Raw genomic sequence first — 52,981 nt, forward strand, 5'->3', positions numbered from 1 at the left:
GCTGCCTGAGCCTTCGTAAGAGTTTGAGTGTTTTTCAGGCCGCCGGGCGGTCACGGGCGGGTTTGTCTCCCGCGCAGAGCATCTTTCACGGTAACACTAAACCGCGTCCGTTGGGATGGGTGCTGTTGGCGTCTGTGTCGAGGCTTGCGGGTTCTTGATACCCTTGCGGGGACGCGGTTTAGGTGATTTTTGGGTTTGGGTTGGTGGTTTGAGGGTGGACCCGGAACGGCTGGTCGTGGGGCCAGGGTGAAGAGGTCGACTGCAAGTCGACTATCCCGGGGCGGGTCGGCCGTTTCACGGCAACCGTCGGCGACGCTTTCGGGCATCAGCCCCTTTCATCGCCCCGCAACGCATCGCGATAGCCCCGAATCGCTTGTGAGGTGGTCGGCTCGTCGATGAAACGCATCAGGAGCGGCAGATCCAATCCGGGCAGGACCTGGCTCTCGCTCACCGGCTCGTAACGCTCGCCGCGCAGACAGTAGGGTTGGATGAGACCCTGGCGCCAGTACCAGACCTCGGCGACGCCGAGCTGGCGGTAGATCTCGAGCTTGTCGATACGGCCATGGGTCCAAACGACCTCGATGGCAAGATGCGGGCGCTCGGCCGGCGCTGTCCCGAAGACATAGCACTCGTCCGGCTCGGCACCACGGTTGCGCGCCTTGTCCTTGAGTGTCCATGAGCCGTAGGTCGAGAAGACGATGTCCCGCTCCAGGCAATAGGTCTCGACCAGACGGCCGATCATGGACTTGATGCTCTCGTGGGTCTGCGACGGGCTCATGATCTCGACCTCTCCTTCCAGGTAGGCGATCCGAGGGGCGGAATGATCGCCGCGCATCACAAGCAGGCGCTCGTAGTCGTCCCAGCTCACCTCCGAGAAGTGGATGATGTCGTCATGGGTCGGTTGAGGGTCGGATTGCTGATACCGGGCTTGCATGGACAACATGAGTTTTGGTCTCCGATGCCGATCGGTTCACGCCGCGCACATCGCCATCAACGCTCGCACGGCAGCGCGAGCGAGATCCATGGCTGTTTCCGATAGGATAAACGCTTTTCGGGTCGGAGCGCGGGATTCCCGGCCCGAGCGCGAACGCGCCGGGCCGGTCACGAGTCGCAGCGCCACGGAGGAAACGGCATGTCGCAAGACCTTCTGATTGTCCTTCTCATGCTCGGCGCCGCGATCCTGATGTTCGCGATCAACAGGCCGCGGGTGGATGCCGTGGCCCTCATCATGATGGTGTCCTTGCCCTTTACCGGCGTGATCTCGATGCAGGAGGCGCTTGCCGGTTTCAGCAATCCCAACATCGTCCTGATCGCAGCCATGTTCGTGATCGGCGAGGCGCTCGCCCGCACCGGGGTGGCGCGCGGCATCGGCGACTGGTTGGCCGAGCGGGGCGGCAACAGTGCCTGGCGACTGCTTGTGCTGCTGATGCTCTCGGTGGGGCTTCTCGGCTCGGTCATGAGCTCGACCGGGGTGGTCGCCATCTTTATGCCGGTGGTGCTGCGGATCGCGAGCCGGCGCCGCATCCCGGCGAGCCAGTTGATGATGCCGATGGCCTATGCCGCACTCATCAGCGGCATGATGACCTTGGTCGCCACCTCGCCCAATCTGGTCATCAACTACGAGCTTGTCCGCACCGGCGCGGAGGGGTTCAACTTCTTCTCCTTCACGCCGTTCGGGCTGCCGATCCTGCTGGTGGCGACCCTCTACATGCTCATCACGCAGCGCTGGCTTCGGCCCAAGACGGCCGAGGCACCGACGGCCCGAATGCGCCCGAAGCTGATGCAGTGGGTCGAGCGCTACCGGCTCGCCGATCGCGAGTACCGGGTGCGCGTACGCCCGGACTCACCCTTGCTCGGCAGGACACTGGGGGAGCTTGATCTGCCCGCGAAGATCGGTGTGCGGATCGTCCTGATCGAACGCGGTCTCGGGCGTTCGCGCCAATTGCTCCCGCGCACGCCGCAGACCGTTGTGCAGGCGCACGATATCCTCTTGATCGACGTCGATCTCGAGGAGAAGCGCATCGACGTGGCCGAGTTCTGCGAGCGCTACGGGGTCGAGCTGCTTCCACGCACGGGCCGCTATTTCCTCGACCGGTCGCAGGACATCGGGATGGTGGAGATCATGATCGCGGACGAGTCGCGCTTTGCCGGCAAGACGATCGCGGAGGCGGAGCTGATGGTCCGCTCCGAGATGACGGTGGTCGGGATGCGCCGCGGCCCCGATGCGCACGCACCGCACGGTCTGCGTGCGAAGACACTCAAGATCGGCGATACCCTGCTGCTCGTCGGCCCCTGGAAGACGATCCGCCGGCTGCAGGACGACACGCGCGACCTCATCGTGCTGAACCTCCCCAAGGAGTTCGATGAATATCTTCCGGCGGCCAAGCGCGCACCTTACGCGGTTCTGACGCTCGTTGTCGTCGTGACCCTGATGGCGACCGGTCTTGTCCCGAACGTCCAGGCCGCGCTGATCGGCTGTCTCCTGATGGGCCTTTTTCGTTGCATCGATCTGGACAAGGCGTACCGCTCGATCCAGCTCAGAAGCATCGTCATGATCGTGGGCATGATGCCCTTCGCCCTCGCCTTGGACCGCACCGGCGGGGTCGACATCGCGGCGAACGCCTTGGTGGCCTGGATCGGGGGCGCCGGCCCCCATGTGGTGCTCGGCGTCTTGTTCGCGATCACGGTGCTGCTGGGCCTCTTCATCGTGAACACGGCCAATGCGGTCCTGATGATCCCGGTTGCACTCGCCGTCGCAGAAGCCTTGGGCGCATCGCCCTACCCCTTTGCCATGATCATCGCGCTCGCGGCATCGAGCGCCTTCATGACGCCGATCTCGCCCATCAACACCCTGGTCGCGACCGCGGGCAACTACACCTTTGCGGATTTCATTCGCATCGGCTTGCCCCTGACGCTGTTGGTGATGATCATGAGCGTGCTCCTGGTGCCTTGGCTGCTGCCGCTCTATTAAACCGCGCCCGGTGCGATATGCGTAGTCTGTTGGCTTGGTTTGGCCGCGCCAGCTCCGACAGTTGTCGGAACTGGCGCGGTTTAAGTGATGAAAAATATTAATTTTAAACCGCGTTTCCACTAAGGTCGGAAACATCCCTAAGCCCACCACAAAATGAAAATGACGCATTTCACTCCGGACGCGGTTTAACCGATGAAGATCCTCCGACCAACCCGCTTGGCCCGTCTCATTCCGAGGCGGCTGGCCTCGTTCCGGTTTGCCATCCTCCTCCTCTTCCTGGTCCCGATGATGCTCACGGTCATGGCCATCGTCTACAAGATGTCGGAGCGTGCGGAGTCGGTCGTCTATCAGCTCTCGAGCCGGATCGTCGAGGAGATCGCCGAGAAGGTCGTCGCGCACGCGACCGGGATCGTGCGGGTGGCGGAAGGCCACCTCCTGTCGAATGCCGCGGTCGCCGCCGCCACACGCGTTATCCCCGGACAGGTCCTCTTCTCCGATCTCTTCTGGCAACAGGTGGTCTTCACCCCGGAGCTGACCGGCCTCTATATCGCCGATCAGGCCGGCAACTTCGTGCAGGCCCGGACCGAGCCCGAGCCCGCAACCCGGGTGATCGACCGCGGGGCCACGCCGCCGACGGAGCGCATCATCGTGCGCGATCGCGACTACCGGCCCCTCGCGCACCTCGAGCGGGAGCCCGCATTCGACCCGCGCGAGCGTCCCTGGTACGTCAACACGCGCCCGGAGAGACGCCTGCAATGGACCGACGCCTATCGGTTCAGCGGCTCCGGCCGTTTGGGGATTACGGCCACCTACCCGCTCTTGGACAGCGAGGGCCGCATCCTGGCCGTGCTGGGTGCGGACGCGACGCTCGACAGCCTCTCGGCGTTTCTCTCGCGCCAGGACATCGGACCCAACAGCGCGGCCTTCCTGCTCGACGACCGTGATCGTCTCATCGCCTATCCGCATCGCCTCGAGATCGGCGCCCGCTCCGACACTGGCCCGGACGTCGGCCCGGACGCAGGCTCGGCAGATACCAACGACCTGCCGACGACGAGCGAGATCGCGCTGCCTTGGGTCAGGAACGCCCTGACATCCATCGGACCCTTCGGCGCCTCGGCCCGATCCGACCACGCCTATCGGTCCGTGACGGACGGCCGGACCTATCTTGCGAACGTCGTCTATTTCGGCGAGGGGTTCGGTCTGCCGTGGCGATTGGTCATCGTTTTGGACGAGGCGGATCTCCTGAGCGAGGCGCAACGCGCCCTGCAGGAATCCATCGTGGTCTCGGCGATCATCGTCATGCTGGCACTCTTCGTGGTCTATCCGATAGCGGCGACCTTTGCGGAGTCCGTCGAGCAGCTCACACGCAACACCCAGCTGCTGCGTCTCTTCCGGCCCGGCGAGGTCGTCCCGGTCAAGTCGGCGTTTCGCGAGATCCGCGAGATGGACCAAGCGATTTGCGGCATGCGGGAGACCATGGTGCTCGTCGAGAGCCGGTTGCCGACGGAGGTCGTCCGAGCGCTGGCGGCCGGGACCCTCGACGCCGAGGAGCCCGAATTCATCCGCTTGTGCGAGCTGGGTTTTTCAAAGTACCGTGAGGGCGCTTGGGACGAGGCCATCGCGGCCTTCAGCGAGGCTAGGCTCTATGCCCCCGATGATCGGGCGTGCGCGCTCTTGATCGCGCATTGCGAGCGACAGCGGGCCGGCGGCGAGGTCGCTCCGCCCGATCCAGCCGATCCGATGATCACCCGAGCTTGACGAGGACACCTTCCGCATGGCCGATGAAGACCGCATCGACGAGGCGATCGACCGCCTGCAACGGGTCATTCGCTTGCTCGGCGAGCGACAAGAGTTTCTCGATCGACGGATCTCGGTGCTGTCGAGGTTGGCGCTGTTCGATCTCTTCGCCGTCGTCCTGACGATCTCTCTGCTGGTTATCATCCTCTCTGTCCAAGCGCCCGAGCTCCGCAATGCCGTGGCGACCATGAACATCCACTTCGGCGTCATGTCGGACGACATGTTCAGCATTCGCCGCAGCATGGCCCGAATGACCGAGGATGTCGCCAGCCTGCCCGGGATCATCGCTCAGGTCGACAACATCCAAGGCAACGTCGGACACATGAGCGGCAGCATCGGGACCATGACGGAACGCGTGGCGACCATGAATACGAACCTCGGTCTCATGACCCTGCAGGTGAACGACATGAGTCTCTCCTTTGCTGTAATGGACGATAGCCTCATGCGGATGATGCAGGACGTCAATCACATGTCCAAGCCGATGCGCTTCTTCAACCAGATGAACCCGTTTCGCTGAACCCGCTCGGATCATGGATATGCCCGACAACACACAGACCGATCGGATCATCGAGATCCTCGAAGGCACGGAAGCGGACCTGACCCGACGCATCCGCGACCAGAAGAAGGCCGGTCGCAAGGCGGTCGCGCCTCGCGTCTTCTTCGTGCTCATCGGCATCCTCGCGCTCGCCAACCTCTATTTCGTCAATCAACTGATGATGGAGACCCGGGCCATCATCGCGAACCTGAACGAGATGTACGGCCATTTCGCGACCGTCTCGGCACGCATGTCCGAGATTCGCGACGACATGACCCTGATGGAGCAGGAGGTCCGTCTCATGCCCGTGCTGCGCGAGCAGATGGAGGCATTGGCGGTGAAGGTGGCGCAGATGAACGAAGACGTCGGCGCAATGACCGACGACCTCGTCGAGATGGAGCAGCGGGTCGGCGGGATGACGACCAGCGTCTCGGACATGAGTGTCCGATTTCGGGCGCTGAATCAAAAGGTCGGTCAGATGGGCTTGGATGTGGATCAGATGGCGCGACCTGTGCCCTGACGGGTCGAGGGCGATCTCCCTTCATACTCGTAGGTTGTGCTGACGATAGGAAGCACAACGTCCGCCGACGGTCGGGTGCGCCTCGCACGGCTCGATAAAACCTACGGCCCTCGTGGCGTGCAGCGATCCGTTGCGCGGCTTGGTTTAACCGTTTTGGGACATCACTCAAGAGGAGAGAAACGATGAACTTCGAGCAATGGGGCGAGCTTCCGGGCTTAGGATTCCGTTTCGCCCGCCGCGCACTGCTTGTCGGCACATCCGCGCTGCTGGCCGCCTGCGCATCGAGCGGCGAGCACGTGACCGGGGTCATGCAGATCACGCTCAAGCCCGGAGAGACGGGCACCTGTCAATCGAGTCCCTGCCAAGTCTCGCTCGTGATGCCGCCCGGCACCGGTACCTATGAGGTGACCGGGAACGAGGTCAAGATCGGCGACTTCCCGGCCGGGCAGACCGTCTCGCTCGGCAGTCTATTCGGAAGCAACGCGATCAAGATCGTCGGCGCCGGCGTCCCGCCTGCGTATGTCTACATCCCGCGAGACCTGTGAGTCGCACCCAAACGCGAGAAGTGCCCCGAGGATCGGTGGATCCCTCGGGGCTGCGTCGGTCGGCTCAACCCGAAAATGTCCTGAGGAAGAAGGGAATCACCATCGCATTGGTCAGGTCGATGAAGAAGGCCGAGACCAGGGGCACGATGATGAAGGCCCGGTGCGACGGTCCGAATCGCTGGGTCACCGCCGCCATGTTGGCCATGGCCGTGGGTGTGGAGCCGAGCGTGACGCCGCCGAACCCGGCCGAGACGACCGCCGCATCGTAGTTCTTGCCCATCAAAGGGAACAGGACAAAGAGGGTCACCACGACCGCCAGCACGAACTGGGCTGCCAGGATGGTGAAGATCGGCCCGGCCAGATCAATCAGGGTCCAGAGCTGCATGCTCATCAGCGACATGGCGAGAAAGGCACCGAGCGAGATGTCGGCGATCAGCGCGACCGCCGGGGTGCGTGTCGGCCAAGTCACCCCGCTCCATTTGGAGAAATTCTTGGGCACCAGATTGGTGATGAGGATGCCCGCGAAGAGACAGGTCACGAAGAGCGGCAGCATGAGACCGGCCTCCGCAATCGCCTTGTTCAGCGCGAAGCCGATGATGATGCAGATGTGGATGGCGAGGACGGCGCCCAGAAAGTCCATGTGATCGACGCCTTCCTTGCGCTGCTTGTCGGTCAGCCCCACGTCCTGAATCTCTTCGACGACCTGCGGCACGGGCGTGAGCTTGTGGCGCGTAATCAGGAATTTCGCGATCGGACCGCCCATGATGCTCGCAAGGATCAGGCCGAAGGTCGCGCTGGCGATACCGATCTCCATCGCGTTGCTGATCCCGAAATTCTCGGCGATCGACGGTGCCCAAGCGATCGTCGTGCCGTGCCCGCCGATCAAGGACATGCTGCCCCCGACCACACCGACCGCCGCCGGCAGATCGAAGAGCGAGGCCACCCCGATCCCGGTGAGGTTCTGCGCGAACATGAAGGCGATCGTGATGGCCAGCAGGATCAAGAGCGGGCGCCCCCCGGCCAGCAGATCACGCGCGCTCGCATTGATACCGATGGTGGTGAAGAAATAGACCAGCAGGATATCGCGCGCGCGCAGCTCGAACTCGATCGCGTGCCCGGAGGCGAAATAGAGCAGCCCGAAGAGGACCGAGAAGAGCAACCCACCGGTCACCGGCTCGGGGATGCTGAACTCCCGCAGGAAACCGATCTGGGTGTTCAACAACTTGCCGACGAACAGCACGACGATGCCGATCGTCACGGCAAGGAATGAATCGATCCGGATGATACCGTCCAACAGCTCCATCTCATGTCCTCTTGGTTGACGCTAAACCGCATCCGGAGTGGATTGCGCTGCGCGTGTCCACCCGACCCATTCCGCTTCGCGTCGTCTAAAGACGACGAAAACCGCACGGGCCGGTCCGGAAATGCTTCTTCACCCGGTCAATCCTGCAGGCGCTCCAGCTCGGTAATACCACCGCTGTTCTTGGCCTCGACCTTTGAATAAAGGTCGTAGAGCGCGGCCTGCAGGGCCTCCTCGATCACCGGGTGATAGAAGGGCATGCGCAGCAGGTCGCCAACGGTCAGGCCCTGCGCGATCGCCCAGCAGAGAAGATGGGCGAGGTTCTCGCCTTTGGGTCCGATCATCTCGCTGCCGAGGATGCGACCGGTCGCCTTGTCGCCGTAGACGCGGATGACCCCTTTGTTCTTGCCCATGATGAGCGCACGTCCGACCGGCGCGAGCTTGATCTGTCCGACTGCGGTGGTCTCCGGGTCGAGCGCGTTCCAGCGCATCCCGACGGCGCAGATGTTGGGGTCGCAGAAGTTGATGAAGAGCGGGGTCTTGCGGCGGAAGCGCTCGGGCGCGGCGGCGGTGTCGATGCGCGCGGCGTTGTAGCCCGCGATCTTGCCCTCGTCGCCGGCCTCGTGAAGGATCGGCCGGTATCCGGAGACGTCGCCCGCGATGAAGACCGGTAGATCGCCGACCTGCATGCTGTTCGGATCGAAGGGCGGGATGCCGCGCGGGTCGAGCGAGACGCCTAGGTTCTCCAGCCCGAGCCGCTCGACGTTGGGCACGCGCCCGATACTGCACAGCACCTTGTCGACCAGGACACTCTGCTCGCCCGCGGTGACCCGCAACCGGTCGCCTTCCTCGACGATCTCGGCGGGCACGCCCAGATGGATGGAAAACTCCTTGCCGAGCACCTCGATGGCGGATTGGTTGACCTCCGGGTCTTGAGCCCCGGCGATATGGTCGAGCGCATCGAACCCGGTGATCTCCACGCCCATCCGAGCCAGGCTTTGACCGATCTCTAGACCGATGGTCCCGAGTCCGATCACCGCCATCGCGGCGGGCAGGTCCTCGAGCTCGAAGATGTCGTCGGTGGTGATGACGCGGTCGCCGAACGCCTTCCAGGGCTCGGGCACCAAGGGTCGCGAGCCGGTCGCAATCACGACGGCCTTGGCGCGAATCCGCTGACCGGCGACCTCGATCAGGGTCGGCTCGACGAAACGGGCGTAGTCCTGAATGAAGAGATCCTCCGGCATGTCGTCGGTGCTGCTGCCGAGGACGCGATCCACGAAGGTGTCGCGCAGGTCCTGGACATGCTCGAGCGCCTCGGGGATATCCAGGGTCATGCCCTCATGACCGTCGATGCCGAACTTGCCCAGATGCGTGCGCCGATGATAATCCTCGGCGATCTGGATCATGGCCTTGGACGGCATGCAGCCGACCCGGGCGCAGGTCGTTCCCGGCTCGCCCCCGTTGATCAGGACGAAGCTCTTGCCCGCTCGGCGGACCTGCCCCATTGCGTTCAGCCCGGCGGTGCCGGAGCCGATGATGGCGACGTCGACGTTGCGTTCTTTCACCTGACTCTCCCCGGATAGGTCGCCGGATGACCCGACAGTTACGTTCATTGTCTATGCTCGCACGTCGCGATGACAATCCCATGCCGGCACCGCCGACCAGCTGCGGGTTCTTGACGCTGCCCGGACGAAGTTCGATGCTGCTCGTATTTTCGTGATTCCGCTCGGGTGGAAAGGCGGCTTTCGTCGATCCGCATCACCCGGGTCGACCGCCTCTTCCACTCCTCGGAGATTCACCCGAATGACCTATTGCGTTGGACTCTGCCTCGACCAGGGCCTTGTGATGGCATCCGACTCCCGCACCAACGCGGGCGTGGATTACATCTCCTCGTACAGCAAGCTGCATCTCTTCCAACCGGCGCCCGACCGGATGTTCGTCCTGCTTGCAGCCGGCAACTTGGCAACCACCCAGGAGGTGTTGAACCGCATTCGTCGCGATCTCGATCAAGCGGCCAATCCGAGCCAAACCGACCTGCCCCCCGCCGTCACGCTCGCAAACGTGGAGTACCTGTTCGAGGCGGCGAACTATATCGGCCAGGTGAACCTGGCGGTTCAAAACGAGCATGGTCCCGCGCTGCGACAGATCGGCGCGAGCGTCGAGGCCACCTTTATCCTGGGGGGACAGATCGGAGGTCAGCCCCACGGACTCTTCCTGATCTACCCGCAGGGAAACAGCATCGCCGCCACGCCCGAGACGCCCTTTCTCCAGATCGGAGAGAGCAAGTACGGTAAACCGATCCTGGACCAGATCGTGACGCCCACCCTCTCACTCAACGACGGAGCACGCGTATGCCTGGTCTCGCTTGCCGGGACGACGCGGTCCAACCTGACCGTCGGGCCGCCCTTCGAGGTCGCGATCTGCCCGAAAGACGCCTTGGCGCCGTCGCACCGCCTCCGGCTGGAGGAGGACTCCGCGGAGTTGAAAACATTGACCCGAGATTGGATCGAGAGTGTGCGCCATGCCTTCTTCGGCCTGCCTCACTTTCCGTGGGAGCAACCGGACACGGCAAGCGGCGCCGAGTCCGAGAGTCCGCATCAGATGCAGAGTTAAACCGCGCCCAACCCGGTATGCGATGTTTTTGGATAGGATCGGCCCCGGCAGGCTTGACGATCGCTGGAGTCGGCGCGGTTTAAAATATTAAAAAAAATATATTATTAATCCGCGTCCCCGCAAAGGGCTGTGGATGCACCAAGCGAGAGGAGGTGAGCGCATGTCGAAACACGAGGGGAAGAAGAAAGCGAAGCACGAGGGGACAGCCCCCGAAACGGCCGCCCCCGGAGAGAAGATGCGCCGCAAGGATTACGAGCGCGAGCTCGGCGAGCTTCAAATCGAGCTCAGCGCCCTGCAGGCGTGGATCAAGCTCACCGGGCAGCGCGTGGTCATCGTCTTCGAGGGACGCGACGCCGCCGGCAAGGGCGGCACCATTCGCGCGATCACCGAGCGCCTGAGTCCACGCGTCTTCCAGGTCGTCGCCCTACCGGCGCCCTCCGACCGCGAGAAGACACAGCTCTACATGCAGCGTTATCTCAATCATTTCCCGGCGGCCGGCGAGGTCGTCATATTCGACCGCAGTTGGTACAACCGCGCCGGGGTGGAGATCGTGATGGGGTTCAGCACCGAGGACGAGCGCGATCACTTCCTGGTGGCGACCCCCTGGTTCGAGAACAACCTGGTCGAGCAAGGCATCACGCTGATCAAATACTGGCTCGAGGTCGGCGAGGTCGAGCAAGAGCGACGTTTCCGCGCCCGCATCGAAGACCCCGTGCGGCAGTGGAAGCTCTCTCCGATGGACCTGGAGTCCCGCAAGCGCTGGTACGAATACTCACGCGCACGCGACCTCATGCTGAGCGCCACCGACACGGATGCGGCCCCTTGGTCGATCGTGCGCTCCGACGACAAGAAGCGGGCACGCCTCAACGTGATCCGCCACCTGCTGAGCCAATTCCCGTACGACCCGCTGCCCAAAACCAAGGTCAAGCTGCCGGATCGCGACATGGAGGACGCCTACGACGACCAGGCGACGATGGTCGATCGGAGATGGATCCCCGAGCATTGGTAAGCAGGTCGGTTCCGCGGACAAGGCCGCCGACGCACCGAAGGAAACCATGACGATGGCCGAGATCGAGACTCTTCTCAAGCAGATCGACGGTCTGAAGACCCGGCTCGATGCCGCTCGGCCATTGACCAGCGCACAACTTCAACAAGCGCTGGATATCGAGTACACCTACGAAAGCAACCGCATCGAGGGCAACACCCTCACCCTGCGCGAGACCGATCTGGTGGTCAACAAGGGCCTCACGATCGGCGGCAAGCCCCTGCGCGAGCATCTCGAGGCGATCAACCACTACGAAGCCATCCTCTATATCCGTGAGCTGGCGGCCCGGGGCACGGCACTGGATGAAGCCGAGGTGCGTCACATTCATGCGCTGGTGCTGCGCGGCATCGACCGCGACAACGCCGGGCGCTACCGCAACCTGCCGGTGATGATCTCCGGCAGCCGCCATCTGCCGCCGCAGCCTTGGGCCGTACCCAAGCTGATGGAGGACTACGGGCGGTGGCTTACAGAGGAATCCTTGCGCCTGCACCCCGTTGTACGCGCCGCCGAGGCCCACGAGCGGCTGGTCACGATCCATCCTTTTCTCGACGGCAATGGCCGCACGGCGCGATTGGTCATGAATCTGGGCCTGCTGGCCGACGGCTACTGCATCGCCAATATCCCCGGCGACACCGACAGCCGCCGCGCCTACTACGATGCCTTGGAGAAGGCCAATCTGGAGGCCGACAGAACCGACTTCATTACCTTGATCGCCGGGCATGTCCTGCACGCCATGCAGACCCTGCTGGAACGTCTCGGGGCGGGGTGAGTGACGGCTTCCGCTGCGCAATGACTCAGAAGCTGTAGCTCGCCGTGAGGCCGATCAGGAAACCGGTGCCGGGACCGGGCGCGTAGAACCGGCCGTTTGCGTCGTTGACGCTCACCGCGGAGATGTCCGCTTCGACGGTCGTGAGATTGAGCGTCGGCGCGACGGTACGGCAAGGAATGCCTGCGCAGGTCGAGAAGCTCTCGGTGAATTCGCTGTCCAGATAGGTCGCCGCCAGAGAGCCGACAAAGCCCCGACCAAGGGTTGACTCCAGCAGCAGCTCAACACCTCGGCGACGGGGTGCGGGCGCATTCCGGTAGGTTGCACGTCCGCCCCCGTTGGTCGTCACGGTCAGCTCGTCGTCGGTGTCGATCTGGAAGAGTACGAGGTTCAGGCGGGCGTCCTCGCCAAGCAGGAACTTGGCGCCGATCTCGTAATGCCGACTCACGGCGGGATCCGGACTTGAGCTTGCTGTTGGCCTGCTCCTTGGCCGCACGGCTCCAATCGCGATAGCCGTCGGTCTGCGCGCGGTAGATCCTCGGAGATCAGCACCATCGGCTTCTGGCTCTGGATGATCGCCTTGTCCAGGACATCGATGGCGACCGGCAGCTCGAAGGTGTTTTCGCCCGAGCGGGTAGCGGTCACCACCAACGAGGCGAGCTCTATCGTCTCCTCATCGGACACCACCGGCTGGAGCCCCTGCGCGAGCGCAGTCCCGCACTGGAAAGCCGCAGCCCAACCGCAAGGCCGCCGCGAGTCGGCGCTGCACGCCGCGCGACGCGACCGATGAACGCGCCGACTGCGCGAGTCACTCGGGTGTCCCGATCAAGACGCGCAGCCCAACCCGTCGTAATGCGCATAGATCCGTGACCAGGCATCCTCCGCGGTCTCGACGAAGCTGAATAGATCAAGGTCGGCGCGACTGACCACACCTTCATCGACCAGCGCCTCGAAGTTGATGACGCGCTCCCAGAACGCCCGCCCGAAGAGCATCACGGGCATGGGTCGAATCTTCTTTGTCTGAATCAAGCAGAGCGTCTCGAAGAGCTCGTCGAAGGTGCCGAAGCCGCCGGGGAAGACCACCAATGCCTTCGCACGCATCAGGAAATGCATCTTGCGCAGGGCGAAATAATGGAACTGGAACGACAGCTCCGGGGTGATGTAGGCGTTCGGGGCCTGCTCGTGCGGGAGCGTGATGCTGAGCCCGATCGAGACGGCATCGACGTCGGCGGCGCCGCGATTGGCCGCCTCCATGATGCCGGGGCCGCCACCCGTGACGATGACGAAGCAGCGTGATTCCGCGTCCTGCTCCTGCTCGGAGACGATGCGCGCGAAACGCCTCGCCTCCGCATAGTAGTGCGAGCGATCGAGCGCACGCCGACAGCGCTCGACCGCGGCTTGGGCCTGTTCATCCGTCGGCGCGGCAGCCCGCGCACGCTCGGCGTCCACCAGGTTCTGCGCAGCCGTCTCGGGATCCGGAATCCGCGCACTGCCGAAGACCACGATGGTGGACTCGACCCGCTGATCCTGAAGCTCCAGCTCGGGCTTGAGCAGCTCGAGCTGCAGGCGCAGCGGCCGGGCCTCGTCGCGCATCAGAAAATCGACATCCGTATAGGCGAGACGGTAGGCCGCAGAGCGCGTCTGCGGCGTCGAGCTGGTCTCGGCCGCCCACGCGGCATCCTCGCGGGCGGTCGGCAAGGCGTCGTGATCGCGGTCGGTTGGTTTGGGAATCATGCGCGGGGCTCTCGGAGTCGGTTGCGGATTCGGGGCAAGCTCGGATCAAGGTCGCCGGCCGCGATGCGCGTCGTCATGCACGAGGGAAACCCCGTCGATCATGCGATCCGTCGCCTCGCGCTGCGCGGCGCCGCCCTGAAGCTTGATGACGAGCCGCACCTCGTTGGCGGAGTCGGCGTAACGCAATGCGTCCTCGTAGCTGACCTCGCCCTCTTGATAGAGATTGAAGAGGGCCTGATCGAAGGTGATCATGCCCTGCTCGTTGGACTTCTTCATCAGCTCTTTGAGCTTGTGCACCTCACCCTTGCGGATCAGATCGGAGGCCAACGGCGTGTTCAACAGGATCTCCACGACCGCACGACGCCCCGGGCCGCTCTTGCGCGGGGCGAGCTGCTGTGCGACGACGGCCTTGAGATTCAGCGACAGATCGAGCAGAAGCTGGTTGCGCGAGTCGTCCGGAAAGAAGCTGATGATGCGGTCCAGCGCCTGGTTGGCATTGTTGGCGTGCAGGGTCGCCAAGACGAGATGGCCGGTCTCGGCGAAGGCGATGGCGTATTCCATGGTCGCGCGCGTGCGGATCTCGCCGATCAGGATGACATCCGGGGCCTGACGCAGGGTGTTCTTGAGCGCGACCTCGTAGGACTCGGTATCCACGCCCACCTCGCGCTGGGTGATGATGCAGCCGTGATGCTCGTGGACGAACTCGATGGGATCCTCGACCGTAATGATGTGGCCCGAGCTGTGCCGGTTGCGATACCCCACCAGCGCAGCGAGCGAGGTCGATTTGCCCGTCCCGGTGCCGCCGACGAAGATCAACATGCCGCGCTTGGTCATCGCCAGCTCGCGCAGGATCGATGGGAGCTTGAGCGCCTCGATGGTCGGAATGTCGGTCTCGATCCGGCGCAAGACCATCCCGGTCGCCTCGCGCTGGACGAATGCGCTGACGCGGAACCGTCCCAAGTGCGGGCGATCGATCGCGAACTGACACTCCTTGGTCGCGCGAAACTCCTCGCGCTGGCGATCGTTCATGAGGCCGAGCACCATGTCGTGTGCCTGCTCGGCCGACAAGGGATGCTTCGTGGCGGGATAAATGGCCCCGTCGATCTTGACGCTGGGCGGCCAGCCTGCGGTGATGAAGAGGTCGGACGCCTTGCGCTCGACGACCATGCTCAACAGTTGCTCGATTGCACGATTTAGGTCCATACGAGACCTCGGTTTTAAGAAAGACGCTCCCGGGCGGCAGCCATCCATGCTCGGCCGGACCTTCGATTCGCAAACGATCGACATCCTCCGAAATCGGCAGCGTGCAGGGCGGGGCCCTCAACCAACGCTCGGCCCGGCAAGGTTCGTCGGGGCGGGATCAGGTAAAGCCGTCCTTGTTCTGGGCCTTCATCCGCGCGTCCTTGCGCGACACCAACCCCTGCTGGACCAACTCCTTGAGGTTCTGATCCAGGGTCTGCATGCCGTGCGCTTGTCCGGTCTGGATCGCCGAATACATCTGGGCCACCTTGGCCTCGCGGATCAGGTTACGGATGGCCGGCGTGCCGATCATGATCTCGTGCGCAGCGACCCGCCCGCCGCCGACCCGCTTCAACAGCGTCTGCGCGATGACCGAGCGCAGAGACTCCGAGAGCATCGCCCGGATCATCTCCTTCTCCGCCGCGGGAAAGACGTCGATGATGCGGTCGATGGTCTTGGCCGCCGAGGTAGTGTGCAGCGTCCCGAAGACCAAATGCCCGGTTTCGGCCGCGGTCATCGCCAGCCGAATGGTCTCGAGATCGCGCATCTCGCCGACCAGGATGATGTCCGGATCCTGACGCAGCGCAGAGCGCAACGCCTCGCTGAAGCCCAGCGTATCCTTGTGCACTTCGCGTTGGTTGACCAGACACTTCTTGCTGGTATGCACGAACTCGATGGGATCTTCGATAGTGAGGATGTGCGCGTACTCGGTCTCGTTGAGATAGTCGACCATCGCCGCGAGGGTCGTGGACTTTCCCGAGCCGGTCGGCCCGGTCACCAGGATGAGGCCGCGCGGGACACTGACGATTTCCTTGAAGCTCTCGGGCGCGTTGAGCTCTTCAAGCGACAAGACCTTGGAGGGGATGGTCCGAAAAACGGCACCGGCACCGCGCTTCTGGTTGAAGGCGTTGACGCGGAATCGGGCCAGCCCCGGAATCTCGAACGAGAAGTCCGTTTCCAGAAACTCCTCGTAGTCCTTGCGTTGCTTGTCGTTCATGATGTCGTAGACAAGCGAATGCACCGAGCGATGCTCGAGCGGCGGGACATTGATGCGGCGCATGTCGCCGTCGACACGGATCATCGGCGGCAGGCCGGCCGAGAGATGCAGGTCCGAGGCGTTGTTTTTGACGCTGAAGGCCAGTAGTTCGGCGATATCCACGAATCACTCCCGATTAAACCGCGTCCGGCATGACACGGTCTAGCATAGCCCGAAGAGCCGGCCTCGGTCTCGATGGATCCATCGGCGGCGCGTTTCGCCCCCATGCCGTTTAGAGTTCCGGATCGAGACCGACCACGGATCACGTCCAGACCCTCCGGAGCCCCGTCCGATGAGCGATACCCCGAAGACCTCCCCGCGTGTCGGCCTGTTCGCAACCTGTCTCATGAACCTCTTCCGGCCGAGCATCGGCTTTGCCGCAGCGAAGCTTCTTCAGGACGCAGGCTGCATCCTCGGCGTGCCGCAGAGCCAGACCTGTTGCGGACAGCCGGGCTACAACTCGGGCGACAACGACTCCGCGCGCGCACTCGCCAAACAGGTTATTACCGCGTTCGAGGTCTACGATTATCTCGTCGGCCCCTCGGGCTCCTGCATGGGCACCATCCGCAATGATTACCCAATCCTTTTTGCCGCGGACCGCGAGTGGCGCGACCGCGCCGAGGCCGTTGCGGCAAAAAGCTGGGAGCTGACGTCGTTCCTGGTCGACGTCCTGGGCATCACAAGGGTTCAGGCCGGATTCGACGGCATCGCGACCTACCACGACTCCTGCTCCGGCCTGCGCGGACTCGGCATCAAAGGTCAACCGCGACAACTGCTCGCAGGTGTGGAGGGGCTCACCCTGCGCGAGATGGCCGACAGCGAGGTCTGCTGCGGGTTCGGCGGGACCTTCTGCGTCGGATATCCCGAGATCTCGGTCAAGATCGTCGACGACAAGATCGGCAACATCCACGCCACCGGGGCAGATACGCTGATCGGCGGCGATCTGGGCTGTCTGATGAACATCGCCGGGCGGCTGAGCCGCATCGGCTCGCCGGTCCGGGTCTTTCATGTTGCAGAGGTGCTGGCAGGGATGACGGACGGTCCAGGCATCGGGGACGGGCGGGGTTGATGCGCTGCAGCGCCGTGCGAGGACGTTCCCGATTCCGCGAATCGACAGCGACCCCGACGATCGGATGCCTTCGGTCCCACGCACGATCGCTGGACTTGCGCACCGTCGCCGATTCGCTAGACTGCAGTTCTTACCGCGTAAGACAAGAGGCCATAGCCATGTCGACAGTCACCGTCTCGGACAAGGGGCAAGTCGTCATCCCGGCGGCGATCCGGCATCGGCTCGGAATCCAGCCGGGGACGAAGCTCGACTTCGAGCTGGAGGGCGACAGTATACGTATCAGGCCCCTGCGGACGATCAAGCGAACGCGCCCCGAAGCCGGCTATGGACTACTGACATGCGATCAGCCGGGGACGCGGCGTCTGACCGACTTCGATGTCGCTGAATCCATGCGCGAGATCGACGATGATTGCGCTTGATACCAATATTCTGGCCCGCTTCTACGTGGATGATCCCGGTGATCCGGAAGCGGCCAAGCAGCGACCCATCGCCTACGAGATCCTGACCAGTCGCCCCAGCCTGTTCATCCCGCTCACCGTGACCCTGGAGCTGGAATGGGTGCTCCGTGCCTTCTATCGTTTTGACGCCGTGAAGATCGTCCAAGTCCTGGAGCATCTGTTGGGCTTGGCGAACGTCAACGTCGAGGAGTCCGATCGAGTCGCCAATGCCCTCCCTCTCCTCGCCCGGGGCATGGACTTCGCCGATGCCTTGCATCTCTCGGGTTGCTCCCACTGTGAAGCGCTCTATACCTTCGACGACCGTCGATTCGCTCGGCGTGCGCAGCGTCTCGGCACAACCCCGGCCGTTGTCGTGCCAGTCGGATGAACCTCTACTGACCCGACATCCATTCACCGATAGACCCGAGGGCACGGTCATTGGACATCCGCTCACACGAATTTCAGCCACGCGCGGTCGCAGCACTCCATGACACCAGCCTCCAGCAAGCAATGGACAAGGCGCGCGACGGCTTCGTCGCCAAGCGCGCGGTCCAGGTCGCCGAGCTGTCCGAATTCGAGGCATTGCGCGAGGCGGCCAAGACGCTCAAGGACCACGTCCTCGATCATCTCGATCACTACCTGGAACGCTACGAGGCGGCCGTCGTCGCGGCCGGCGGGCAGGTCCATTGGGCCCGGGACGACGCCGAGGCCCGCCGGATCATCCTCGACATCTGCAAACGGGTGGATGCGCGCACCGTCACCAAGGGCAAATCGATGGTGTCGGAGGAGATCGGTCTCAACACGGCCCTGATCGATGCCGGCCTGACCGTGGTCGAGACCGATCTGGGCGAGTACATCATCCAGCTCGCCGGCGAGGCGCCCTCGCACATCATCGCCCCGGCCGTGCACAAGACGCGCGAGCAGGTCTCGGATCTCTTCGAGAAGGCCCACGGCGGACCGCGCCTGACCGAGATCGCGGACCTGGTCGACGCGGCCCGTCTCGCGCTGCGCGAGCGCTATTTCCAGGCCGACGTCGGCATCACCGGCGGCAATTTTCTGATCGCCGAGACCGGCTCCAGCCTGATCGTCACCAACGAGGGCAACGGCGATCTCACCCAGACGCTCGCACGGGTGCACATCGTCACCGCCGGCATCGAGCGCGTCGTGCCCACGCTGGACGACGCGACACTCTTCCTGCGGTTGCTCGCGCGCAGCGCCACCGGTCAGGAGACCGAGACCTACACGACCATCTCGACCGGACCCAAGCCGGCGGACGATCTCGACGGACCGGAGGAATACCATGTCGTCCTGGTCGACAACGGCCGTTCGCGCATGCTCGCCGGACCCTTTCGCGAGATGCTGCGCTGCATCCGATGCGGCGCCTGCATGAATCACTGCCCGGTCTACGGCGCGATCGGCGGCCATGCCTACGGCTGGGTCTATCCCGGACCCATGGGCTCGGTGCTGACCCCGTTGATCAAGGGTTTGGACGCCGCCTACGACCTCCCCAACGCCTGCACCCTGAACGGCCGCTGCGCCTCGGTCTGCCCGGTGAAGATCCCGTTGCCGGATCTCCTGCGCCGACTGCGCCACGAGCAGTTCAAGCAGTCGATCACCCCGCGTCGCAAGCGCTATGCGCTCGGCGCCTGGCGCCTTCTGGCGACCCGACCCAAGCTCTACCACGCGCTGGAGCGGCTGGCCGCGCGTGCGCTCGCCGCGATCGGCGGTCATGCGGGTCGCATCCGCCGCCTGCCGGGCGCCCGCGGCTGGACCGAGGCGCGCGACCTCCCCGCCCCGCAGGGCCGAACCTTTCTGGAACGCTGGCAGACCGAGCGAGGACAGTCATGAGCACCGCGCGAGAGGACATTCTGGATGCCGTGCGTCGCGCGGCGGGGCGCGAACCGCTCGATTCAGCCACCCGCGCAACACTGGATGCACGCATCGCTAAACCGGTCCGGCATCTCCGCCCGGCCTTCGATGAAGACCTGATCGCGCGCTTTATCCGCAAGCTCGAAAGCCGCTCGGGCACGGTCGCGCGCGTTGCCGGCCGAGCGCAGATCCCCGCCGCCGTGGAGACCTTCCGATCTGCACATAGCCTCGCCCCGCGCGCCGCCGTCGGCGCCGGGTTGAAGGACCTCGACTGGCCCGCCGACTGGATCATCCATCACCAGCGCGCCGGAATCGAGGAGACCCTATCGGTGAGCCCTGCCTTCGCGGCGATCGCCGAGACCGGCACCCTCATGCTGCTCGCCTCCCCCGAGAGCCCAACCACCCACAACTTCGTCCCGGACAACCAGGTCGTGGTTCTGGAGACCGCGCGGATCCTCCGCCACTTCGAGGACGCCTGGGCAGCGTTGCGCGAGCGCACGGGCGGCATGCCGCGGGCCGTCAACCTCGTCTCGGGCCCCTCGCGCACGGCCGACATCGAGCAGACGATTCAGCTCGGCGCACATGGGCCGCGGCGGTTGCATGTGGTGCTGGTGGATTGATGAAATACTGTACCCGGTTGCCCCGTAGACCGATGTCGTTTTTCGAGCAGCACCGATGACCTCGATATCTCGGGGCGGGATCAACGGAGCGATCCGGCACGGCCGGCGACCAGAAACTACGGGCGAGGGCGGCCGATCGTTTGGGCGTTCCTAAACGTTGGACCCTCTCCCATCCGAACCTGATTCCACGTCTTCGCGACCCCTTCCGACGACGATCTGCTCGATACCCAGGTAGTCGCGTAGCTGCTCCATGACCCGGCTCAGCATAGGCACCAGATCCGGATCCCTCATGCGCTCGCGATCGATACCTTCACAGCGGCCGAACACGGCATGGATGAGGTGCTCCTCGGTTTGGACGTGTGCAGTGAAATCGTCGAGCAACCGAGCAACCTCGCTGCGTGTCGGTGAAGCATCAACGGCACCGAAGAGGTCGTTCAAGGCATCGAGCAAGGGCGCTGCGTCGACACCGAGCCCCAGCTCCTCGGGATTCAAAGTCACCCGCCGCTCGGACACGCGACCGACCCAGACCCGGAAGCTCTCGCGTTGCAGCGAGTGGTAGAGCGGCGCCTCGCTGATCAGGAACAACAGCAGGTTGCGCGGGTTGGCGTAATAGGGCGCGTCGCGCACCAGCCAGCGCCGGTCGCGGATCAATCGATGAACCCGGATATGCTCGCGGAAATCTGCCGCCTGCAACTGATCCAGGATAAGCACCGTAGATTCAGCCTCGCTCAGCGCGCAGGCCTGGCTCACGATATCGTCGAGCGGGTCGACCGCAGACGCCTTGCGCCCGTACTCGTCGGTACCCGGCGGCAAGATCACCTCGGTTGTGGGCGGCTCCTCGTCCGAAAAGTCGTGATAGAGGATATGCGGGGTATCGAGCGCATGGGCGAGCGCGGTCGCGAAGGCGGTCTTACGGCGCTCGCCGTCGCCCTGGATGTTGAGGGTACGAATCCGATGCGGCGTCCCCTTCAGCAGACAGCGCACCTGAAAGGCGTAGTCGTCGTTGGACTCGAAACCGTGCTCGGCCATGGACTCGCGCAGTGTGCTCATGGCTTAATGATAGCGTCGACACGACAACGATGCTCGAAGCGCGCCGCGTTCGAGACGCATGGGTGAAACCTCGATCAGGGCCGGCATCGCGGTAGATGCGGCGCGCCTTGTTCCTAATTCGGGCCATAGCGGTAGTTGGCGTAGAGCGCCAGGGGGCATGCGTGACACCGCGGTTCGGTGTCACGAGACCTGACGGTTTGGGAGGCCGGTCTAATGTAGCAGGCCGCCGGGGAGGACGGCGGCAGCTCGACGTATGAGACAGCACGCCGCATAGAGGCGTCTCGGACCACCGCAACGGGCCGGAGGAGGTTCTGATTGGAAGCCGACCGCCTTGACCTCTCCGACTCGGGAGAGCAGGAAATGCTCTCCGCACTGACCGAGCAAGCCTATCGGCAGCTCCCGATCGCCTTGGTGGCGAGCCTGATCAACGCATTCCTTCTCGTGGGTGTTCTTTGGGGAGGTATCGAGAGCACGACTCTGCTCATCTGGTCGGTCTGCCTTATTTCAGTGACCGCATTTCGATTCCGGACCCTGCGCGGATTTTTGGATCCGCAGCGTCGGGCACGCGTCGGGGATGCCGTCTGGGGCCGCAGATTCGTTAAAGGCGCGTGCGCGGCGGGTTTGGTGTGGGGAGGTGCGGCGATCTTCCTGTTCCACCCGAGCTCCTTTACGCATCAGGTCTTTCTTGCCTTCGTGCTGGGCGGAATGGTCGCAGGAGGTGTACCCCTACTGTCTCCTCTGGGTCGAGCCTATCCGTGTTTTGCGATCCCCATCGTACTGCCCATGACACTCAGCATGGTCCTGGTCGGCGACCGAGTGCACTTGATCATGGGGCTGATGATCCTGGTGTTCGGTATCGCTATGCTCTCCTCGTCCGCTCGTGTGAAGCGTTTGTTCCAAGATGCCACCGACATGCGGTTGAGGCTCGCGTCCTCGATTGCCGAAGGCTCGGCGCTTCAAGAGATGTTGCGTATCGACGAGCTCACGCGGATCGGAAATCGGCGCCTCTTCGAAGAGCACCTCGCGAGCGAATGGAAACGGGCCGATCGAGCAGGCAATACCCTTGCCGTCATTTCAGCCGACGTCGATCATTTCAAAGCGTACAACGACCATTACGGTCATCCGGCGGGCGACCGCTGCCTGATCGGTATCGCCCAGGCCATGGCGTCCACGCTGCAACGAGCGGGCGACACGGCAGCCCGCATCGGCGGAGAGGAATTCGCATTCGTTCTCCCGCAGACGACCCTGCTTGGCGCGGAGCAGGTCGCAGAGCGGATCCGCGAGGCCGTCTGGGACCTGAACCTGCCGCACGCAGCCTCGCCTATCGCCGATCGCGTGACGGTCAGCCTGGGTGTCGCGTCCTCCGACCATGCGTCCGTGGCGTCGCCGGCGGATCTGATCCGTGCCTCGGATGCCGCCCTCTACGAGGCGAAACGCAGAGGGCGAAATCTGGTCGCGACCATCGGCCCCTGAACCCGACCTCGCCGCTTTTATCCACGGCCCGCCCCCCGGAGCGCAGCTGCGGGAGCCGCATCGGCGAGGTCGGCGAGGTCGGCGAGGTCGGCGAGGTCGGCGAGGTCGGCGAACGAGAGCTAGACCCGCCGGCGGGTGTTGGCAAGACCTCGACGGCCATGTGAAGGGGCGGGTGCTGGTGCTCCGGGCGGCCGATCCGGAATGAACGCGCGGCGGCCCGTGCGTTGCCCGATATCGATCGCATCGAGCGGATCTGCGTCGATGCCCTGATCCACCGCGACAGTCGACAGAACACGCCCGAGCATGCGCAGTCGGATTGCTTATTCCCGGAAATCGCCTAAGAACCTCGCGAAGCACCCCGCTTCAACATCGACGCCTTGCGCCACAGACGCTGAAGCATGGCGCTCTGCCGCACGAAGGCATCGGCGTCTTCTGCATGGACATGGAGGGCGCGGACGACGGCGTCCGGATCCTCGCCCGTCGCGACCGCGATCGCGTGGGCCAGCGCCGCGTCGTCGAGCCTCCCGAGGTCCGGGCGGCGACGTCGCCAGAGCTCGATGACCCGTCGGCGGGTAGGCTTGATCAGATGATCGGACTGTCCGTGTCGCCAGAGAAAGTCGCCGCTCGCGCCCAGGTGTTCGAGGAGATCGCGCCGGTCTCGGCCCGGCACCGGCTGGAGCGGTCCGAGGCGAGCACCCGCCGACCAAGCCCAGGCGAGCAGACACAAGGCTCCGGAGATCACCGCGTAGGGGGCGGCCGACCAGACCACCGCCCCGATCCAGGGCATCTCGCGGTCGTAGAGCAGCCAAACGGTGCCGCCGGGCGCGGGGGCGACGAGGTACGCCATCAAGAGCGCGTGGTCGTGCTCGCCGATCGCCGCGTTGGTCATGAAGCGATCCTCGGCGAGCACCGTGAGTGCTCCGTCACCCACGGGCAGTCGAACCATACGCAGCCGATCGGCGGCGATGATCGCCATTTCGGGCTCGGACTGGTCAATCGTCTCCAGAGCGCGTTCGGTCGAGAAGGCCACCCGAAGCGGACGTCCCGGACACTCGATCGGGATCTCGGCGAGAACCTCGGTTGACCCCTCCGCGGCGGGACGGTCGGCATCCTCGGCGCTCAGGCGAACGCCGTAACCGCCAATGAGGTCGCCCTCCTCCGCGGCCCCCGTCCTCGATTCGCTCGCCGTCACCACCAAGCGCCCGCCGTCCGTCATCCATTGGTCGAGCGCGCGACGGCGCTCGGGTGCGAGAGACCCCGGGTGACGCACGACCAGCGTGTCTGTCGGAGGCGGGAGCCGGCGCAGGCGCTCCCGCCCGCTTTCGCTCGCGACCGGGATCTCCAGACGCGCCAGAAAGCGCTCGGCCGCGAGGAAGGGGTTGCGCCTGGCCTCTTCCGAAGGGCCGACCTCGATCTCCAGGGTCCTGCGCTCGAGCTGACTCAGCACCGCGCCGATCAGGGCGACGACGATCAGGATCAGCCCGGCGACCACCAGCCCGAGCACACGGCGCTCATGCGTCATCAGGCGCTCCCGGATCTCGCGTCGGCCCGGTCGGCAGATCCCGAGCACGACACCAGTCGTCGAGCAGCGACATCAGCTCGGCGCCGGAAGTCTGCCGATGCGCGTAAGCAACCCGGCTCCAGTGCGCGGTCACGCGGGTCATGAGACCGACGCGCGGGGCCGGCAGGCTCTGCACCGCCAATGCCAGACAATCGCCTTCGGTCGAACCCGCCGGAATCGCCACACCCTGCCGAGCCAGCTCGGCGAGGCTCGCGCGATACAACAACCCAAGGGCCGCGCGATGCTCGCCCTTGTCGATCAAGCGACGGACGCTCGCCGCGATATCGTCGGGAAGCCGCTCGGCACCGAGAGGCTCGAGTTGGACCGATGGCCTGTCTCCCTCGCCCTGCGATCCGGATCTCGATCTGCGCCATCGCGGCCGCGTCTGCGCCACCCCTTGAATGACCTTGAACGCCAGCCAAACGAGTCCTGCAAACGCCAGGGCAAGCAACGACCACTTGAGAATCTCGGCGAGCGTCACCGCAAGCGCGCCGAGGTCGCTCGGCCAGATCCAGCCATCCATGGGCTCGGTCGGATCGCGCTCCAATGGCAGCCAGAGCGTCACCTCTTGCGTGCTCCCGAACTCATCGTCCGCAAGGATCTCCCGGATGATGACCTGCGCCTCGCCCGGATCAAGACCGTTTTCAAGAACGGGATCAAGAACGGCATCGCGCGGTGCGAACGCCTCTGCGACGGGGCTCGGCAAGGACAGGACCAAGCCGACGGCCAAGAGCGCGGCCAAGGTCAGACGCGCGGACCCGCGGGCGGCCGCATCCTGCTCGTTGCGCGCGCGGCGAAAGGCGACCTCCAGATCCCACGCCTCCAGCTCCGTGCGGCGGGTCAGATAGAGGCCGAAGCCGGCGCAGACGTAAAAGGGCGCGATCACCGAAAAAGCGAGCAGATAGATCGCCGCGCTGAACCAATAGACCGGTGAATCGGATTCGGTCACGGCAGCGGTCAGGTCGAGACGGGGCAGCTCCTCGGGGATCAGGAAGACCAGCGCGAGCAGCACGCCGCCCCACAGGATGGCCTCGAAGTGATAGCAGATCAGGGTCAGCCAGCTCGGCACGCCGATGCCGTGGCTCAAGACCGCGCGACGGCGCCGAGCCCGCGCACCGCTCAGACCCTCCAGGAGCGTGACCGGCATCAGGAAGGAGCGACGCAGCCCGAGGCGCCGCCACAGGAGCAGGGGCAGGATGTGTCGCGTCAAGGCGGCGCGGATGATGCCGAAACGCTCGGCGGGTTCCGGGCGCTCGCCGAGCAGGGCGCGGCCCGCCCAGGACTGCAGCGGTGCCTCGAACAGCGGCTTGCACCACCAGACGGCGACCAGCCAGAGGTCCGGGCGTCCGCCGGTCAGCACCGCCAGGAGCAGGGCGACCGGCAGCGCGGTGATCCACCAGAGGATCCAGAGGGACAGGAACCACTCTCGCCCCAGCGCAAAGCCCAGATCCACGCCTTCCCAGAGGCGGCGCGGACGCAGACGCGCGCCGACGGCGTCAAGACGCATCGTCGCCCGCCCGTCCGGCCAGCGCGAGATAGACCGCGGCCAAGACCCACCCGAGGACACCGACGCCGTATTTCAGCGCCGACGGCGCAGGGCCTGCCGACCAGAATGCCTCGATCATTGCGGCAAAGACCAGCAGAACGGCTGCGCCGCCGACGAGGATTACGGCATCGCGCGCATTCGCTCGGAGAGCGGCGAGTCGGGTGCGTTGCCCGGGGGCCAGGAGTGCCTGACCAAGCAGCAATCCGGCCGCGCCGCAGATGGCGATCGCCGTGAGCTCGTAGGGTCCGTGACCGCTGACGAAGGGCCAGAAGGTGGCACCGTAATCCACGCGTGTCAGGTGTCCGGCGACGGCGCCGATGGACAACCCGTTCACGAGCAGGATGACCAGGCTGCCGAGACCCAAGATCAGGCCGCCGGCAAAGGTACGAAAACCGATCCCGACGTTGTTCATGACATAGAAGCCGAACATGGCCACGTCCGTATCCGCCTGCCGCTCGCTGCCGCGTCCCGGCGTGTGCCGAGCGGGGTCGTAGAGCGACTCGAGATCCGCGACCTGCTCGGCATCGAGCAGGCTGTAGACGAGATCCGCATCCTGATAGACGGCGATCCCCATCCCGATCATCGGCAGGAAAAACAGCGCCGCCGCGATCCAAAAAACCGCTGAATGGCGACGCAGCGTCCGGGGAAACCGTGTCGCCATGAAATCGAGCACGGAGCGCACCGGGGCCGATCGTCGCCGATAGAGCTGGCGATGACCCCGCCTCACCAGCACCTCGAGCTCGGCGATCAACCCGGGGCTGTAGCGCCGACTGCGGGCCAACGCGTAGTCGCTGCATAGACGGCGATGCAGCTGCGGAAAGGAGGTCAAGGCCGGGACATGTGCCCGCCGCCGTCGCGGGTTCTCGAGAGCGTCGAGCATGGCGCGGTAGTCGCTCCAGATCGGCGACGCGGCGGCCTCGAAGGCGTCCTGTTTCATCCGCGGCCGTCCGGCGCTCCGCGCGCAAGCCATGCGGCCCAGGCGTTGACCTGCGCGACGGCGGCCTCGCCCCGCCGGCCGACGCTGCCCGCGAGGATCTCCGCCAGCTCGATCCGACGTGCCTCGGAAACGGCATGACCGCGCTCGGCGAAGGCCAGGATCGCCTGTTGCGCCTCGACCGACAGGCCGGCGGGTGGGGCTTGCGGGACGACCTGCGGGATGGTCGGTTTCGCCGGCGGCGTATCGGCATAGACCACCAGGGTACCGGCGGCCAAATCGCCGAGCCGACGGAAATCGCGATCCACCAGCATACTGACGAGCCCCACGCCGTAGAGCATCGGGAGAAAGTCCACGGTACGAAGCAGATTGCGGATCAGGGATGCGGGCAACCGCACGGGTGTGCCGTCGTCGTGCACCACCATCAGGCCCATGATCCGCTTGCCCGGTGTCGCGCCGCTGCGCACCTCGAAGACTACGGGATAGAGCCATTCCAGCCCGAAGACGGCGAGGAGGATCAGTCCGGTGCCGAAGCCGGCAAAGGCCCCAAGCGGCAGGACGACGAGCAGGACCGCAAAGCGGACGACGACATCCAGAAGGTAAGCGATGGCGCGCGGAGCCGGGCCGGCGACCCGCAGCGCAAGGTCGACGCCTTCCGGGGTCTCGTGCAGCCGAACGGTATCGATGGGGGGCAGCATGATCCGTTCGGGCTGAGAGTGATAGGTGAGGGTCGGGCCCGGTCAGGTGGCATCCCGCTCCCCGGCATAAAGCGCGAGCGGGAAACACTCGGTAATCAGGATTACCGGACGCCGCTCGATGATGATGCGATAGGTTCGGCACACGGCGCAGCCGCCGTCGGAGCTCACCTCCATGCCGACGTCCAGAACCTCGCGATAGCTCTCAAGACCGCTGTCGCGAATCAGTACGCCGATGCCGATCTCGCGGTCGATCAAGCGCTGGCGGAAGCCGGACGGGATCAGCTCGGTACGAATCAGCGAGAACGCCTCGGCAAAACTGCGCCCCGAATCCGTTCCGCGCAGCCGCGCATCGCGGATCAGACACCGATCGCCTGGTGCGACCTCGATCGCGGGAACGGGATCCTCGGCGGTCTCGAAACGCTGCTCGAGCGTATCGACCGTGACGGGCTCCCAGAAATAGGCCTCGAGGATCTTAGTCACGGTTCCGTCCGTCACCAGGAGCGCACGCAGGAAGGCAGGAAGCGTCTTCAGCGAAACCGGTTCCCCGGGAGGCGCGGCGATGACGCCGTCACGGACAAATCCGTCGCAACGGAAGGACACCTGAGCGGATCGCGCCCCTTGGTCCTGCACTGAAAGACCGTAGAAACGGCGCATCTGGATCTCCTTCGGGCCGACGAGGGCGGTCTCCCGACGGGTCGTCGGCGTGATCGACCGGGCGTCATTCTGCCCCACGAGGGTGCGGCGTTCCAGTTCAGACGTGCGGCAACACGTAATCCCGACCGACGGATCGCCGCTGTTTGGCGCTCCGAAGAGCGATGTCGATCCGCCGCCGACAAAAAAAACGACAGGCTCCATCGTTGCGGACTTGATACGTGGCTAAATTTGCCTCAATCTGTACGTTGACCCGCGTCTGAAGCCAACGCATGCACTCCGCGGAGTGAGGCAAAAGCAACAAACGCGAGATCAGTAGCCTGCCTCAGCCCCGACCTTCCCGGCACCGTCGGGCGGGACGAGGCCCGAGGTTCGGAAAAACCCGCGGTTATGTGTTATATACATAGGGCCTAGTGGCCAACTTTGGAGACTTAAAACGATGACCAAGATTGTCAAGCTCGCTTCCCTGTCCGCTGTTGCCGTTCTCGGCGTTTCCTTGCTGGGCGGTTGCACCACCGACCAGACCGCTCGCGACATGGCCCAGCAGGCCATGGACACTGCCAACAGTGCCCAGGCTTGCTGCAACGCCAACACCGAGCGTCTTGACCGCATGTATCAGAAGATCATGGGCAAGTAAGACCCTCCCGAGGGACTGCGCCGGCTTCCTACGAGTTGTGGGATGCCGGCGTCCTCTTTGACAGCCCGCTCCACCGCCTCCCAGTCGATCGTCACACCTTCGGCGTCCTTCACCCACTGAGGGATCACTTCCCTCGCGCTCTTTCGCTCGCTTTTCTCTCCGGTCTGAACCTCCAAATATAGCTCGTCTCCACGCCACCCGACCTTATAGGCTTGGTCGATGATGTTTACCGGCGTCGTGATGTCGGTCAAACCAAATAACTCCTCGATACCTTCGGGGTACATGCGGATGCAGCCGCCGCTGACCTCCATTCCGAGCCCCCACGGCTGGCTGGTCCCGTGGATCAGGTAATCGGGACGGCTCAAACGCATGGCATACTTGCCCAATGGGTTGTCGGGGCCGGGCGGAACCACGGCCGGCAGGATGTCGCCGTAAGCCGCGTGGGCAGCCCGCACGTTCGGCCCGGGCGTCCAGGTTGGGTCCTTGCGCTTTTCGATGACCGTGAAGTTGCCGAGCGGCGTGCCCATCGCGTCCTTGCCGACGCTGATGGCGTAGATCCGCACCTCGTTGGGGTCATTGGGCGGGAAGAAGTAGAGTCGCTTTTCGGCACGATTGATCACGATACCGGTCCGCGGGGCATCCGGGAGCACGTAAAAGGCCGGAACCATGACGGGCGTGCCTTCGCCGGGCACCCAGACATCGACACCGGGGTTGGCTTGACGCATATCGTCGAAACCGAGCCCGTTCTGGCGTGCGACGTCAAGCAAGGTATCCTGGGCGCGTGCCTTGAAGTAGAAGGGGACCCCCACCACCGAATCATTCGGGTTCTCGAGCCGGAAGGTCTCGGCCCCCGCGACCTCGATGGCTCCCAAGCCGAGCAGGGATGCGCAGACCGAGGTCGCGATCCACGCTCGTTTGCGTCGGCCAAGATCAAAAATGCTCATAGACTCTATCGCTCCTGTATCGGTTGAAATCGGATGAAAAAGCTGTCGCGATTGTCTCACGTCCGCAACATCGGCGTCGCCGCCCACGTCGACGCGGGCAAGACCACGCTGACCGAACGAATCCTCTTCTACACCGGCGCCTCCTACAAGATCGGCGAGGTCCACGACGGCGCCGCCCACATGGACTATATGGTCGAGGAGCAGCAGCACGGCATCACCATCACCGCCGCCGTGACCAAGGCACCCTGGAGGGAGCACCTGTTGCAGGTGGTCGACACGCCCGGTCATGTGGACTTCACGATCGAGGTGGAACGCGCCATGCGCGTCCTCGACGGCTGTATCCTGGTGCTCGATGGAGTGCGTGGTGTGGAGCCTCAAACCGAGACGGTGTGGCGTCAACGCACCCGCTTCAACCTGCCCGCGCTCGTCTTCGTCAACAAGATGGATCGCCTGGGGGCGGACTACCGGCGGGCGCTCGACGCGGTCAGGCGACGCCTGAAGATCGAGCCGGTCGCCATCACCTTTCCGCTCCCGGACGAGGGCGCAGTCGTGGATTTGATCAAGCGAAGGCGAATTGGTTTCCTCGGCGAGCAGGGCGATGCGCTCGTCGCCGAGACGTGTCCCGACGCGCTCTGGGACGCAGTCGCGGATCTGCGCGAGTCCCTGTACTTGGCTGCCGCGGAGATGGACGAGGGCCTGGCCGATTGCGTCCTGGCCGGCGAGGAGCCGCCGCCCGAGGCCCTGCGCGCCGCGATCCGTCGCGGCACGCTGGCGGGCCGCTTCTGTCCCTGCTACGGCGGCAGTGCGCTCCGCAATCTCGGGGTTCAACCGCTGCTCGACGGGGTGGTCGATTTCCTGCCCGCGCCGCTCGACCGACCCTCGGCGCACGCCGTGCTGCCGGACGGGACCGATGTCGAGATCGCCATGGGCACCGAGGGCCCGCTGGCGGCCCTCGCCTTCAAGGTCCAACTCTGGGACGGACGCCGTCATGTCTTTGCGCGGATCTATCGCGGGACCTTGGCGCCGGGCGACACGGTGGAGGTACCGACCCCGTCCGGCGGGGCTCGGCGCGAGCAGGTCGCACGGCTCTTCGACGTGGATGCCGGCAAGAAGACCCGCATCGATCGGGCCGAAGCCGGCGAGATCGTCCTCCTGGCCGGACTGCGCCACGCCTCGACCGGCGATACGCTCTGCGCCCCCGGCCACCTGCTCAGCCTCGAACGGATCGAGGCCCGCGCCCCGGTGCTGGGGCTGGCGATCGAGCCCGCCGCCGGAACGGATGAAGAGAAGCTGCTCGAGGTCTTGGACAAGGTGCAGCAGGAGGACCCGACCCTGCGCGTCGAAGAGGACCCCGAGACCGGCCAACGGCTGCTGCGCGGCATGGGGGAGCTCCACCTCCAGATCGTGCTCGAGCGCATCGAGCGCGAGTTCGGCGTGCGGATCAGAAGCGGCCGACCGGCCGTCGCCGTCCGCGAGACCATCCGTCGGTCGGCCTCGGCGGATGTGGTGTTCGCCCCGCCGCCGACACCCGATCCGCGTCAGCAGGATCTCATGGCGCGCGTCGCACTCGCGATCGAGCCGCTCGCGCGAGGGAACGGCGAGCGGCTCGAATGGGCGGCCCACGTCATCCCCGAAGGCGCGGAGCCGAGCACGGCACAACGCGAGGCCATCGAGCAGTCACTGAGATCGACCTTGGCGGCCGGGCCTTTGCTGGCGGCGCAGGTCCAAGACATCCTGGTGCGGGTCAACGAGGTCGAGCTGTTCGGCGCGGCCTCGACCCCGGAAGCGCTCGGCGCAGCCGCATCCAAGGCGCTGCGCCAAGCGCTCGAACGCGCCGAGCCGGCGGCGATGCACCCGATCATGCGGATCGAGGTCGTCATCCCGGAGCCGAGCCTCGGTACGGTCCTCGGCGATCTACAGGCCCGGCGCGCCCTGATCCAGGGCACCGAGTCCGTCGGCGAGGACATCGCGATCCGCGCGGAGGCCGCCCTCGAGCCCTTGCTCGGCTATGCCACCGCGCTGCGCAGCCTTACTCAAGGCCGGGGGCAGTTCAGCATGGAGTTCGACAGGTTCGACGTCTAAACCGCGCTTGGCACGACATGCCGTGACGTTGGATCGATGCGATCTTGGCGGACACACGCGGACTTGGCGGGGCGCGGTTTAGGAGAAAAAAGCGAAAGAGGGTTTTATCGATCGGACGCTGCAGGACTCTGCGGATGGGCTAAACCGCGTCCAGAGTGAGATGTTTACTTTCGAGTTCGGGCGCGGTTTAACACGTGACGGGATCAGCCTTTGAGGCTGCGCGGGCGGGTGATCGAGATCAGCTGAGCGCTGCCGCACGGCAGGGCGTTCCAATCGTCCGGCATCTCCAATCGGGCGACGGTGGCGGTGGGGAGGAGCTTGCCGTCGTCGGGGATCTCCAGATCCTCGCCGACCAGGTGCATGAGGAGCTGCTCGAGACCCGGATTATGGCCGATCAGAAGGACGGTCGCCGCCTCGGGGGAGCAGCGCCCGAGCACGGATAGGAGCTTCGGGACCTCAGCCTCGTAGATGTCGGCATCCCAGAGGATCTGTTTTTTCTTGATGTCGAGACACTTGCAGACCTTCGACGCGGTCTGCTTGGCGCGCTCGGCCGGGGAGCTCACCACCAGGTCCGGGACCAAGCCCTCGCGATAGAGCCAGGCTCCGACCTTGGGGGCATCGCTCTTTCCGCGCTTGGCCAAGGGACGGTCGAAGTCGCTCGTCGCGACCGAATCCCAGTCGGACTTGGCGTGTCGCAGGATGAGGAGCTCTCTGGGCATGGAGAAGAAGGGGTCGGCGTAACTCAAGCAGAAGTCGGACAAATCTCAGTCGCAGTAGCGGGCCTTTTAACATATCCGTCATCTTCAAGGAAATGAGGATTCCCCGCGCCGCACACACCGCCGCTCAACGCACCGCCGCCAGCAGCCGATCCATCATTCCTTTGGCCTGTGCGAGATAGCCGCCGCCGAATAGGTTGAGGTGATTCAAGACATGGTAAAGATTGTAGAGGATCTTCCGTGTGCCGTACTCGGGCGGCACCGGCCAGGCCTCACGGTAGGCCGTGTAGAAGTCGGCCCCGAAGCCGCCGAAGAGCTCGGTCATGGCCAGATCCGTCTCCCGATCGCCGTAATAGACGGCCGGATCGAAGATGATCGGCTCGCCCTCGCGGGTTGCGCCGATGTTGCCGCCCCAGAGATCGCCGTGCAGCAGAGAAGGAGCGGGGCGGTGGCCGATCAGATCGTCGAGGACCGACATCAAGCGCTCGCCCGGGTCCGACAGCACCCGGCCGTAGCCGTTGCGGGCCGCCAGATCCAGCTGAAACCCGAGCCGATGCAAACGCCAGAAGTCGACCCAGTCGGAGGCTCGCGCGTTGTGCTGCGGGGTCGAGCCGATGGTGTTGTCGCGATGCCAGCCGAAGTCGGGGGCGGTGAATCGATGCAGCTGCGCCAGTCGGCGGCCCGCCTGCGCGCCGTCCAGACGCCCGGCGAGATCGAGATGCTCGATCGCGAGATAGCTTTGGGTGCCCGCGATGCCGGTGCAGACGGGCTCGGGAACCCGGATCGCATTCGCCTCGCGCAGGGCGGTGAGGCCCTCGGACTCCGCCTCGAACATCGCCAGCCGGTCGGCGCTGTTGAGCTTGACGAAGTAGGCCCGCGCACCGTCGTCGAGGACGACTGCGCGGTTGATGCAGCCGCCTACGACCGATTGCTCTCGTTGGATACGGAAAGGACGTCCGGTCGCACTCGCGATCCGGCGTGCGATCGTTTCGCGATCATTCATCCGGATCGATACCGGTCACTCGTCGGGGTCACACATCGGACTCATTCATCGGGCGTCTCCTCGAGGCCCCGAGCGGCACGTCGATGCAAGGGACTCGAGCGCGGAAAGTGGGCGCGAAGGAAGGCCATCTGATCCGCCAGGACATGGCGTCCCATCAAGAAGATGTACTCGGCGTGCGTCGGCGTGAAGGGCACCGCCAACAACTCCATGCCCGCCGCTTCGGGCGTACGCCCGGCCTTGAAGTTGTTGCAGCGCAGGCAGGCGGTCACGACGTTGTTCCAGACATCCTTGCCACCGCGACTGGTGGGACGCACGTGATCGCGCGACAGATGACGCCCCGAGAAGCGGCTGCCGCAATACATGCACATGTGGTCGTCGCGGTGAAACAGGGTGCGGTTCGATAGGGGTGGTGCATAATCGTCCTGAAGCTTGTTCAGGGCGTGATGCGTCCCGTAGGTCGCAATGATGGAGTGGATCTCCAAGCGACTCTGTCGGTGGGTGCTTGAATTGATGCCGCCGCGCAGCTCGAACAAGGCATCGCCGCAGGCATAGGCCACCTGCCCGAGGAAATACAGCCGGGCGGCAACGCGGTAGTCCACCCATTCCATCGGCATACCCGCCAAATCCGTTCGCAGTACCTGTTGATTCAGTGACAACATAGCGGCGTTACGGCTCGGAATTTGCGAGCATGATACACAGTTGACCTTCTCGCGCAACCCGGCGCCGTCATGCGTTTCAGCGACCGGCCTTTCGCGCGTCGACGCTTTAACCCGTTGATCATTCACAGCCGCCCCGAAACGCCGAGAAGGTCTACGGCGCAGGCTTCCGGCGACTCGACGGCGCTGCCCACGCAATATTCAACCAATTGATTAAAAATATGTTTTCAAGTTGGCCAAAAAGTTTCCAAACCAACAAAACCGTAACAACGGCGCCTGCTCGCATCCGCTTTACACCAGTCATCCCCAGACTTATCCACAGGAATTGTGAGTTGCTTGGGTTTCATGTTCTGCGACAAGTGATTGCCGGTGTTTCCTAGCAAAGCGCGGACGTCACGCGTCTAATCCGCGACTCCCGCCCGTCCTCGGAGCCCGTCCTCGGAGCCCGTCCTCGGAGCCCGTCCTCGGAGCCCGTCCTCGGAGCCCGCCCTCGGAGCCCGCCCTCAGAGAAAGCGCTCAACCAACGTGTCGCCCGACCCACACCGAAAGCCCGGCTCGATCCTGCGTGTCGCCGTCGCCGCACCGCTGATGGACGCCTTCGATTATCTGCCGCCGGCTCCGGCATCGGACGGCTGCTCGGCAACGCCGTCGCTGTTGCCCGGCCAGCGTGTGCTGGTGCCCTTCGGGCAAGGTCGGCGCGTTGGCATTTTGCTCGAGCTGCGCGACACCTCCGACCAGGTTCCCGCGCGCCTGAAGCCGATCGAACGGCTCCTCGACCCGCGCCCCGTCTTGGGCCCGTCCGATCTGACCCTGATCCTCTGGGCAGCGGACTACTATCGGCAACCGATCGGCGAGGCCCTCTTCAGTGCACTCCCCGCCCGTCTGCGTCAGGCCAAACCCATCACCGACGAGCAGATCCCGGGCGTCTCGGCGACATCCGCCGGCCTGACCCTGGACCTCGAGACGCTGCGGCGAGCGCCGAAGCAGCGCGAGCTTCTCGCCCTGGTCAGATCCGCGCCCGAGGGGATCGCGGTGGCCGATCTGAACGCACGCTTGGGTCCCTGCGCCACGACGCTGCGCAGCCTGCGTGCACGCGGCCTGCTGGAGATCTGCCGCCTCGTGCCGACGGGGCCCGTCACGCACGCGCCCCGCCCTGAGTCCGCCCCCGGACCGGAGCTCAATGCCGATCAGGTCGAAGCGGTTCGTCGGGTCGCGGCCGGGCTCGGCGGGTTCAGCCCCTTCCTGCTCGACGGCGTGACCGGCAGCGGCAAGACCGAGGTCTATATCCGTCTGATCGAGGCCGCCGCCGCCCGCGGCGCCCAAACCCTTCTGATCGTTCCCGAGATCGGCCTGACCCCGCAGTTGCGCGAACGCTTGGCCTCGCGTCTGCCCGACCCACCCGCCGTGCTGCATTCCGGGCTGGCTGCAGGAGACCGCGAGCGGGCCTGGCACCGCGCCGCCTCCGGGCGTGCAGACGTCGTGCTCGGAACGCGCTCGGCGGTGTTCGTGCCCCTGCCTCGGCTCGGGCTGATCTTGATCGACGAGGAGCATGACGCCTCGCTCAAACAGCAGGAGGGGTTCCGCTACTCGGCTCGCGATGTCGCCGTGCGACGCGCCCAGCTGGTCGGTTGCCCGGTCGTCCTCGGCTCGGCGACACCCTCGCTCGAAACGCTCAACAATGCGCAGACCGAGCGCTACGGCTGGTTGCGTCTGCCGCAGCGCGCGGGTGCGGCCTGCACGCCGCGGACCTCGCTGCTGGACATCCGCAATCAGCCGCTCCAGGCCGGACTCTCCGCGGTCCTGCGCGAGGAGATGCGTACCGAAATCGCTGCCGGCAACCAGGTGCTGCTCTTCCTGAACCGCCGCGGCTATGCCCCGGTGCTCACCTGTCACGCCTGCGGTTGGGTCGGCGACTGTCCGCATTGCGACGCCCGGCTCACGCTCCACCTGGCCCGCCGACGCCTCTGGTGTCACCACTGCGGCTGGACTCGGCCGTTGCCGAGTGCCTGCCCGGACTGCAAAGGGACCGATCTGCGCATGCTCGGACGCGGTACCGAGCGATTGGACGAGGAGCTGCGCCCCCTGTTTCCGGGCGTCGGCATCGCCCGGCTCGACCGGGATACCACCCGACGCCGCGGCGAGCTGGCCCGCCTCCTCGACGAGGTCCGTCGCGGCGAGGTGCAGATCCTGCTCGGGACTCAAATGCTGGCCAAAGGACATGATTTCCCGGGCGTGACCCTGGTCGGGATCCTGGATCTCGACCAATCGCTCTACGCAAGCGACTTCCGCGCACCGGAACGCACCGCGCAGCTGATCGTGCAGGTCACCGGACGGGCCGGACGCGCCGAGCGCCCGGGACGGGTCGTCCTCCAGACCCGCCACCCCGAGCACCCGCTGCTCCAAAGCCTACTGCGCGACGGCTACACGGGCTTCGCGACCACCGCTCTCGCCGAGCGACGCGAGGCCGAGCTGCCGCCGTTCAGCCATCTCGCCCTGCTGCGCGCCGAGGCCCCGGCCGCCGAGACGGGAACGGCGTTTCTGAATCAGGCCCGCCTGATCGCAGAAGGGCTCGCCGACTCCGGAGTGCAGTGCTACGGCCCAGTCCCCGCCCCGATGGAACGCCGCGGCGGGCGCTACCGCGCGCAGCTTCTGATCCAATCGTCACAACGCCCGAGGCTCCAGCGGTTTCTCGCCGACTGGAGCCCCGCCCTGCGCGCCTTAACCAGAAGCAAGGGGTTGCGCTGGTCGCTGGATGTGGATCCGCAGGACATGTATTGATCTTCGGGCCGTTGCTGGTGCCGAGCGTCGCGCCAAAAGCACCTTTCAACCTCGATCGGGCTGCGGCAAAAGAAACATTATGTGTTCTTCTCTTGGTATGAGCCGGCCGCGCGCATTCCTCTAAGGCGATATGTGGGGGCGACTTAAGTCGCCCCCACAGGTTCTGAATGGCATGCGCAGTCGGAATGCTTTCCCCGAAAACTGCCTAAAGGCTGATACAAGAATGCTTAACAGTAAGTCAACGCCCCATCAACAGCGATTCGTGTACAATCATCAACACAACGATAATTTGCTCCGAATCAGGCGGACGCTACTGAAATCGTTTTCGTTGCCACTTTAATCTTTATTATTTGGTAACATGAAACGACATGACTCGGATCGGACTTGAAGGAATGAAATAATATTACATTACCCGAAAGGCTAATCGGGTGTTCATCGGCCGCATAACGTCAACACCCGGCAGACATCGAATCAACAACGACAGGGCGTCGAGCGCAGCATAAACCAGCGATTACCGCCTCGACCCGATCGCGTAGGACGGCTCTATCCCGAGCACAAGGAACCAAGGGAAGTACCGATGGCCCTCGATGCTGGCGTGCACCAGACCAATACGACCGAAACCGGCAGGATCCAAATCGTCATCTTCGACGACCAGCCCTTCCTCCTCTTGGGCGTCGAACGCTTATTGGCCGACGAGCCGGACATTCGCATTCAGGCATCCTGCACCGATGGTGCTCAGTGTCTCGAAGCCGTTCGGCGATACCAACCGGACATTCTGATCCTCGATCCGTCGCTCCCGGACAATGCGGGGTTGGCTGTCCTCGAGGCTTTGGCACGCGACTCGCTCACGACGAAAACGGTCATCTTTACCCGGTCCCTGACAGAGATCGAATTGCTCCGGGTGATGCACCTTGGTGTTCAAGGCGTCGTGTTGAAACAAATGCCGCCCGAGATGCTCGTCCAATGCCTCCGGAAGGTCCATGCCGGCGGGCAATGGCATGAGAAGACATCCTTCGGTCTCGCCTTCGACATGATGCTCAGGCGCGAACGTCGGCAACGGGAGGTCGCCGCCCTCCTGACCCCACGAGAGGTCGAGCTCACGCGGCTGGTGGCTGCCGGATTCGACACCTGTGCGATCGCCGCGCAGCTCAATATTGCCCCGGGGACGGTCAAGGTTCACCTGCACCGAATCTACATCAAGCTTGGCCTCCGAAACCGAGTTGCCTTGACCAATTTCGCCAGAGACAAGGGGTTGGCCTAATCGGCCGGCCTGCTTGAGCCGACGTGTCGGGGCGACTTAAGTCGCCCCGACAGCCGCCCCCACAGCCGCTAAAGGTCTTGCGGGCATGCGCAGTCGGGGTGTTGATTCCCGGAGATCGTCTAATAGACTTGCTCGATCACCGAAGGTACCCCAATCCGCTGGACCCCGTCGATCTCGATGCCCTCCCAAGGCGAGGGCTCGGGGAGAAGACCGATTTGATCTTCATGCAGCCACTCAAGCACGACGTCGCTGTCGCTCGACGATGCGAGCGCGCCGCTGGCTCGATCGACCCTTACCTGCACCATGCCCGACGGCGCATCCGGGATCGCCTCAGGACGTCCTGCCAAGACTTGCCCCATGAAATCCATCCACATCCCGATGGCGGCCTGGCCGCCGGTCTCCCCGGAGCCCAAGGGCGAGAAGTCGTCGAAACCCATCCAGGCAACGGTTGCAAGGTCCTTCTGATAGCCGCAGAACCAGGAATCACGTACTTGGTCGGTGGTGCCCGTCTTACCGGCGATGTCATCACGGCCCAGCTCACGAGCGCGCGCGCCCGTACCGACACGGACCACATCCTGCAACATAGAATGCATCTGATAGGCGTGCGGCGCGCGCAGCACCCGCTCCGCGGCACGGCCCGAGGCGGGCGCGGTATCGGACACCCCAGAGCGCCCCGGCTCGCCGCGATACCAGCACTCCTCGCAGGCGCGCCGCGGAGCGGCTTCGAAGACCGGATCACCCTCGGCGTTCTCGATGCGCCGGATCAGATAGGGCTCGATCCGGTAGCCGCCGTTCGCAAACACGGCATAGGCGCCGGCCATCTGCAGCGGCGAGACCTCGGCGGTCCCGAGCGCGAGCGACAGACCGCGCGGCATGGCTGCGGGGTCGAGACCGAAGCGCGCGACAAAGTGGATGGCCTCGTCCACGCCGACCTGATCGAGCAGATCGATCGCCGCCAGGTTGCGCGACTGCACCAACGCCGGGCGCAGGCGGATCGGCCCCAGATTCTTGCCGTCGAAGTTGCGCGGGCGCCAGCCCTGCGATCCGCGCACGCTTCGCGAGACGGGCTCGTCACGGGCCAGGCTCGCCGGCGTCCAGCCCGCATGCAAGGCGGCGGCATAGATGAAGGGTTTGAATGTCGATCCCGCCGGGCGACGTGCATCCACGGCCCGGTTGAACTGGCTCTCCGCGAACGCATAGCCGCCGACGATGGCCAGAATCGCCCCGTCGAGCGGCGACACCGAGACCAAGGCGCCGGAGACCGCAGGCCGCTGAGCCAGCGTCCAGCGGCCCAGAGCGTCCTGCGTCAGTCGGACCAGATCGCCGACCGAGAGGACATCGCTCATCGCCCGCGGCACCGGACCTCGCCGATCCGCATCGCGCAACGGCCGCGCCCAGCGCACAGCGTCCCGACTCAGGGTGACCCGCTGCCCACGACCGATATAGACCTCGGCAAGATCCCGCTGCACGCCGACCGCAATGCCCACCGTCAGCCCGGCCATGCGATCGGCGCCATCCAAGACCCGATCGAGATCGGCATCCGACAACGCCTTCGCTCCCTCTGCCGCCCCCCGTCTCGCCAGGTCGACGCGGCTCTCCGGCCCGCGGTATCCATGGCGCTGGTCATAGGCCAGCAGCGCTCGCCGAACCGCCTCCTGCGCGGCAAGCTGCGCCTCGGACCCGATGCTGGTCGTCACCCGATAACCGGCGCGATACGCCTCCTCGCCGTAACGCCCGACCATCTCGCGTCGCGCCATCTCGGCCGCATAACCCGCATCCAATTCGAGCTCGCGGCCATGGAGCCGAGCCGAGTCCGGCGCATCGTGCGCCTCGCGATAGGCCGCGGCGTCGATCTGCCCCAGCTCCAGCATCCGACCCAGCACATAGTCGCGCCTGATCCGTGCCCGCTGCGGATCCGAGACCGGATTGTTGGTCGAGGGCGCCTTGGGGATGCCCGCGAGCATCGCCGCTTCGGCCAAAGTCAGCTCATCGAGTGTCTTGGCGTAATAGAGCGCCCCCGCGGCGGCGACGCCGTAGGCACGATGCCCGAAGAAGATCTTGTTGAGATAGAGCGCCAGGATCTCGTCCTTCGAGAGCGTGCGCTCCAGATGCCAGGCGAGCAGGATCTCGGCAAACTTGCGATCGAAGGTCTTCTCGGAGGTCAGAAAGAGGTTGCGCGCCACCTGCATGCTGATGGTGCTGCCGCCTTGCCGGGGCTCGCCGGTCCGCAGATACGCGAGCACGGCCCGCGCCAACCCGGCGACGTCGAGCCCCTCGTGAGCGAAGAACCGGCTGTCCTCGGCGGCCAGGAAGGCATCGATCAACAGGAGCGGAATGCGCTCGATCGGTACGGACTCGCGCCGCTCGATCCCGAATTCGCCCATCAGAAGCCCGTCTGCGGAGTAGATGCGCAGCGGCTCATGCAGCCGGATGTCGGCCAGCAGGTCGCTGCGTTCCAGGTCATGCAGGGTGACCGCCAAGAAGACGACGAGCGCCAGAAGCGCAAGCAACGGCAGAGAGAGCAGCAGACCAACGACAGTCCCGACACGCCCCGCAAATCGCCCCGAGCGCACCGAACGCTCGGGCCTTCGGCTGCGCAGCAACGCCGTCACCTCACCCTCGCTCCCGGATCACATCGGGGCCAACCGGCCGGGCCCCGCCGCACTTAAACCGCGTCCAGAGCAACATGCGTCATTTTCATCTTGTTTTCGGCCCTGGGGACTTCCCCACCCTTGGTGGAGACGCGGTCCAAAATTTTTTCTTTTTAATACCTTAAACCGCGCCACCTTCGACAATCGTCGAATCTGCCGGGGCCGATCCAATCAAAAAACATCACATACCGCATCGTGCGCGGTTTAACCCGAGACACCCGTCTCGAAGAAACGGGTCTCCCAGTCGGTGTCCGCCTTGCCGGATCCTTTCACACCGGTGCCGGTCGAGCGGCCGCGGGAGATCCCGAGAGACGCGCCATGCGCCCCAAGACCGTCCTCGGAGACGCCGAGCACCTGCGCGACACGCTTCACATAGGCTTGCGTCTCCGCAAAGGGCGGGACGCCGCCGTGGCGCTTCACTGCCCCTTCACCCGCGTTGTATCCGGCTAGGGCCAGCTTGAGATCGCCGTCGAAGTGGTCGATCAGCCAGCGCAGATAGGCCATTCCTCCATGCAGATTCTGTTGCGGATCGTAGGGGTCCACAACACCGAACCGCTTGGCCGTCGCCGGGATCAGCTGCATCAAACCCTGGGCCTGTTTGGGCGAGACCGCGTTCGGATTGAAGTTGGATTCGACCTGAATGACCGCGAGCACCAGCTCCGGATCTAGCCGATAGCTCGGGGCCAACTGCTCCACCATCGCGGCGATCTCCGCGCGGCGCGGATGACGGCCGACGATGCCGGGCTTGGTCGCCTTGACCGGCTTCGCTGCGGGTTGAGCGCTCGCCACCGCCGGACGCGCCGCCGGTAGCGTTCGGGCAACCATCTGCTCGCGCAAAATACAGTCCGGCTCTGTCGGGAAGCTCGCCGTCGAGAGATCCCAGCGCGCCAACATCTGTTTCGCCGGCTTGGAGTTGCCCGCCGACGCCTTGAGCAGCCAAGACGCAGCGAGAACCTCGTCCTGCTTGCCGGCGAGTCGACGGCTGTAGATCTCGCCCAACCGGAACTGGGCCTCGGTGTGCCCGAGCCGCGCCGCCACGCAGTAGAGCTGGATTGCGCGATCGATGCTCTGCTGGACCCGCACGCCGTATTGATGCTGCTTGCCCCATTCCAGGAGCAGGTCGGCGTCGGACGATTGCAGGAGCGCCTCGAACGGCGGAACCGCCGCATGTACCCCGCCGGGCAGAATCGAGAGAAACCAGACCGAAACCAGAAGACACATCAAACGGATCCGTCGATGCATGACCCCGTGAACCCCCATGTCCATGCGACTCCTAAACACTGTTCGATACGATCGATTCGCCCCCGCCGCGATTCGCAGGATGCCTTGCGTATTGCGACGACGGGGGCATAGACGACGCTGATCATCAGCCCGGCCGGGGTGGACGAGCGAGAGCGAAGTCCACCGAGGTCGGCGTTGGCCCTGGTGGACTGCGCTGCGCTTGTCCACCCCTCCAATCGGTGACGTGGACGGGTCGATGACCGAGGCATCCCAGAATACTCCGCAGCCCCTCGCAAAGCATAGCTGCCAATCGGACGAACGGCGATCGCCCTGCCCGATCACGAATCGATGGCCCGACCGCCTGCAGAGATGACCGGATTACCCATTACCACCGACAATCATACGTAGTTCTTGGTATTTCTCCATCGGATTAAGAGGGGCATATTGCGTACTAATCCATCCCACTTACCCGGCCAGGTGCAAGGCTGCGCCAATTCCGGCCATCGACCGCATCGGCTCGATATATATCGCTCGGCATAACAGAATCTAACCCCTGGCATATTGTTTCGATGCGATGTATACCACTATCCTTAATCCAACGAGAATGAACGGCCGCAGAACATAGAGGGCCGGAGATCTCGCAAGGCGACCGGATCCGATGGCTCGCACCCAAAGAAAGAAAGGGGTCCGGGCGCAGGACGCTAGGTGCTGACATCAACTGCAATTGAGGATGACTCTCATGATCGCAATTCTGAAGAAGTTCTGGATGGATGAGGAAGGTGGCGAGGCTGTCGAATGGCCGCTGGTTGTTGCGCTTGTCGTGATCGGACTGATCGCAGCATGGGCAGCGTTGGGCGATGCAATCGTCGCGGTCTTAACAGCGATCGTAGCCGAACTCAACGGCGCAGTTGCAGGCTAAGGCGCAGTCTGATTTCGGTGTCGAAACTGGGTCGGTTACGTCGCCGTACGCACGACTACCCCGACCGAGAGGCGCGGGCATTACAATCGGATGCCCGTGCCTTATCTTCATGCCCGAAAGAACGTTCGTTGGCTCAACTGCTAGGATTCCGGTGAGCGACATCAGATGGAATGGAGTCGAATCATGCCCGAACGTGACGTCTCGGGTTCCACGCCCCCGGCGAATACACATGGGTGGTGGAATCGATTTCGGTCCAACGATAGCGGAGGCGAATCGGTTGAATGGCCGCTCTTGGTTGCGCTTGTCCTCCTCATCGCGATCGGCGCATGGAGTGAATTCCAGGATATTCTCGGAACCATGCTGATGGCAATCATCGAGGCCGTCGTCGCAGTCTTGGATTAACGTGGCGCGGCGCCACCTGGCTCGCTGGGCCAGTGACAGCCCGCTAGCTACACGACACTTTGATCACCGGTTGGATTCGGACAAGACCTTGGCTGGAACGCCCTCAATTGTAGCCGCTTACATCGCACTGTTCATTGTCTGGGCAGCGGCCTGGGTGGATCTGCGTACCCGACGGATTCCCAACCCGATTTCGCTTGCAGGCATCGGCCTTGGTCTGCTGACGGCCCTTGAGCTCGGCGGGGCCGAAGGGCTCATGCAGAGTCTTGCAGGGTTGGGACTGGGAACCGTCCTGCTGCTTCCCGGATACCTCTTACGCTCGACCGGCGCGGGAGACGTTAAACTCACCGCCGCCGTCGGCGCCTTGCTCGGGCCCAAAGGCGTCCTCTTGGCGTTTGTCGCCGCTATTCTGACCGGCGCCTTGATCGGAATCGGTTACGCGCTCATGGCCTGGCGCCTCAAGGGTGCACGCAGTCCATTCGAACGCTACGGCCAAATGCTGCGTTACCTGTTCACGACAGGCCGCGTGAGTTACGTTCCGCCTGCTGCGGATGAGATTATGGGCCAAAGGTTCGCTTTCGGTGTGCCGATTGCGATCGGGACCACATTTGCAGCCTTATGGCCGGCGTAGATTCGTTACCGTAGTGCGTTATTGCGGCGAGGTCTCGACGAAGAGGGTTTCACGGGCAAAGACTTAAGGACGCTGGCTATCTAGGCAGACAGTGGCATCCGCTCGATGGGTGCCCGATGTCACGGACCAAGAGAATGGACAACTACAGTGCGAATACAACGACTCTGGCTCCCCGCCCCGGATCACTGAAGGCGACCGGGCTACCCGAGAACTTTTTGCCCGATCTCGTGTGCAAACATCTTGCCGAGGCGGGGGTGCTGGATCTTGCCGTATTGGCACAGCGTCTAGCGCTTTTAGGGTCCTTGGTCGAGGAGATACTCGGTTTTCTCCGTGCCGATGGTCGCGTCGAAGTCTTGGGCGCACAAGGCGGCAGTCCCTTTGTTCGATTTGGGCTGACCGACCGCGGCCGCATCGCGGCAGCGAGCGCCTCGGCGCGAGATGGCTATGTCGGACCGGCACCTGTCACACTTCCAGAGTATCGCCGTGTCGTAAACGCCCAATCCGTTCGTCTTTATCCACTGACCCGGGCGCAAGTCCACTCCGCCTTCGCCGACACCGTTATTCGTCCGGAGGTGCTCGACCGGCTCGGTCCGGCGGTCAACTCGGGGCGCCCGGTCTTTATCCACGGCGAGCCTGGAACGGGCAAGAGCTATATCGCCCGCCGGCTGAGTCGCCTGCTCGGGCCGCCCGTGCTGGTACCCTACGCCATCCTCTTCGGCGACAGTGTCGTACGCTGCTATGACCCCGGCGTGCATCGACCGGTTGATGAGGGTGTAGTGGCCCAGTCCCTGATGCTGAGTGAAGGTTTCGACCCCCGTTATGTGCTTTGCGAGCGCCCGGTGATCGTGGCCGGGGGCGAGTTGACCCTCGACAGGCTCGACCTCGCCTTCGACCCGGCGACCCGCCTCTACCAAGCGCCGTTGCAGTTGCGCGCCAACAACGGCCTGCTGCTGATCGATGACCTGGGTCGTCAGCGGCTGCCGGCGGTTTCACTCTTCAACCGCTGGATCATTCCGCTCGAGGAAAACCAGGACCATCTCTCGGTGAAGACCGGTCAGCACTTCACGGTGCCGTTCGATCTCGTTTTGATCTTCGCAACCAACTTCAATCCGCTGGAGCTTGCCGACCAGGCATTTCTGCGCCGCATCGGCTACAAGGTCCATTTCACCCCATCGTCTCCTGAAGACTATGCAGCCATTTTCGAACAGGAGTGCGAGAAGCGCGGGATCATTTACAATCCAGGGTTGGTGAGCTACCTCGTCGAGGGGCTTCATGGTCCGCGAGGCGTCCCGTTGCTGGCCTGCCACCCGCGTGACCTGCTTGGATTGGCGATGGACTACGTGACCTATACCGGCGAGCCAATGGGCGAGACAGCATTGCTGTGGGCGTGGGACAGTTATTTCGTATCGGATGTCGATCAAACGCGGGCGCAGTAATGGAGCGAAGCCATGAGATTTAGAGGCGTCTTGATGTTGCTGGTGTCGCTCGCACTCGCCGGCGCCGCGGCGGTCTGGGCAAATCGATGGATGGCGGATCAGCTCGCGGCTGCTGCCGACGACGCCGAGCTGAGCCGCGTGGTGGCGGCCGCGGCCCAGATCCCTTTCGGCACCAAGATCGATGCGACCCACCTCAAGATGATCGAGCTGCCACCGGAATCGGTACCCGAAGGCGCCTTCACGGACGTCAACGAGACCCTGGGCCTGATCGCGGTTCAGCCGATCTACCAAGGCGAGATCTTGATCGCCGGTCGGGTCGTAGAAACGCTCGGCGGTAGCGCCTTGGCTGCAGTCGTAGAGCCCGGAATGCGCGCCATCACGGTGAGGGTCGACGACGTCGTCGGCGTCGCGGGGTTTCTGCTCCCCGGCAACCGTGTCGACGTCATCGCGACGCGTCGCGGGCGTGCGAGCGAGGGCTCGGCGGCGAAGACACTTATCGAGAATCTCAGGGTTCTCGCCGTCGATCAGAGCACCGCCACGGACAAGGATGCGCCTGTCGTCGTGCGAGCGGTCACTCTGGAGGCGACACCCCACCAAGCCGAAGAGATCGTTCAATGGACCCAGGAGGGGAAGGTGCAGTTGGTCTTGCGCAATCCCCTCGAGGGCGCTGATCAAGTGGCCGTCGCCGATCTCGGGAACGAGGGGGCAGATACGGATCCGGCCGCCACGGCAATGCTCGCGACGGTTCCCCGGACTTTGACGGTGGATCTGATCCGCGGGACGGATTTGAGCTCATTGACGTTCGATAAGGCGCAATAGTCGGATCCGGTCGGCGCCTCGTCGTAGACCGACGGCGGGTCGACCCTGCTTGATCCGACCGACAAGCCAAAGGGGTTTGGTTTCGGGATTTGGGGCGGATGGCATCCGCATGTGTTCAGGACCGGGAGACTTTGGGATGCGTGGTCGGGACAGAAGAGATCGGGGGTGTGATGACCCCGGGCGGAAGCGTCGGCCTCCTCAGGGTCGATTCAGCTCGGTGAAGGCAAGAGGGTTCACGATCCTGATACTCGTCGGCCTAGTCTTGGCGGGCGGGGTTCCGTACCTCGACAAGGCCCATGCGGCGGATGCCGGCGGCACCCTCAGCGTTTTCGAGAACCGCGAGCATCTGGAGGTGGCGCTGAATCAATCGCGCGTCATCATGCTCAAAACGCCGGCCACCCGGGTCTCGGTCGCGAACCCCGAGATCGTCGACATCGTGGTGCTCGACCCGCGTCAGGTCTATGTGGTCGGAAAGCAGCTCGGCACGACCAATCTGGTCCTTTGGGACGACAACGATCGTGTCCGGGGGATGCTCCGTCTTGAGGTCACCCATGATCTGGACCTCTTGAAGACCAAGCTCCATCAACTCCTGCCAGGCGAGCGGGTTCAGGTGCGCTCCTCGCAGGGATCGATTGTCGTGAGCGGGCAGGTCTCCAGCCCGAGCAATGCCGAGGCCGCCGTGCGTCTCGCCGAGAGTTTTGCGCAGGCAACAGGCGGCGCCGACAAACCAACCGTGCTGAATATGCTCCAGGTCGGCGGCTCGCAGCAGGTGATGCTGGAGGTCAAAGTGGCAGAGATCACGCGCACGCTGACCAAACGGCTGGATCTTCAGTTCAGCAGCCTCTACGACGGCGGGAGTGTTCGGATTGGGAAGGTCGGAACAGGCGGGGCGGGTTTCTTGCCTGGCGTCGCTGCCAACTCCGCCTTCCCGCTCGCCTTCCCGGACACGCTGGTAGGACCCTCCGTTATACAGGACCAGGGTCTATTTCTGAGCTCACTCAGTGGAAACTTCCTCTTTAACCTCTTCATCGATGCCGCGAAGGATCAGGGACTGGCGAAGATCCTGGCCGAGCCCAACCTGACGACACTCAGTGGACAGCAGGCCCGCTTCTTGGCAGGAGGTGAGTTTCCGATCCCAGTCGCGCAATATGGGAACACGACAACAATAGAATACAAGGAGTTCGGTGTCGGCGTGGAGTTCGTGCCGGTCGTCCTCGATTCGGGCGTGATCAGCATGACACTCAACGTCCTAGTCTCGGATGTGACACGGGAGAACGCAATAGAGCTGGCTGCGGGCACGTCCGACCAGATCTTCTACATCCCTGGTTTAATCAAGCGCACCGCCAACTCGACGGTCGAGGTAAAGAGCGGAGAGACGATCGCGATCGCCGGGCTAATCAACGAAACCCTTCGCGAGAACGTCGATAAATTTCCGGGGCTCGGCGAGCTGCCGGTCATCGGCATGCTCTTTCGGAGCCAGGAGTTCGTGAAGGGCCAGACTGAGCTGGTCATCTTCGTGACACCTCGCCTTGCCCGCTCGTTCGACCCAACCCAGGTCAAGCTCCCGACCGACAGCTTCGTCGAGCCGAGCGACCTGGAGTTCTATCTCATGGGCAGGCTCAAGGCCAGGCCCCCCGAGCAGCGCTCCGGGTTCGGCACCGAGACCGGGATGGGCCCGGACAAGACCGGCAGCGAGGGCCACTTCGGTCATGATCTCTGACTCCGACACCTTTCGCGCGACACGAGGCAAGGACATGAAAGCCGATATCCCCGTTCGGACCTTTGGACTCCTAGCGCTCATGGCCAGCCTCCTGATGCTCGGCTGCGCCACAGAGCCCGATATCACACAGGACCCGGACTTCGGTCAGTCGGTCCGCCATATGATTGCCCTTCAGACCGCCGATCCCTGGTCGGGCGGCACCGGCTTGGACGGCGAAAAGGCGACCGCGACGCTGCGCGTTTATCGCGAGCAGGTGGCGGAGCCACAGGAGACCCTTGACCGGGAACTCATCGGCATCCCCCTCGGGATAGGGCCATGACGGCATGACACCTCCCCGGAGATATGACAGCCCGCAGCCACACATCGAGCCGTAAGCAAAAGCGATGCGTCATCCACTCAGAGTCGTTCTAGTCGGCGAGCCGAGTCCTCCCTTCTCGGAGGTCGAGGCCTTGCTTGCCGAGCACCGTCAGATGCTCGTCGCCAAACGGGTCATCGGCATGGGTGCCGATCCGGTGCTCTCGGAGCTGCAGGACCCATGCGATGTCATCGTCCTGGTGTTGACCGGAAACTGGCGCCGCACGCTCCAGATCTGTTTCGCGAAGGAGGGACCTGCGGTCAAGCCGCTCTTGGTGGTCGGTCCGGCGGACGATATGGAGCTCATGCGCGCCATCATGCGGGTCGGCGCACGGGATTACTTCTCCTTACCCGTCGGCTCAAGCGATCTCATCCCGGCCCTCGATCGAATCGGCAAAGAGGAGCATGAGCGTCGCGGCGGTCTCTCCGCCGAGGTCACCACCTGCATCAACGCGAAGGGCGGCAGCGGCGCCAGCTTCCTGGCGGCCAACTTTGCGCATGTCCTCGTCAAGGCGCATGAACGACGCACCGTTCTCATGGATTTCGAGCTCCAGTTCGGCAGCCTTCCGACCTACTTCAACCTGCGCTCGCGCAATGGACTGATCCGGGCCTTGGAGCTGGTCGACACGCTCGACGTCACGGCACTTCAAGGCTATCTGCAGCTTCACCCTAGCGGTCTTGCATTGCTCGCCGCCGCCTCCGAGGGCATGGTGTTGCCCGAGGACGTGCACGAAGATCGGATCGCGAAGCTCTTCGCCATCCTCGACGAGGCCTACGAGCAGCTCGTCGTGGATCTTCCCCGGCGGATTGATCGCGCCACCGCGGCCATCCTGGACCGATCCGACATCATCATGCTGGTCACTCAGCAGACGGTCGCCCATCTGCACGACGCCAAGAGGCTGGCCTCGCTCATCACGGAACAGCTCGGCATCAGCCCCGATCGCGTCGTGGTGGTCGTCAATCGGTTCAGCAAGCACGGCGAGGTCACGCTCTCCGATGTGCAGGAGTCACTGCCCGGACTGCGTCTGGAGACCCTCCCGAACGATTACCGCAACGTCTCCAAGAGCATCAACTTGGGCGTGCCGCTGTTCGAAATGGAGCCGCGTGCACCGCTGAGCCGTCGCATCCTGGAGCTGATCGCAAGCCTTCACGCCGGGCCGGAGGAGGCATCGACCTCCTCGCTCGCGATCTGGCCCTGGGTATCACGCATCCGTCGCTGAGGTCTTGAGATATGGACATGTTCGGCAATCGCTCCGGCAATCTCGGCACACCGCCCGGCCTCACCGACGACGAATTCGCGTTGCGCCGGCGCGGTCTGAGCGGTCGGCTCGGCGAGGGACTTTCGAAGTCCGAGCAGGAGACGAAATACGATCTTCTGCAGAATGTCGTCAAGATGATGGATCTGTCGCTCCTCGCGAACCTCGAGGACGCCCAGGCACGCACCCAGATCCAAGAGGCGTGCGAGCGCCTCATGAATCAGCAGTCGCTGCCTTTCAATACCCAGACCCGGCAGCGGATCATCAAGGAGATCCAGAACGAGATCCTGGGTCTGGGTCCGCTGGAGGGTCTGCTGGCCGATCCCGCGATCTCGGACATCCTGGTCAACGGGCCGAGCCAGATCTATATCGAGCGCAACGGTCGGCTGGAATTGTCGAGTGCGCGCTTCGACAACGACCGTCATCTCATGACCATCATCGACCGTATCGTCTCGCGGGTCGGGCGCCGGATCGACGAGTCCTCGCCCATGGTCGACGCTCGGCTGCCGGACGGCTCCCGCGTGAATGCCATCATCCCGCCGCTGGCACTCAACGGCGCCGTGATGTCGATTCGACGTTTCTCGGTCGATCGGCTCACGATGGAACGGCTCGTCGAGCTCGGCGAGCTAACCCCGACGGTCGGTCGCGTGCTTCAGGCGGCGGTCCGAGGTCGACTCAACATCCTGATCTCCGGCGGCACCGGCACCGGCAAGACCACGCTGCTCAACGTTCTCTCCGGTTTCATTCCCCCGGACGAGCGTGTCGTCACCATCGAGGACTCCGCCGAGCTGCAGCTTCAGCAGCCCCATGTCGTGCGGCTCGAGACCCGCCCGCCCAACATCGAGGGCCGAGGCGAGGTCGCCCAACGCGACCTCGTGCGCAACAGCCTGCGTATGCGCCCGGACCGCATCGTGGTCGGCGAGGTCCGCGGGGCCGAGGCGCTGGACATGCTCCAGGCCATGAACACCGGGCACGACGGCTCGCTGACCACCATCCATGCAAACGCACCCCGCGATGCCTTGACACGCATCGAGAGCATGGTCGCCATGTCGGGCGTCAACCTCCCGAGCCGGCCGTTGCGCGCCCAGATCGCCTCCGCGCTCGACTTGGTCATCCAGCTCGAGCGCCACGAAGACGGTCACCGCCGGGTCGTGAGCATCCAGGAGATCAACGGCGTCGAGGGCGAGATCATCACCATGTCCGAGATCTTTCGCTTCGAGCGCGAGGGCATCGACCGTGACGGGAAGGTCGTCGGACAGTTCACTGCGACCGGCCTAGTCCCGAAGTTCTACGAGCAGATCCGCAAGCGCGGCCTGGATCTCGACATCGGCGTCTTCCAGCCGGGACAACCCTGATGGGACAGGGACACTAACCATGTCGGACGAAACACTGTTCATCGTCATGGTCTTCATCGTCGGCTTCCTGATGAGCCAGGCGTTCGTCCGTCCGCTGATGGGCACGGGACGCGAGGCCAGGCGGCGCCTGCGCGAGCGTATTCGCGATCTTTCGGATGATTCGACGGGTGCAGAGCAGGTTTTGCTCGTACGCGACCGCTATCTCCGTGACCTCTCGCCCTTTGCGCGCGCATTGATGAAATTGCCCGGGATGGATGGGCTTCAGGCACTCATCGAGCAGGCCGGATCCGAGAAGCCGCCGCATCGGGTCCTCATCCTGTGCGTCGCCATGGGCGTCGCTGCGGGCATGACTGCGGGCACCATGTTCGGCTGGGGACTCGGTGCCCTCTTGGTCGGCTTCATCGGGACGGCCTTGCCCATCCTGCAGCTCAAGACCAAGCGGGCGAAGCGGATCGCCAGATTCGAAGAACAACTTCCGGACGCCCTGACCGTCGCGGCCCGATCACTCCGTGCGGGCTTGCCGTTCGGCGAGGCGTTGAAGCTGGTGTCCCAAGAGATGCCTGAGCCGGTGGGGAAGGAGTTCGGCATCGTCTTCACCGAGGTCAACTACGGCGGAGACCTGCGGGGGGCCTTGCTCGGCATGCTGGAGCGGGTGCCGAGTGTGGCGGTGATGGCCATGGTGACCTCGGTCCTGATCCAACGCGAAACCGGGGGAAATCTGGCCGAGGTGATGGACAAGCTTGCGGCGGTCGTGCGCGAGCGTTTCCGCTTTCAACGCACCGTGCGCACCCTGAGTGCGGAGGGCCGCCTGTCCGCTTGGATCCTGATCTCGTTGCCCTTCCTCATGGCCGGTGCAATCTCGGCGATTAACCCCGAGTACCTGCCGATGCTCACCAAGGATCCGGGCGGACGCACCATCGTCATGGCCGCGTTCGGGTTTCTCGTGGTGGGTATTCTCTGGTTGCGGTGGATTGTGCGGATCGATGTGTGAGGAGTGAGCAATGGACTGGGTAATCGCAATCGGCAGTTGGATGGGAGACGCCACGGGCGACCCGGAGAAGTTCCGCACCTTGGTCGCGAGCCTGTCGGGGGCGGCCGTCTTCACCCTGGTCCTGGCGGCCTATTTCCTGTTGGGCGGATTCTTCGATCCGCTCAAGAAGCGGATTCAATCGGTTCAGGTCACGGATCTGCCCCAGCAAACCAAGAAGCCGTCAAACAGTTTCCTCAAGACCCTCGGAACCGTCCTCACACCGAAGGCCGTCGCACGCCGTGTTCGCGTCGCAACCATGCTCCAGCATGCCGGATTCGGCGGCGAAGGCGATGCCCAGATCTTTTACGGCATCAAGCTTCTGGCCACCCTTCTTTTACCGCTCTTGACGCTCGGAACCCTCGCCGTAATCAAGGCTATGCCGGTTGCGGACACCGTACCCTTGACCCTTGTGGCGCTCATGCTCGGCTTCCTCCTGCCGGACATCGTGCTTAAGCGATTGGTGAAACGCCGGCAAAACAGGCTCAAACACGGTCTACCGGACGCCTTGGACCTTTTGGTGGTCTGCTCCGAGGCGGGTCTCGGACTGAATGCAGGCATCCAGCGGGTCGCCAAGGAGATCGGTATCACGCATCCGGATCTGGCGGATGAGCTTCAGCTCGTCACCATGCAGATGCGGGCCGGGATCGATAGCCGAAGCGCACTGAAAGGCATGGAGGAGCGAACCGGCCTGGACGACATTCAGGCACTGGTGGCAACACTCACCCAGGCGATGCGCTTCGGGACCAGTATCGGGGACACTCTGCGGATCTACTCCGCGGAGCTCCGTGACAAGCGTCTGCAACGTGCCCAGGAGAAAGCCGCGAAGGTCAGTACACTCATGCTCTTACCTCTGGTCACCTGCATCTTGCCGAGCTTCATGTTGGTGGTCCTGGGGCCCGCGATGATCGGGCTCTTCAAGGCATTCTCGGAGATGGGTTTCGGCAAATGATCGACGCGGATCACGGCGGATACGGGGGATCGATGATGAACGGATCGGTAGGTCATAGGGCATCCCATTACACACATCTCATGAATCATGAGCCTGTCGAGCATATCTGAGCCCCGCGGCGAAGTCCGTGACGCGTTGCAGGCCGAGCCAAATCG

49 protein-coding genes are annotated in these 52,981 nt (G+C 64.2%); 29 read left to right on the forward strand and 20 right to left on the reverse strand.

Annotated elements, in window-relative coordinates; translation table 11 throughout:
* Nucleotides 1–325: 325 nt before the first annotated feature.
* Nucleotides 326–943 (reverse strand): Uma2 family endonuclease, encoded by a 618-nt coding sequence (locus BLV04_RS20170; protein ID WP_245731969.1) that lies wholly within the window; start codon nt 941–943, stop codon nt 326–328.
* Nucleotides 944–1,132: 189 nt separating this feature from the next.
* Here BLV04_RS20170 and BLV04_RS20175 point away from each other — a divergent pair, with 189 nt between their 5' ends.
* The 5 genes from BLV04_RS20175 (at nt 1,133) to BLV04_RS20195 (ending at nt 6,368) form a co-directional block, all read left to right on the forward strand.
* Complete coding sequence (locus BLV04_RS20175; RefSeq protein ID WP_093036705.1) at nt 1,133–2,971, forward strand: SLC13 family permease; 1,839 nt, start codon at nt 1,133–1,135, stop codon at nt 2,969–2,971.
* 192 nt (nt 2,972–3,163) lie between these two features.
* On the forward strand, nt 3,164–4,729 hold the full coding sequence (locus BLV04_RS20180) for a cache domain-containing protein (protein ID WP_093036708.1): 1,566 nt from the start codon (nt 3,164–3,166) through the stop codon (nt 4,727–4,729).
* 16 nt (nt 4,730–4,745) lie between these two features.
* Nucleotides 4,746–5,285: a hypothetical protein gene (locus BLV04_RS20185; RefSeq protein WP_093036711.1), complete on the forward strand. Its 540-nt coding sequence runs from the start codon at nt 4,746–4,748 to the stop codon at nt 5,283–5,285.
* Nucleotides 5,286–5,304: 19 nt separating this feature from the next.
* Nucleotides 5,305–5,823, forward strand: coding sequence for a hypothetical protein (locus BLV04_RS20190; protein ID WP_093036714.1), 519 nt, complete (start codon nt 5,305–5,307; stop codon nt 5,821–5,823).
* 182 nt (nt 5,824–6,005) lie between these two features.
* Complete coding sequence (locus BLV04_RS20195; protein ID WP_245731970.1) at nt 6,006–6,368, forward strand: hypothetical protein; 363 nt, start codon at nt 6,006–6,008, stop codon at nt 6,366–6,368.
* Nucleotides 6,369–6,432: 64 nt separating this feature from the next.
* Here the strand turns inward: BLV04_RS20195 and gltS are convergent, their stop codons facing one another.
* Together gltS and BLV04_RS20205 are read right to left on the reverse strand one after the other, a co-directional pair.
* Nucleotides 6,433–7,671, reverse strand: coding sequence for a sodium/glutamate symporter (gene gltS / locus BLV04_RS20200; RefSeq protein ID WP_093036717.1), 1,239 nt, complete (start codon nt 7,669–7,671; stop codon nt 6,433–6,435).
* Between the two features lie 137 nt (nt 7,672–7,808).
* Nucleotides 7,809–9,233: a dihydrolipoyl dehydrogenase gene (locus BLV04_RS20205; RefSeq protein WP_093036720.1), complete on the reverse strand. Its 1,425-nt coding sequence runs from the start codon at nt 9,231–9,233 to the stop codon at nt 7,809–7,811.
* A gap of 238 nt (nt 9,234–9,471) precedes the next feature.
* Between BLV04_RS20205 and BLV04_RS20210 the strand changes: the two genes are divergently transcribed.
* The 3 genes from BLV04_RS20210 to BLV04_RS20220 all read left to right on the forward strand — a co-directional run bounded on the left by BLV04_RS20210 (nt 9,472) and on the right by BLV04_RS20220 (nt 12,095).
* Nucleotides 9,472–10,281, forward strand: a complete 810-nt coding sequence (locus tag BLV04_RS20210) for a proteasome-type protease (protein ID WP_093036723.1) — start codon at nt 9,472–9,474, stop codon at nt 10,279–10,281.
* 160 nt (nt 10,282–10,441) lie between these two features.
* Nucleotides 10,442–11,290, forward strand: coding sequence for a polyphosphate kinase 2 (gene ppk2, locus BLV04_RS20215; protein WP_093036725.1), 849 nt, complete (start codon nt 10,442–10,444; stop codon nt 11,288–11,290).
* A gap of 52 nt (nt 11,291–11,342) precedes the next feature.
* On the forward strand, nt 11,343–12,095 hold the full coding sequence (locus BLV04_RS20220; protein ID WP_093036823.1) for a Fic family protein: 753 nt from the start codon (nt 11,343–11,345) through the stop codon (nt 12,093–12,095).
* 25 nt (nt 12,096–12,120) lie between these two features.
* Here the strand turns inward: BLV04_RS20220 and BLV04_RS20225 are convergent, their stop codons facing one another.
* The 5 genes from BLV04_RS20225 to BLV04_RS20245 all read right to left on the reverse strand — a co-directional run bounded on the left by BLV04_RS20225 (nt 12,121) and on the right by BLV04_RS20245 (nt 16,224).
* On the reverse strand, nt 12,121–12,540 hold the full coding sequence (locus tag BLV04_RS20225; protein ID WP_093036728.1) for a TonB-dependent receptor domain-containing protein: 420 nt from the start codon (nt 12,538–12,540) through the stop codon (nt 12,121–12,123).
* Nucleotides 12,537–12,776, reverse strand: coding sequence for a hypothetical protein (locus BLV04_RS20230; RefSeq protein ID WP_139191980.1), 240 nt, complete (start codon nt 12,774–12,776; stop codon nt 12,537–12,539). The genes BLV04_RS20225 and BLV04_RS20230 overlap by 4 nt, the downstream gene beginning before the upstream one ends.
* Nucleotides 12,777–12,917: 141 nt before the next feature.
* Complete coding sequence (locus BLV04_RS20235; RefSeq protein ID WP_093036734.1) at nt 12,918–13,826, reverse strand: LOG family protein; 909 nt, start codon at nt 13,824–13,826, stop codon at nt 12,918–12,920.
* Between the two features lie 45 nt (nt 13,827–13,871).
* Nucleotides 13,872–15,029 carry a PilT/PilU family type 4a pilus ATPase gene (locus tag BLV04_RS20240; protein WP_093036737.1) on the reverse strand — a complete coding sequence of 386 codons (1,158 nt, stop codon included), beginning with the start codon at nt 15,027–15,029 and terminating at the stop codon, nt 13,872–13,874.
* Nucleotides 15,030–15,186: 157 nt separating this feature from the next.
* On the reverse strand, nt 15,187–16,224 hold the full coding sequence (locus BLV04_RS20245; RefSeq protein WP_093036741.1) for a type IV pilus twitching motility protein PilT: 1,038 nt from the start codon (nt 16,222–16,224) through the stop codon (nt 15,187–15,189).
* Between the two features lie 169 nt (nt 16,225–16,393).
* Between BLV04_RS20245 and BLV04_RS20250 the strand changes: the two genes are divergently transcribed.
* From BLV04_RS20250 to BLV04_RS20270, 5 genes are all read left to right on the forward strand, one after another.
* Complete coding sequence (locus BLV04_RS20250) at nt 16,394–17,170, forward strand: (Fe-S)-binding protein (RefSeq protein ID WP_093036744.1); 777 nt, start codon at nt 16,394–16,396, stop codon at nt 17,168–17,170.
* 158 nt (nt 17,171–17,328) lie between these two features.
* Nucleotides 17,329–17,589: an AbrB/MazE/SpoVT family DNA-binding domain-containing protein gene (locus tag BLV04_RS20255; RefSeq protein WP_093036747.1), complete on the forward strand. Its 261-nt coding sequence runs from the start codon at nt 17,329–17,331 to the stop codon at nt 17,587–17,589.
* Complete coding sequence (locus BLV04_RS20260) at nt 17,576–17,995, forward strand: type II toxin-antitoxin system VapC family toxin (RefSeq protein ID WP_093036750.1); 420 nt, start codon at nt 17,576–17,578, stop codon at nt 17,993–17,995. The genes BLV04_RS20255 and BLV04_RS20260 overlap by 14 nt, the downstream gene beginning before the upstream one ends.
* Before the next feature lie 50 nt (nt 17,996–18,045).
* Entirely contained in the window at nt 18,046–19,455 is a 1,410-nt protein-coding gene (locus BLV04_RS20265) for a LutB/LldF family L-lactate oxidation iron-sulfur protein (RefSeq protein ID WP_093036753.1), read from the forward strand.
* Nucleotides 19,452–20,096, forward strand: coding sequence for a LutC/YkgG family protein (locus BLV04_RS20270; protein WP_093036756.1), 645 nt, complete (start codon nt 19,452–19,454; stop codon nt 20,094–20,096). The genes BLV04_RS20265 and BLV04_RS20270 overlap by 4 nt, the downstream gene beginning before the upstream one ends.
* Before the next feature lie 150 nt (nt 20,097–20,246).
* On the opposite strand, the gene BLV04_RS20275 is transcribed toward BLV04_RS20270, so the two are convergent.
* Nucleotides 20,247–21,146 (reverse strand): hypothetical protein, encoded by a 900-nt coding sequence (locus BLV04_RS20275; protein ID WP_093036759.1) that lies wholly within the window; start codon nt 21,144–21,146, stop codon nt 20,247–20,249.
* A gap of 315 nt (nt 21,147–21,461) precedes the next feature.
* Here BLV04_RS20275 and BLV04_RS20280 point away from each other — a divergent pair, with 315 nt between their 5' ends.
* Nucleotides 21,462–22,619, forward strand: coding sequence for a GGDEF domain-containing protein (locus BLV04_RS20280; protein ID WP_245731971.1), 1,158 nt, complete (start codon nt 21,462–21,464; stop codon nt 22,617–22,619).
* A gap of 337 nt (nt 22,620–22,956) precedes the next feature.
* On the opposite strand, the gene BLV04_RS20285 is transcribed toward BLV04_RS20280, so the two are convergent.
* The 5 genes from BLV04_RS20285 to BLV04_RS20305 are packed head-to-tail and all read right to left on the reverse strand — an operon-like array spanning nt 22,957 to nt 28,012.
* Nucleotides 22,957–24,141 carry a DUF4350 domain-containing protein gene (locus tag BLV04_RS20285; protein ID WP_139191981.1) on the reverse strand — a complete coding sequence of 395 codons (1,185 nt, stop codon included), beginning with the start codon at nt 24,139–24,141 and terminating at the stop codon, nt 22,957–22,959.
* Complete coding sequence (locus BLV04_RS20290; protein WP_093036764.1) at nt 24,131–25,687, reverse strand: DUF4129 domain-containing protein; 1,557 nt, start codon at nt 25,685–25,687, stop codon at nt 24,131–24,133. The genes BLV04_RS20285 and BLV04_RS20290 overlap by 11 nt, the downstream gene beginning before the upstream one ends.
* Entirely contained in the window at nt 25,677–26,663 is a 987-nt protein-coding gene (locus BLV04_RS20295; RefSeq protein ID WP_093036829.1) for a stage II sporulation protein M, read from the reverse strand. The genes BLV04_RS20290 and BLV04_RS20295 overlap by 11 nt, the downstream gene beginning before the upstream one ends.
* Complete coding sequence (locus BLV04_RS20300; RefSeq protein WP_093036767.1) at nt 26,660–27,358, reverse strand: RDD family protein; 699 nt, start codon at nt 27,356–27,358, stop codon at nt 26,660–26,662. The genes BLV04_RS20295 and BLV04_RS20300 overlap by 4 nt, the downstream gene beginning before the upstream one ends.
* A gap of 42 nt (nt 27,359–27,400) precedes the next feature.
* Nucleotides 27,401–28,012: a chorismate--pyruvate lyase family protein gene (locus BLV04_RS20305; RefSeq protein WP_093036832.1), complete on the reverse strand. Its 612-nt coding sequence runs from the start codon at nt 28,010–28,012 to the stop codon at nt 27,401–27,403.
* A gap of 436 nt (nt 28,013–28,448) precedes the next feature.
* Between BLV04_RS20305 and BLV04_RS20310 the strand changes: the two genes are divergently transcribed.
* A complete protein-coding gene (locus BLV04_RS20310) occupies nt 28,449–28,646 on the forward strand; it encodes an alanine-zipper protein (RefSeq protein WP_007192175.1) in 198 nt (65 codons plus the stop codon).
* On the opposite strand, the gene BLV04_RS20315 is transcribed toward BLV04_RS20310, so the two are convergent.
* A complete protein-coding gene (locus BLV04_RS20315; RefSeq protein WP_093036770.1) occupies nt 28,625–29,590 on the reverse strand; it encodes a L,D-transpeptidase family protein in 966 nt (321 codons plus the stop codon). The genes BLV04_RS20310 and BLV04_RS20315 overlap by 22 nt on opposite strands.
* Nucleotides 29,591–29,623: 33 nt before the next feature.
* On the opposite strand from BLV04_RS20315, the gene BLV04_RS20320 reads away from it, so the two are divergent.
* Nucleotides 29,624–31,672 carry an elongation factor G gene (locus BLV04_RS20320; RefSeq protein WP_093036773.1) on the forward strand — a complete coding sequence of 683 codons (2,049 nt, stop codon included), beginning with the start codon at nt 29,624–29,626 and terminating at the stop codon, nt 31,670–31,672.
* Between the two features lie 203 nt (nt 31,673–31,875).
* Here BLV04_RS20320 and BLV04_RS20325 read toward each other — a convergent pair whose 3' ends face one another.
* The 3 genes from BLV04_RS20325 to BLV04_RS20335 form a co-directional block, all read right to left on the reverse strand.
* Nucleotides 31,876–32,391 carry a SixA phosphatase family protein gene (locus BLV04_RS20325; RefSeq protein WP_093036835.1) on the reverse strand — a complete coding sequence of 172 codons (516 nt, stop codon included), beginning with the start codon at nt 32,389–32,391 and terminating at the stop codon, nt 31,876–31,878.
* A gap of 124 nt (nt 32,392–32,515) precedes the next feature.
* On the reverse strand, nt 32,516–33,391 hold the full coding sequence (locus BLV04_RS20330; RefSeq protein ID WP_093036776.1) for a fructosamine kinase family protein: 876 nt from the start codon (nt 33,389–33,391) through the stop codon (nt 32,516–32,518).
* 41 nt (nt 33,392–33,432) lie between these two features.
* Entirely contained in the window at nt 33,433–34,050 is a 618-nt protein-coding gene (locus BLV04_RS20335; protein WP_093036779.1) for an HNH endonuclease, read from the reverse strand.
* A gap of 522 nt (nt 34,051–34,572) precedes the next feature.
* On the opposite strand from BLV04_RS20335, the gene BLV04_RS20340 reads away from it, so the two are divergent.
* Both BLV04_RS20340 and BLV04_RS20345 read left to right on the forward strand, forming a co-directional pair.
* Nucleotides 34,573–36,825 carry a primosomal protein N' gene (locus BLV04_RS20340; RefSeq protein WP_281241876.1) on the forward strand — a complete coding sequence of 751 codons (2,253 nt, stop codon included), beginning with the start codon at nt 34,573–34,575 and terminating at the stop codon, nt 36,823–36,825.
* Nucleotides 36,826–37,402: 577 nt separating this feature from the next.
* On the forward strand, nt 37,403–38,086 hold the full coding sequence (locus tag BLV04_RS20345) for a response regulator (RefSeq protein WP_093036782.1): 684 nt from the start codon (nt 37,403–37,405) through the stop codon (nt 38,084–38,086).
* Nucleotides 38,087–38,205: 119 nt separating this feature from the next.
* Here the strand turns inward: BLV04_RS20345 and BLV04_RS20350 are convergent, their stop codons facing one another.
* Nucleotides 38,206–40,698, reverse strand: coding sequence for a penicillin-binding protein 1A (locus BLV04_RS20350; protein WP_093036785.1), 2,493 nt, complete (start codon nt 40,696–40,698; stop codon nt 38,206–38,208).
* Nucleotides 40,699–40,941: 243 nt separating this feature from the next.
* The gene (locus BLV04_RS20355; protein ID WP_245731972.1) at nt 40,942–41,958 is read right to left on the reverse strand and encodes a transglycosylase SLT domain-containing protein; all 1,017 of its coding nucleotides are present in this window, start codon (nt 41,956–41,958) and stop codon (nt 40,942–40,944) included.
* Between the two features lie 739 nt (nt 41,959–42,697).
* Here BLV04_RS20355 and BLV04_RS20360 point away from each other — a divergent pair.
* From BLV04_RS20360 to BLV04_RS20405, 11 genes are all read left to right on the forward strand, one after another.
* Nucleotides 42,698–42,877: a Flp family type IVb pilin gene (locus BLV04_RS20360; protein ID WP_093036788.1), complete on the forward strand. Its 180-nt coding sequence runs from the start codon at nt 42,698–42,700 to the stop codon at nt 42,875–42,877.
* Nucleotides 42,878–43,060: 183 nt separating this feature from the next.
* Nucleotides 43,061–43,279, forward strand: coding sequence for a hypothetical protein (locus BLV04_RS24550; protein WP_139191982.1), 219 nt, complete (start codon nt 43,061–43,063; stop codon nt 43,277–43,279).
* 88 nt (nt 43,280–43,367) lie between these two features.
* Entirely contained in the window at nt 43,368–43,907 is a 540-nt protein-coding gene (locus BLV04_RS20365; RefSeq protein WP_093036843.1) for an A24 family peptidase, read from the forward strand.
* Between the two features lie 134 nt (nt 43,908–44,041).
* Nucleotides 44,042–45,343 carry a DUF8689 domain-containing protein gene (locus BLV04_RS20370; protein WP_217633752.1) on the forward strand — a complete coding sequence of 434 codons (1,302 nt, stop codon included), beginning with the start codon at nt 44,042–44,044 and terminating at the stop codon, nt 45,341–45,343.
* Between the two features lie 12 nt (nt 45,344–45,355).
* Complete coding sequence (gene cpaB, locus BLV04_RS20375) at nt 45,356–46,162, forward strand: Flp pilus assembly protein CpaB (RefSeq protein WP_245731973.1); 807 nt, start codon at nt 45,356–45,358, stop codon at nt 46,160–46,162.
* Nucleotides 46,163–46,379: 217 nt separating this feature from the next.
* Nucleotides 46,380–47,882 (forward strand): type II and III secretion system protein family protein, encoded by a 1,503-nt coding sequence (locus BLV04_RS20380; RefSeq protein ID WP_175534722.1) that lies wholly within the window; start codon nt 46,380–46,382, stop codon nt 47,880–47,882.
* 34 nt (nt 47,883–47,916) lie between these two features.
* Nucleotides 47,917–48,201, forward strand: coding sequence for a hypothetical protein (locus tag BLV04_RS20385; protein WP_139191983.1), 285 nt, complete (start codon nt 47,917–47,919; stop codon nt 48,199–48,201).
* A 64-nt stretch (nt 48,202–48,265) separates the two neighbouring features.
* Nucleotides 48,266–49,456 carry a CpaE/TadZ family protein gene (locus BLV04_RS20390; protein ID WP_093036804.1) on the forward strand — a complete coding sequence of 397 codons (1,191 nt, stop codon included), beginning with the start codon at nt 48,266–48,268 and terminating at the stop codon, nt 49,454–49,456.
* 17 nt (nt 49,457–49,473) lie between these two features.
* A complete protein-coding gene (locus tag BLV04_RS25945; protein ID WP_175534723.1) occupies nt 49,474–50,847 on the forward strand; it encodes a TadA family conjugal transfer-associated ATPase in 1,374 nt (457 codons plus the stop codon).
* Nucleotides 50,848–50,866: 19 nt separating this feature from the next.
* Nucleotides 50,867–51,838 carry a type II secretion system F family protein gene (locus BLV04_RS20400; RefSeq protein WP_093036810.1) on the forward strand — a complete coding sequence of 324 codons (972 nt, stop codon included), beginning with the start codon at nt 50,867–50,869 and terminating at the stop codon, nt 51,836–51,838.
* Between the two features lie 10 nt (nt 51,839–51,848).
* Nucleotides 51,849–52,826, forward strand: coding sequence for a type II secretion system F family protein (locus BLV04_RS20405; RefSeq protein ID WP_093036813.1), 978 nt, complete (start codon nt 51,849–51,851; stop codon nt 52,824–52,826).
* The last annotated feature ends 155 nt before the right edge of the window (nt 52,827–52,981 follow it).

It is taken from the genome of Thiocapsa roseopersicina (assembly GCF_900106925.1).
Classification (GTDB): Bacteria; Pseudomonadota; Gammaproteobacteria; order Chromatiales; family Chromatiaceae; genus Thiocapsa; species Thiocapsa roseopersicina.

Coding starts and splice junctions, on each gene's coding strand:
- BLV04_RS25945 (WP_175534723.1), top strand. CDS start 49,474: ATGTTCGGCAATCGCTCCGGCAATCTCGGCACACCGCCCGGCCTCACC.
- BLV04_RS20235 (WP_093036734.1), bottom strand. CDS start 13,826: ATGATTCCCAAACCAACCGACCGCGATCACGACGCCTTGCCGACCGCC.
- BLV04_RS20190 (WP_093036714.1), top strand. CDS start 5,305: ATGCCCGACAACACACAGACCGATCGGATCATCGAGATCCTCGAAGGC.
- BLV04_RS20240 (WP_093036737.1), bottom strand. CDS start 15,029: ATGGACCTAAATCGTGCAATCGAGCAACTGTTGAGCATGGTCGTCGAG.
- BLV04_RS20330 (WP_093036776.1), bottom strand. CDS start 33,391: ATGAATGATCGCGAAACGATCGCACGCCGGATCGCGAGTGCGACCGGA.
- BLV04_RS20275 (WP_093036759.1), bottom strand. CDS start 21,146: ATGAGCACACTGCGCGAGTCCATGGCCGAGCACGGTTTCGAGTCCAAC.
- BLV04_RS20310 (WP_007192175.1), top strand. CDS start 28,449: ATGACCAAGATTGTCAAGCTCGCTTCCCTGTCCGCTGTTGCCGTTCTC.
- BLV04_RS20195 (WP_245731970.1), top strand. CDS start 6,006: ATGAACTTCGAGCAATGGGGCGAGCTTCCGGGCTTAGGATTCCGTTTC.
- BLV04_RS24550 (WP_139191982.1), top strand. CDS start 43,061: ATGCCCGAACGTGACGTCTCGGGTTCCACGCCCCCGGCGAATACACAT.
- ppk2 (WP_093036725.1), top strand. CDS start 10,442: ATGTCGAAACACGAGGGGAAGAAGAAAGCGAAGCACGAGGGGACAGCC.
- BLV04_RS20180 (WP_093036708.1), top strand. CDS start 3,164: ATGAAGATCCTCCGACCAACCCGCTTGGCCCGTCTCATTCCGAGGCGG.
- BLV04_RS20355 (WP_245731972.1), bottom strand. CDS start 41,958: ATGTGTCTTCTGGTTTCGGTCTGGTTTCTCTCGATTCTGCCCGGCGGG.
- BLV04_RS20270 (WP_093036756.1), top strand. CDS start 19,452: ATGAGCACCGCGCGAGAGGACATTCTGGATGCCGTGCGTCGCGCGGCG.
- BLV04_RS20170 (WP_245731969.1), bottom strand. CDS start 943: ATGTTGTCCATGCAAGCCCGGTATCAGCAATCCGACCCTCAACCGACC.
- BLV04_RS20335 (WP_093036779.1), bottom strand. CDS start 34,050: ATGTTGTCACTGAATCAACAGGTACTGCGAACGGATTTGGCGGGTATG.
- BLV04_RS20300 (WP_093036767.1), bottom strand. CDS start 27,358: ATGCTGCCCCCCATCGATACCGTTCGGCTGCACGAGACCCCGGAAGGC.
- BLV04_RS20260 (WP_093036750.1), top strand. CDS start 17,576: ATGATTGCGCTTGATACCAATATTCTGGCCCGCTTCTACGTGGATGAT.
- BLV04_RS20385 (WP_139191983.1), top strand. CDS start 47,917: ATGAAAGCCGATATCCCCGTTCGGACCTTTGGACTCCTAGCGCTCATG.
- BLV04_RS20405 (WP_093036813.1), top strand. CDS start 51,849: ATGGACTGGGTAATCGCAATCGGCAGTTGGATGGGAGACGCCACGGGC.
- BLV04_RS20175 (WP_093036705.1), top strand. CDS start 1,133: ATGTCGCAAGACCTTCTGATTGTCCTTCTCATGCTCGGCGCCGCGATC.
- gltS (WP_093036717.1), bottom strand. CDS start 7,671: ATGGAGCTGTTGGACGGTATCATCCGGATCGATTCATTCCTTGCCGTG.
- BLV04_RS20185 (WP_093036711.1), top strand. CDS start 4,746: ATGGCCGATGAAGACCGCATCGACGAGGCGATCGACCGCCTGCAACGG.
- BLV04_RS20325 (WP_093036835.1), bottom strand. CDS start 32,391: ATGCCCAGAGAGCTCCTCATCCTGCGACACGCCAAGTCCGACTGGGAT.
- BLV04_RS20255 (WP_093036747.1), top strand. CDS start 17,329: ATGTCGACAGTCACCGTCTCGGACAAGGGGCAAGTCGTCATCCCGGCG.
- BLV04_RS20220 (WP_093036823.1), top strand. CDS start 11,343: ATGGCCGAGATCGAGACTCTTCTCAAGCAGATCGACGGTCTGAAGACC.
- BLV04_RS20295 (WP_093036829.1), bottom strand. CDS start 26,663: ATGAAACAGGACGCCTTCGAGGCCGCCGCGTCGCCGATCTGGAGCGAC.
- BLV04_RS20360 (WP_093036788.1), top strand. CDS start 42,698: ATGATCGCAATTCTGAAGAAGTTCTGGATGGATGAGGAAGGTGGCGAG.
- cpaB (WP_245731973.1), top strand. CDS start 45,356: ATGAGATTTAGAGGCGTCTTGATGTTGCTGGTGTCGCTCGCACTCGCC.
- BLV04_RS20345 (WP_093036782.1), top strand. CDS start 37,403: ATGGCCCTCGATGCTGGCGTGCACCAGACCAATACGACCGAAACCGGC.
- BLV04_RS20320 (WP_093036773.1), top strand. CDS start 29,624: ATGAAAAAGCTGTCGCGATTGTCTCACGTCCGCAACATCGGCGTCGCC.
- BLV04_RS20210 (WP_093036723.1), top strand. CDS start 9,472: ATGACCTATTGCGTTGGACTCTGCCTCGACCAGGGCCTTGTGATGGCA.
- BLV04_RS20315 (WP_093036770.1), bottom strand. CDS start 29,590: ATGAGCATTTTTGATCTTGGCCGACGCAAACGAGCGTGGATCGCGACC.
- BLV04_RS20390 (WP_093036804.1), top strand. CDS start 48,266: ATGCGTCATCCACTCAGAGTCGTTCTAGTCGGCGAGCCGAGTCCTCCC.
- BLV04_RS20305 (WP_093036832.1), bottom strand. CDS start 28,012: ATGCGCCGTTTCTACGGTCTTTCAGTGCAGGACCAAGGGGCGCGATCC.
- BLV04_RS20290 (WP_093036764.1), bottom strand. CDS start 25,687: ATGCGTCTTGACGCCGTCGGCGCGCGTCTGCGTCCGCGCCGCCTCTGG.
- BLV04_RS20250 (WP_093036744.1), top strand. CDS start 16,394: ATGAGCGATACCCCGAAGACCTCCCCGCGTGTCGGCCTGTTCGCAACC.
- BLV04_RS20400 (WP_093036810.1), top strand. CDS start 50,867: ATGTCGGACGAAACACTGTTCATCGTCATGGTCTTCATCGTCGGCTTC.
- BLV04_RS20370 (WP_217633752.1), top strand. CDS start 44,042: ATGGACAACTACAGTGCGAATACAACGACTCTGGCTCCCCGCCCCGGA.
- BLV04_RS20285 (WP_139191981.1), bottom strand. CDS start 24,141: ATGACGCATGAGCGCCGTGTGCTCGGGCTGGTGGTCGCCGGGCTGATC.